Genomic DNA, 57,671 nt, shown 5'->3' on the forward strand with positions numbered 1-57,671 from the left:
ACCACGGACGGCCTAACATTTGTGAGCCACGCACGTGTGCAATTGCAAATACAAAACCACGGTCAAGCAATGTTAATCGTGCAGAAGAAAAGCTCGGATCTATTGTTGCGCCATAAGAACCATAGCCGTATTGCAATAATGGGTTAGTGCCATCTTTTTTAAATAACTCTTTTCGATACACCAAACTCACCGGTACTTTTACGCCATCACGCGCTGTAACAAAAATACGCTCAGACGCATAATTGTCTGCGTTAAAGTCACCTAATACCGTTTGTTGCTTCAATAATGTTTTTTCGCCAGTGGCCAAATTAACATCATAAGATGAACCCGGCGTCGTCATACTGGTGTAGTAAACACGCAGCGTATCGCTGTCTAATTCGTTATTACCGTACGCATTAATTGTATATGCACTGTCGTTAAAGCTTAGTGGTAACTCTTTGCCCGATATTAAATTACGCGCAATCAGTGTTGATTGGCCCATTTCGCGTTGTTGGTATACTAAATAGTCATCAAACAACTCAACATCTTCGAGTTTAATCTCCTCGCGCGCAGGGATCACGCTTTGCCAATTTGCTTTATCACCGGCTTTATCAATATCTACTTTCATAAGCTGAAAGTTAACGGCGTTTAAATTAGTAACAATGTAATAAGTATTGCCTAATTTGGAAATGCTGTATTCAAGGTTGGCTTCACGTTCAATTAAGCGCTTAGGCTTAGCGTTTACATCATTTGCACTCAGCACTGACACACCCGATGCATCAGTACTGCTATGCCAAATATAAATTTCTGAGCCGTCTTTGCTCTTGCTCATACCGGTGAAATAGCTTGTGTCTGTTTCTTCGTAAACAAGCTCGTCATCGCTTTGTGGTGTACCAAGCGTATGACGATAAACCTGATACCCGAGTAAGGTTTGCGCGTCTTTTTTGATGTAATAGACTGTTTTATTGTCGTTCGCCCACACAACATAACCACTGGTGCCTTCAAGCGTGTCTTCTAATAATTTACCAGTGCTTAAATCCTTAATTTTTATGTTGTAAACACGGCGACTCACCGTATCTTCACCATACGCCATTAAGTTGTCATTTGGGCTTACATTTAGGCCACTAACCGCAAAATAGTCATGACCTTTAGCTAGTTCATTTACGTCTAAAATAACTTCCTGACCGGTGCCTGCAAAATCACTACTGCGTAAGTAAGTAGTGTACTCATTATCGCCGCGAGTTTGCGACGAGTAATAGTACTGGCCGTCTTTTACCGGAACAGAGTCATCATCTTTTTGGATTCGCCCTTTAAGCTCTTCAAATAAACTACTTTGTAATTTTTTAGTATGCGCAAGCATAGCGTCAGAATACGCATTTTCGGCTTCTAAATAGCTAATGATTTCAGGTGCTTTTCGCTCGTCATCTCTGAGCCAGTAGTAATTATCGATACGTGTATCGCCATGAATGGTCATTTCATGGGGTACTTTTTTAGCAATTGGTGCTACTGCTGTTACAGCTTGAGCTGACTCAACTTGAACCGTATTTTTTTGAGTTTCTTCGGGGGCTTTATTACACCCGCTTAAAATAGCAAGCGAGAGTGCTGCAAGTGCAAAAGGAGTACGTGTCATGGGCAAAGTCCTTATTATTTTTGTTATCTCAATATACCTAAAATTAATACCTTTTGTGATTTAGTTTGTGAAGCTATGTAAAAAGGGAGCCGAAGCTCCCTTTATTTAGTACTTAAGCGTTTTTAAGCTTACTTTTGCTTGCGACGACGCATAAATGCGAACGGTGCAACTAAAAGAGTTAACCAAGCTAATGAACCTGAAGAACTTTTCTTCTCTGGCTCTGGAGTAACAACAGCCGGAGGTACTACTGCAGTTACATTAACAGTTACAGTTACAGGCTCAGAAACATTGCCTCGAATATCAATCGCAACAACTTCCATTTCAGCAGTGGTATCACCTGCTAACATATTGGTGTCAGCAACAACAATTTGGCCTTGCTCATCAACACCTAAACCAATATTGGTGTTTGATTGAACGTAGTACTCAGAAACCGCTAAATCAAACTCAGCTTCTTCAATTGTAAGCGCGCCAACTACTGTACCATCGGCTGCATCTTCAGAAACTGAGAATTCACCACCCACTAAGATAGGCGCCTCAATAGCTGGTAATGTAAGCTCTTCACTTGTCATTGCTTTAATGATGTTTGTGCCAGCACCCTGAGATAAAACAAATGGACCACTTGCAGATACCATTGCTTTTTCACCAGGTAGAAGTGATGCAACAGCTTCGCCAGTTTCAAGCGAAGTCATTTGAACTTGTGGTTGAACACCAAATACAACTGAACCAGTTACACTGTCTGTCTCAGAGAATACACCTGATTGGTAGCTTGGGTAACCCACTGATACTCTGAAGTTCATTGGCTGACCAAGTAACGACCCATCGATGTTCATTAGCTCAGAACAACCAGTAAATGTGATTGTATCTTCACCTGCTGAATGAAGAAGTGGTGTACCCCACGCCCAACCATCGTTACCAGCGCCGTCAGTAGTACCGATCAATGTACGGCTACGACCTGGTGACGCAGTTGTACGACCACGGTCATTTAAGTTTTGTAAGAACTGATCAGCAACACCATCATTATCTGTATCGATTTCAACTCTGTAACCTGCTTGGAATGTATGCGTTAGCGGGTCACGTAATTGAATTGATGAAGTGATGTAAATACCTGAATCACAGAAGTCTGCACCAAATGCAGAGAATGTGCTCGACAGAATATTATACTCTGCCTCTTCCATTGTTTTCTCTGTACCTACTGCAATAATGCTTTCAGCCTGAGGAGTGATTTCAGTCTGGCCAGTATTTTCAAGTACTAGTGCAACTTTATTGTCAATCAGCTCGGCAGTATAACTTAGCTCTGTTGCTGCTTTTGGCATTGCATGATAAACAACGTGTAAATCGTGGGTTGTATCTGTTGACGCATCATCAAATACTAATGCACCATCAAACTCAATCGATGTTAGTGCAGCACTACGAGCAGCGATATCATCAGCACTAAATGGATTCTCTAATTCCCATGCAGGTAGTTTACTTGGGTCAACCATCATTGTGATGTCAAAGTTTACAGCTTGCCCAGCAGGGATTGTTACTGACTCTGGGAAATCCCAGCTAACAGCTTCAGTTTTTTCGTCGCTTTCGTAACGTGCTTCAGTACGAAGGTTGTATGTTTTCGCTTCAGTAGAGAAGTTTTTCACTGTGACCGTTTTAGTGATAGAACCGGCTTCTGCAAGGCTCACTAAACCATAAGAAAGGGCAGCTTGTTTTGTATCAAACTCAGCATTGTGTACCCATGCTGCAACAGGTAAATTCACAGCTTTAGTTACATCGACTAAACCAGCACCAATCATACTAATAGGCGCCAGCTCTGAATCAGGATTGATAGCCAATGGCTCGTTAGTAACTTCAAGGTTTGCCGCGTTCATAATTGTGGCTTTAATTTCAAACGCATTACGATTTGGGTGAGCCTCACGGATCATAGCAACCGCACCGGCTGTAATTGGACCTGAGAACGAGGTACCTGACACAGGATTAGTACCTGTTTGAGTTCCTGCTGCTGCTACGTCAATGCTCGTACCTGGCGCTGTAATTTCTGGTTTAAGTAAACCATCCATAGAAGGACCACGTGACGAGAATGTTGCAACCGCGCCAGCAGTAGATTTAAATTCAACACTAATATCAAATGTTGCAGGGCCGCCCGCCTCTAGCTGTGCTTTTAAAGCTGCACCCGCTGCAAAAGTAATACCAACGTTTTTAATTGTCACGTCAGCATCAAAGCCACCCATTGGTGCCGGTGTGCCATCGTCATTGTTATTTGCAATAAATACAAACTCTGCACCTTTGGCTTGTGCGTTTAGTACTTTTTGTGTAAATGCACAAGCACCACGGTCTATAAGTACCGCTTTACCTGTAAAATCAACATCGTCTGCAAAAGCATCACAGCCGTTTTGATTTGCTGTAGGGTATACTAAATCAATATCAGCGCCGGTTATAGTAAAGCCTTCTTGTGGGCCGAAGCTTGATATTTGAATATCATCTTCAACACCTGCAATCATTCCACTGGCAACACCCGACTCAGTTGTTGGATGTGTCATTGCACCAACAGATAAGGCATTAGGGGTTGTACTTGGACCACCAACACGGAATGGATTATCACCATCGTTACCGGCAGAAATTACCATATTAACACCTAACTCAACAGCACGTTGAATTAGGTATTGTGTACCACCACCAGTGTAAGTATCACCAAATTCACCACCAAGAGACATGTTCATTACGTCAACACGATCTGAAATATCCCCATCACCGTTAGGATCCATTGCAGCCTCTAATGCAGCTGCTTGTGCTGCACTTGGACAACCACCACCACATACAGAATATGCGTATAGCTCAACCTCTGGTGCAATACCGTTTACAGAGTTTGCAGACGATGTACCATGATTTGTTGGATCACCTGTTGACGGTGAATTTGCAGCATCATTTTCAATTGGATCTGCATCATCACGAATAAAGTCATAGCCACCTTGTACAATGCCTTGCGGCCATGTAACCGTTGTAGGATCTTCTTGTGCTGCTAGGTATGCTTCAACAGTACCTGCACCGCCAAATGCTGCGTGAGTATAGTCAATACCTGTATCTAGTACTGCAACGCGCTGACCTTTACCACTTACAATACCATCAGTAACTAATGGTTTAGCGTTAATATAATCAGAGCTTGCTGCAACGTGAAGTTCACGGTCAAACATTGGTAATACTTTTGCAACGCGGTCATCTTTTGCAATCTGCTTTAAAGCTTCAGGTGTTGCTTGAACGATTAACGTTGGAGCAAGAATCTTTGTTTTGCCAATTACTTTTGCATCAAAGTCTAAATTACTCAACTCTGCAGTCATTATGTCTTGAAGCTGCTCAACCTGAGCTGTTATTTCACGGCTACTTGAAGCCTGATAAGTTCCAGCAGTTACTGCATCCACAGATGTTGCTGCTTTAAGAACGATCATATGAGCTGAAGGCTCTTTTTTGTCTGCTGCAACTTCAACTACTTGCTCTACTTGTTTGTAGTTAACATTTGCTTTTGGTAATTCAGCGGCACTTGCAAGTGTTGCCACAAATGCGCTAGAAACAGCTGTCGCTATCGCTGTCTTTTTTACTATACTGTTACTCATGAGTTCCCCTAAGATATTTTATGTATTATTGTAGTCACATTAATAAAGCAAATTACAATGTATGAACGAATATAAAACGTTCATTACCCACCAAGCAACACTTTGGTTACAAATAAGCGTAAAACATATAAGAAATAAAAAAAATAAATGACAAGCAACTGATATATATAACAAAAAAAACACCTCGCTTTTGTGAATGTTTGTAAACAAAAACTGCATTATCACTAGGTACTTTATGAATAATGATGTAATCAACATTTTAACTATGGCTAAAGTAATACAAACAGCCGTTGCACCAGTGTTTTTAATAACGGGTATTGCTGCAACCCTTGGCGTTTTATCAAACCGCTTGGCTCGTATTACAGACCGTGCGAGGCAATTAGAGCGCAAGTTAAAAGTAAGCACCGATGAAGATTTTAATAAATCACTCGCAACAGAACTTCGCGCTCTATTAAAACGATCCCGTTGTATACATATAGCCTTTAGTTTAAGCGTTTTGAGCGCTTTGCTTGTATGCGCAGTAGTTATGCTATTATTTTTATCTCACATTCAATCAATAAACTTAGGCGTTACTATCGCTAGTTGTTTTGTGGCTGCTATGGCGTTGTTAATATGTGCGTTTATGTCGTTATTAGGTGAAGTTTTCTTAGCAACTCGCAGTATGCGACGAGGGATGATATTTGCTGATATTGATATGAACGATTAACTTTTAGTTAATTTTTCTGTATTAGCTTGAATAAAACCAATTGCTAAGATACAAAGCAATAGTCAAAAAATAGTTAACAGGGGCAATAATATGAAATTTAAAAAGATTCTAGCGGGTGCATTACTAACAACATGCGCGCTAAGTGTATCTGCAAACTCTGCGTTTAAAGAGCCAAGCGACGCGATTGAGTACCGCCAAAGTGCATTCTCTATGCTATCAGTTCAAATTGGCGATATGGGCGCAATGCTTAAGGGCAAGGTTCCATTTGATGCAGAACAATTCAAAATGCGTGCAAATAACGCAGCAGCGCTTTCAAAAATGCCTTGGGAAGCTTTCTACGCAGGAACAGACAAAGGCGATACATCGGCACTGGCTGCTGTATGGTCTGAAAATACGGTATTTGTTGAAAAAGCCAATGCGTTTGCTGCAAACGCAGACAAACTTGCTCTAGCTGCCCAATCTGGCGACAAAGCGGTTATTGGTAAAGCCTTTGGTGCTTGGGCGAAAGGTTGTAAAGATTGCCACAAGCAATTTAAAGACTAATTAAAAACATAATAAAAACAAAAAAGGACTGAGTGTTAACATCCAGTCCTTTTTTATTGTTTAGCAAAAATCAGCTATCAACAGACACTTCTACACTTCTTCGTTTAAAAATACGTCGGTAAGTGTTTTTAAATAAGGCCCCAATATCACCTAATATAATGTACAAACAAGGTACAAGAATAAGCGTAATTAAGGTTGCAAACATAACTGCAAATCCCAGCGCAACTGCCATAGGTATTACAAACTTAGCCTGTAGGCTGGTTTCAAACATAATAGGCAACACACCAGCAAACGTAGTGATTGAGGTTAGCAATATTGCTCTAAAACGCGCACAGCCGGCTTCAATTACGGCATTTTTAATACTAACACCTTGCTTACGTACCTGGTTTACATAGTCGGTCATAACCAAGGAGTCATTAATTACAACACCCGCCGCAGCAATAAGACCAAAGCCAGACATTAAGCTCATATCCAAATCAAACCAGTAGTGCCCCCAAATAGCCCCCGTTAAGCTAAACGGAATAACCGACATAACAATAAGCGGTTGTGAATAGCTTTTTAGTGGTACAGCAAGCAGTATGTAAACTAGTATCATGCCTCCAATAAAAAACAACATTTGCTCATTGGCTTGCGCCTGTTGCTCCTCAATAGCACCACCAAGTTCTGATTTAACGCTTGGGTATTCTTCTTTAAGCTGTGGTAATAGGTTTTCTTTTACCTGTTTAACCACTTCGCCCGGCTCAATTTGCTCTTCATCAATACTGCCGTATACATAAACAGTTCTGTACCCACCTTCCCGGCGAATGTAGCTAATACCGGGTGTTTCGGCTAGCTCAACCACATCACCCAATAACACTTCGCGCCCGGTTGGCGTGGTCACCACTGTATGTTTAAGTGATGAAAATGCTTCGCGTGTGAGTTTAGGGTAACGAACCATCACACGGACTTCTTCACCATTTCTAATTACGCGCTGTGCTTCGCCACCATAAAAGCTGGCTCCCACTTGATTGGCAATGCTAGCTAAGTCTAACCCCAAATCAAAGGCAACGGGTTTTAAACTCATTTGCACTTCTTTACTTGCAGGATCTATGGTTGAGCTTATATCAAACAAGCCTTCTTGCTGTTGAAGCAATTGAATAAAACGGCGCCCAGCTTCGTTTAATGTATCAATGTCAGACCCAAATAGTAGATAACCAAACTCGCCACCACCATTGCCGCCACCGCCGCCTACGTCGTCTTGAATAGTTAACGATTTAACACCCGCAATAGTAGGCATGGCCTCACGCCAACGGCGCGACAATTCAAACGCATCGTAAGGGCGTAAGTCTTCATCAACTAATGGGGCTAATAATTGCGCTTCAGTACGGCCTTGGTTAAACACAAGTAAGTCGCGGATAATTTTTTGACCTGTTTGACGCTCTGTTTCTTTATCTACCTCAAGCACCATCGCTTCTATTTCACGAATAGCATTAATAGTTTGAATGTCGGATACGTTATCATTCATTTCAATATTAATTTGTGGGAAATCATGCGGTACTTTAGGTGAAGGAATAGTGCGCACCTGATTTGAAGCAATTAGTGCAAAAGTCACGACTAATAAAGCAATAAAACTAAATAAAACAGTCCAACGCCATTCAACACACTTAGAAACAAAACGTTTATATGGGCCGTTTACAAAACCAAAAAAGCGGGTATTAAATCTATCTCGCCAGCCACCTTTTTTAATAGGAGTAAAATGTGTATGTGCAATATGCGCAGGTAGTATGAGCTTCGATTCAATTAAGCTAAATGCCAAACACAGCATTACAACAACAGCAATACCGTAAAAAAAGGCACTTTCAGGGCCGCTCGAAAGCGTAAACGGCGCAAATACGGCAATGGTAGTAAGTACACCAAATGTCGCTGGGGTCGCTACACGCTTTGCACCACGTACTACGTTATCAACACCGCCGCCACTTTTTTCAACCTCACTGTATGCGGCTTCGCCTATGACAATGGCGTCATCCACCACAATCCCTAGCACCATGATAAACGCAAATAACGAAACGATATTTATGCTAATACCAAATAGTGGCATCACCATCATCGCGCCTAAAAAGCACACTGGTAAACCTATCATTACCCACAACGCCAACTTAAAGCGTAAGAATAACGACAACATAATTGCGACTAAAATCGCACCTTGAAGAAGGTTTAATTTCATCATATCTAAGCGAGCATTTAGGTAGTACGTCATATCCATCAAAGGTTCTATACGCACACCCGGTGGGAGCTCTTTATTTTTTTGATCAATATACGCTTTAACCGACTCAGCTACCGGAATAATATTTTGTGATTGCGTTGCTTTTACTGATAAATAAACAGCATTTTCACCATTAAACTTAAAATAACGTTCACCTTCAGTAAATTGATCTTTAATTGTGGCAATATCTTGCAGTAAAACTTTGGCACCATACTCGCCAATTTTTACCGGAATTTGTCTAAATTCTTCACCTGAATAAAATTGGTTTTCAACACGAACTGATATAACGCCCGCATCAGTTTTTAACTGACCTGCCGAAAAGTTAGCTGAGTAACGACGCACGGCATTCATAACATCTGAAATTGTTAAGTTGTACTGGCGTAATGTATCTGGGTCGATTTCAATCGCTATTTCATCAAGCGGTACATCATTGACCACAAGCGATACATTAGATAATTGCAGCAATTCATCTTCAATATTGTTTGCTATCGGCTTAAGTTCAAATAAAGGCAAGTCAGCAACCAGTGTCATGCCTATTACATCTTGTCTGAATTCAATCTGACTTATGGTGACCGGCTCCATGCCGGCTGGAAAAGTAGCAATACCGTCAACACGAAGTTTTACTTTATCAAGCACATCGGTGAGTTCTGCGTCTGTATGAATTTCAAGACTTGCAGAGCCGCCGTTTCTAAATGCGCGATACACGCCTTTTTTTATTTCGGTAATATCTTTAAGTGATTCTTCAATTTTTATAAGAATACTTTCTTCAATTTCCTGAGGAGAGGCGCCTGGGTAATTAGCGTTTACGTTAATATAGTTAATTTCTATATTAGGAAACATCTGTCGCTGAATCGTTTTGTAGCTTAAAAAACCCATTACGATAATAAACAACATCATTAAGTTTGCAGCAACCGAGTTATTGGCAAAATAAGCTATTAACCCTGTTTGTTTTGTTTGTGTTGATTCACTCATTGTATTACACCTTAAAGCTGTTGCGTATTTGAGGTGCTCACATCAGAGCTTTCAGGTACCGGTTGGGCACCTGCTATTTTAACTTCCATTCCCTTTTGAGGGTATTCTGGTAACGTAACCACTAGCTTATCATCAGCTTTTAGGCCACTACTAATATAGAAGTACTCGCCTTCTTCTCGTATTACCGTTACCTTTCTTGGTTCAAGGGTTTGGTTTTCACCAACTACCCAAACGGTTTGGTTGTTAACAAGTGCCTGAGGTAAACGATAGATATTATTTAATGTTGTACCAGCAAAATTAACCTGTACGTAACTGCCAAACTTAATTGCTGGCTGCTTATTTTTAAGGCCATACGGGTCTTCAATTCGCACCACTAAACTGCTCATACGTGTTGCGTTATCTACAATACCTAAATCGCGGTCAATAACACCTTCACGGGTAAAGCTATTAAGGCCTTTTTGAATAACGGTTGCAGTAATACCTTTAATACGCTCAGGCAAAAACACACTATCAAAGCCTGCAATAGGAATAATTACTTCAGCAGTTTCTATATTGTTTAGCTCAGCGACTTGAGAGCCCATTGTCACGTATTGGCCCACACCTAAATTACGGCTCACAATAAGTGCATCGTAAGGTGCTTTAACATCACAGTTTTCTAAATCTCGCTGCGCACGTTTTAATGCTGCTTGAGCTGATTTAACATTTGCTTGCGCACTAAGTACTTGAGGCTTACGTAAAAATAAATCAGTACGCGCTTTACTTGGAAAGCGTTTTGCTTCGTCTTCAGCTACTTTTGCTTGCGCTTGTTCTTCAATTAAACCCGCTTGGGCACGAGCAAGTTCAGCTTCAGCCACGAGCACTGCAGCTTCGTAGTTATCTTTTTCAATCGAAAATAAGGTTTCACCACGTGCTACAACCCCACCGGCAACAAAGCTCGGATGCCAACTCAGTACCTCTCCCGATACCTGTGCAGACAGTTGTGTATTTTCCAGCGGCTTTACTTCGCCATAGCTGTTAATTACAACCTGATGGTCGTTAGCCGAAACCGGCTCAACTTGAACCGTTGGTCGCGTATCAACTAACGCTTTTTTTTCTTGTTCATTTGCAAGCGCGTTTATTGCTTTAAAACCAACAACTCCTATAGCAAGCGCAACAAATGGAAAAACCCATCTAAGTGAATTTGTTTGCATATCCTAATTACCCCAAATTTCTATTAACGCCATAATAACAGAGCTTAATTAAACAATTACGTGACATTTGTAAGCAACTGTTACAAATGTGCATTAATTATACTTCTCGCAATTACTCGTTCAATTATAAATTAGATTATATAGCCATAAAATTATATTTTGTTACAAACTTTTACTATTTAAAATCAGTACATTAAATAAAAAAGGTATTATTTCATCGATTTGTTGTACGAAACAAATTGAAATTACGTACAGTAAAAATAAATTAAAAAACGAAAAGATGACATTATGAAACTAACCACCCTAACTCTTGCGCTCAGTATTGCTCTAAGCGGCCATGCTTTTGCAGATGACAAAAAAGACGAAAAAAAACCAAAAACATTAAGTGAAATGATCAAAGGTCAAACCGAATTTGCCGGTATATTTAACCTTTATCAGGACGAAAAAACGGGTAAGCACTTAATGGTCATTAACGACTCGCAGCTTGATACTCCTTTCGTTTATTTTGCTCATACTGTTGATGGGGTCACTGATGCTGGACACTTTCGTGGATCGTACCGTGAAACCAAACTCATTGAGTTTAGAAAGTACTTCGACCGTATCGATATTATAAGTAAAACACCTCGTTATAAATTTGACGAAAACAGTGCCATTTCAAAAGCCAGCAATGCAAACATTAGTGAAGCTGTGCTTGCGAGTATTAAAATAGAAAAAGAAGAAGACGGTAAAATTGCATTTAACGTCAATAAGTTATTTTTAAGTGAAGCACTTCATAAAGTATCTCCTACTATAAATCCCGCAGATAAAAATGCGAAAAAACGTTTTAAAGTAGGCAAGCTAGACAGCAAAAAATCGCGCATTATTAAACAGCGTCCTTACCCTAATAATTTAGACGTTGTCGTCGATTACGTATTTACCAATGCAAGTCCAACCATTCGTGGCTCTGGCGCAGTAAGTGACCCGCGTAGTGTTTCGGTGAAGGTTCAGCATTCATTTGTAGCACTCCCACAAAACAACTACCAGCCTCGTTTAGACGATGCGCGCATTGGTTATTTCACAAACCAGTTTGATCAAATGACGTCAACTGATTGGACGCCTTACGAAGATGTAATTAAGCGCTGGGATTTACAAAAGAAAAACCCAAGCGCTGCACTTTCAGAGCCTGTAAAACCAATTACATGGTGGATAGAAAACACCACACCAATAGAGTGGCGCGACACAATTAAAGACGCTGTACTTGCATGGAACAGCTCTTTTGAAAAAGCAGGCTTTAAAAATGCCTTAGAAGTAAAAATACAACCTGATGATGCCGACTGGGATGCAGGCGACATTAATTACAATGTACTGCGTTGGACCTCATCGCCAAAACCACCATTTGGTGGCTACGGGCCTGCACTTGCCAACCCGCTAACAGGTGAAATACTGGGCTCAGACATTATGCTTGAGTTTGTATTTATGAAAAATCGCTGGATTTACGACACCCTTTATACACAAGGCGCTATGAGCCACAGCAATAGTACACATACTGGTGAATTAAACTGCTCATTAGGTCATGAAATTCAACAAAACCTTATGCTTGCAAAAGGCTTAGCTGCTGGCGATAGCATTAAAGAAAACGAAATGATACGCCAAGGGTTAACACAGCTTATTCTGCATGAAGTAGGGCATACGTTAGGCCTTAACCACAACATGAAATCATCTATTTTGTGGGATGAAAAGGAAGTCCACGATAAGAGTAAAACTCAAGGTATCGTAACGGGCTCAGTAATGGATTATGCACCGGCTAACATTGCGCCGATTGGCATGCAGCAAGGTGATATTTTTCAAACTAAACCAGGCCCATACGACGACTGGGCTATTAACTACGGATACAGCGTAGCGCTGGCTGATGAATCTGCCGAGCAAGCTCGCCTTAGTAAAATTCTTGCGCGTTCTAGTGAGCATGCTTTAGCATTTGGTAACGATGCAGATGATATGCGGGCGCCGGGCCGTCATATCGATCCCCGCGTAATGATTGGCGATTTGTCATCAAACCCAGCAGCGTATGGTGCAGACCGCATGGCACTTATTAATAAACTGTTTACTGAGCTTAAAGATAAAGCCACTGTTGAAGGTGATTCTTACCAGCAACTTGTTACCTCAGCTAATAGCTTATTTGGCCAGTACAGATCGCAGGCAGGTATTGTATCTCGTCAAATTGGTGGGGTTTATGTAGAGCGTGCAGTTGTAGGTGATGCAAACGCCGACAAACCTTTCACGCCAGTACCACTTGAAAGACAAACCCAAGCCATGGAAATTCTAGCCGAATACGTGTTTGCGCCTGATGTATTACAAAGCATGCAACCGCTTTATAATTTCATGCAGCAACAGCGCCGCGGGTTCAATCACTATGGTAAAAATGAAGACCCTAAACCTCATAAAATGATTTTAGGAATGCAAAAGTCTGTGCTTGCACAACTATTGCATCCGGCGGTTTTACTACGTATTTCGGATTCCGCTTTATACGGAAACGAATATAGCTTAAATCAATTTATGGGGGATTTAACAGCGAGTATTTTTGTTAAAGACGCAGAGGCCAGCTCAATCAGTCATAACCTACAAATTGAATATGTAAACCAACTGATCGCCATTGCAGGTTTAGGCAAACCAAGTAAGTTTGATAACCTCGCTAAAACGGCTGCGTTATATCAGCTAACCGAAATAGCGGATACAAGCCTGTCATGGGGCGCAGATACCGCAGCTAAAGCACATAAAAAATACATTGATCGCTTAATTGCAAAAGCACTAGAAGCGTAAATAGTTGTAACAAAAAAAGGCCACGCTGATTGTGGCCTTTTTTATAAACTTAACTCAAATCACCCTTAAAGGTAAATTGTGCCTTTTAAATACCTAACAGCATGACCTGTTAATGTTACCGTTGACTCCCCTACCTCGCACTGTAAATGCCCGCCTCGGCTAGATGCCTGATAGGCAGTTAATTGTGTTTTACCTAACAATTGTGCCCAGTATGGAGCAAGCCCTGTATGAATAGAGCCCGTAACATAATCTTCATCACCACCGCTGGCTGGCCAAAAATAACGAGAAATAAAGTCGTATTCATCACTAGGTGCTGTTGCAACTACATCGTGTGGCGCTAATGTTTTTAAGAGTAGCGACTCGGTAATTAAGTTCTCCACCTGCTTAGCCGATTCATAAACAGCAAAGTAAGCTTGGCGATTTTTAAGTACTTTAACCGGTTGTATAGACAGCCCATTTAATAATGCCTGTGGCGGAGCATTAACTTCTTGTGGTGCTTGTTTAGGGAATGTCATGGCGAAGCTGCCATCGCTGTTTTTATTTACAATCAGCTCGCCTACTGCATCAGCGATAAACCGGATTTGCGATACATTATGTTCTTCACATAATACATACGCAGCAGCTAGCGTGGCATGGCCACAAAAGTCTATTTCCATTAACGGTGAAAACCAACGAATAGCAAAACGGCCATCGGTTTGCTGGCAAGTAAACGCAGTTTCAGATACGTTGTTTTCAGCGCCTATGTTTAGCATTAGGTCATCATCCAACCACGACTCAAGTGGGATAACAGCTGCATAATTGCCTTTAAATAAAGCGTGTGTAAACGCATCAATTTGGTGAATAGTTAATTGCATTAGCTTCCCTAGTATTTTAAATACACGCCGAGGGTAATAAATCTTTTGGCACTGAGGTTTTATTTTCACCAATCGCTTTCATACCTGTGACTGGCTGATCAAAGCCGCACAACCAAGAAATTGGGCTAGAGGGGCTGCCCTCAACAACTGCTGGTCTAAACGTTAATGTGGTATTTTGTAAAGGCCGAGATGCTTTGTTGCCTAAAGCAATATGTATGGCACCGTTTTTTATAGTAATTCCCGTTACCCTATTCCCTATTAAGTATTGACTAGCAGGCACACCCGCTTCTTCATTATTATTAGGAAAACGTTTATTCTCGAGGTAATACACTGTTACGTCTTCTCTTATTGCAGCAGCCATAGCAAGGGGATCAACAAGCTCTGCCTTTTGCATGTATTTACTGTATTGAGGCAATGCTACAGCGGCCAAAATACCAATAATTGATACAACCACCATTAACTCTATGAGTGTAAATCCTTTTGCTTTCATAATACTTCTCCAAACATAAATAGTGGTTTATAGGCCGCTGATACAAACAAATAAATAGAGACAACAATCACTGCACCATAAACGATTATAAGTTTATTAATAAAGTACTTTGCTCGCTGATTAAACTGTTTTAACTGCTGCTGTAACAGTACTTCAAACTCATTTTGAGCATTTAACCCCAGCGCTTCACACTCATATAAATGCTTTGTTTCTGTGGTTGTAACACCTGAATTTACTGAGCTTAATGGAAAGAATAAAATAGCAGTTAGTGTTTCGTAGTTTTTGATTAGTTTTCGTGGGAAAAACACTTTAAACAAGCCTGAAAACGGCTTTAACTCACTTAATATACATGCGTTTTTGAGCTTTAAAATTGCGCTAAGTATAAAACTAAGCAGCAAAAATAATAATATGATCGGAACATGCCAATAGCGAAAATAGTTATCAAAGATATTGTGATCATGTTGTTGATTCATGCTGTACATGTCTATAAATGCAGGGACAACAAAAAGTTGGTAAAGAAGAGAAGATAAACAAAAAAACGCAAAAACAAACGTCAAATAAACAAGCCAGCCTTTATGCTCAAATTTAAAATCGTTGATTAATTTGGGTAAGCACTGGTAATAAGTTGCACTTTTTTGTGCGGCTACTTCGTCTTGCGACACAACACCTGCAACTAGCGCTTTTGCAAGTTCACTATCGTCGTTATTGCCTTGATATATGCTTAGGCTCGCCTTCTCACTTAATCTTAGCTTGTCGCTTTTGCTTAACTGTGCTGAACTATTTATCCGGCACAAATAGCCAAATTGCTCCCAATTCATACTCTATCCTTTGAATAACGATAAAGTAACATGCCATATATTTACCTAAATATAAATGAAAACATTAAGCCATTACTGGTCGCATTTTATAATATTGCATGCAACCAAATTGCACGGCATTAGTCAGCAACAACATGATAAACATAAGTAAGTGTGAAGTACTAGGTGTGGTATTTGTTAACTCAACAACTAAGCCACAAATGCCCGCTATAAATTGCAAACTAAAGTAACGAGCACTTAAGTTACTTACATCACCTGTGCGCAGCGTTTTGTAGGTTTGTGGCATTACGCGCACTGAGCTCATCACCAATCCTACATAGGTAAGTGCGTTGAGCACCCATGCGGTATCAAAGTTTGGACTTAATAACAGCGAAAACGGCATAAGCGAAAAGCCAAGCATAAGCACTAACTGAAGCCGTTCTTGCTTTGCGGCGTTGTAACGGGCAAAAAAGTACAATATCAAGCCGCTTAATACGCCTGTTACAAAAAAAGGTAAAGCAATAAAGTATCGCTCAAAATAAATGTTATACGTTATGAAATAGAAACTCTGTGCGACTCCAAATGTCATCATCAGCAAAGATAAACCAGAAACACTTCTGTTTTTTCTAATTTTATTTAGCAATGGTAAAAAGCTAAAAAGTAAAATAAATGAAGACAAAATAGGCAAATAGTGCGCCAAAACAACCTCGCTGTTACATAACGGTTACTTTAATTACTTAATAAAAACATTTATTAAACATATGTTTTAAAAGGCTTTTACTGTGAGCGCGGCATTGTAGAGTGAAGTTAATTTAACTCAACTAAATAGCAAAAACCCTTTTTAGTAACTGGAAACTTATATTTACAAAATATGTTATGTAATGTGCACAGTTTATCAGTTTTCCGAATCCTTGCACTGGCACTATTAAATACAAATAACAATTGATATCATTTGCATATAAATAATTTAGATAATAATAACCCATGAGAAAAACACTTTTCAAAATTCATAGCTGGATTGCTCTCATTGCAATTATTCCATTAATTGTAATTAGTATTACCGGCAGTGTGCTCGTATTTAAAAGCGAGATAGATGGCCTACTTATGCCCGAAAGTCATTTTGTGATTAGCACTCAACCTGGACGCTTGAATATGGATGAGTTAATTTCCATCACTCAGAACGCTTACCCTGAGTATGTCATCGGTAGCTGGGAAATTTTTAACGACGATACTGCTGATCGGGTTTACTTAATCGAGCGCGAGTCGCAAGTTTGGTATAAATTTCATTTAAATCAATATACTGGTGATATTTTGTCAACTCCCGTGGGAACGAGCCATTATTTTACAGATTGGTTTTTAGAACTGCATTACACCTTTTTACTCAATGATTTAAAAAGCTTACCAGGCCAAACAGGCACCGTTTTAGGGTTCTTTTTTGCTTTATTTTTATTGGTGCTCGGAATAACCGGCCTTATTATTTACCGAAAGTTTTGGCAACGCCTATTTACCGTGCGTTGGCGCGCAACATTACAAATCGTATTAAGTGATATTCATAAAATGACTGGTGTTATTGGTTCACCTATTTTAATTGTTTTAGCTATAACCGGTGGTTATTTTAATGGTGCCGTTTGGTATCACGAAGTACTTGAACATGCTGAAGAAGAACATCATGCCCTAACCAAAAACCTGTATAGCAAAAATGTTTCCTTTCAAGATATTTTAGATGACAGCAAGCGACAAATAGCCACGTTCAACAGCACTTACTTGGTTATGCCATTAGAGCCTGACGACAACATTACTGTATTTGGTGAAGTAAATTCTAATAACCCACTGGCAAGTGAATACGCTAATACCGTTTCGTATAACAAAATCACTGGTGAGCATATTGCCAATTGGGATATACGCCAAGTAGGTCTTGGCTGGAAAGTGCTAGACAGCTTTCGTAAGCTTCATTTTGGTTATTTTGCTGGCCTAATAAGTAAAATACTGTGGAGTTTTATAGGGCTAAGCCCACTATGGCTAAGTGCTACTGGCTTTTATTTATGGTTAACACGCCGCAAACGTAAAAAACAATCGCAAAAAAATCGTCATAATAAACAACGTATAATAACTTCTTGATTAAAAAGTCACCTCAAGGTAATGATTAAAAATCACATTGAGGTGGCTTATGAAATCTATAGTATTAGTTACATTATTTTTGGTATTTTTAAGTGCATGTAAAAGCACTCCAACAACGCCTACAGTTGAGCAACCCCAGCTTACCGCGCTTATTAATCACACCCGCTTTAAACAAATAGACACTCCCAGCGAGTTGAATATTTTTGAATTGCCAAACGCCGAAAGAAACGCTTTTTAGCTTATGCCGACCAGCAATAACTTAATGGTGTTAGAACCGATCGTATCATTTACAACTATTTAGAAAATCAACTTAGCGATTTTAGTTATCATGGTGACACATTAACTTCTTCGCAAACTCTTACTCGCGCACACGGCAACTGTATTAGTTTAGCGGTTCTTACTCAAAGTTATGCAAATGCGCTGGGTCTAGAAACCAGCTTTCAAGAAGTTACTAGCGAACCTGTGTATGCAAAAGAAAGTGAAATGGTCTATGTAGCTAATCATTTTAGAACCATGGTATATGCACCAAAAGTTGAGAAAAAAGATAACGTTATTCAAGTTTTTCGCCCAGGTACCCTTATTGATTATTTTCCTACACGCGGTAGTTTTTATTCTGGCAGCGCCAGCTACAACGACTTAGTGGCTAAATTTTATGGCAACTTAGCAGCTAAAGCATTTGCTGAAGAAAATCTTAACGCTGCTTATTCTTTTATTTTACAAGCCAATAAATTTACCCCGAATGATCCTGAGCTTTTTAACATGGCGGGTATGTTACATCGCCGTGCAGGAGATTTAAAAAACGCAGAAGTAATTTACGAAACAGCAATAAACAATAATTTATCGAGCGTCAATTTAGTTAATAACTATCAACTATTAGCTAAACAACTTGGTAAAACTGTACTTGCAGAGCAACTAAGCAGCCAATTAAATTACAAAGAAAGAGACCCTTATGAACTACTTGCTCTAGCAAAAAACGAATTACAAACCGGTTATATTAATCGAGCAAAAGACCACTTAGAGCTCGCTTTATTTAAAGCCCCCTATATCTCTGAGTTGTACTTAGAACTTGCTAAAGTTCGCTACCAGCAAGGTAAAACTGAGCGTTCAAAGCGACTTCTCAAAAAAGCAATTGAATACGAACGAGACGATAAAAAGTTAGACGTATATCAAGCCAAATTGTTGTCGCTACAATATAAATAGCAGGCTGAATTGAACTGTGGTTAATCGATTTGCTACCCACAGTTCAACTAAGCTCATTCATCCTAGTTAAAGCGAATAATAAAAGCTCAGCCATGCACGCATTTCATCGTCAAAGCTGCTGCCCTCAACACGCGACACCCCCACATTAAATGTTAAATCGTTAACACCCGCAGGCCCCATGCCAAAGCTAAAGTCACCTTGATATTTTAAACCGTAACTTTGTGCATAAACGCTGTCATCTAATTGATGCTGAGTGTAATAAAGCCATGGCATACCTTCTTTATAAGTAACTCCGCCGCCATATCCTTGGTAACGCTCGGCAGTTGCACTATAAAAAGGCAGATCAGCTGCCAGCACAAATTCACTACTGTAGTGTTGGTTTATAAGATTGGAGTTGAACCCGCCTAGCGCAAGGCGTGCATCGTCTCGCTGCTTTTGTGTGAAATTAATGTACAAAGGAGCGTTATACACCTTACCAAATATGCTCGCATCGAGATCATAACCTTGCCAATTGTTTTCACCTTTACCTTCGTACCAACGAGCATTAATACGTTGTCCTATAGCAAACGTTTGGCGGTCATATTGCCAACGTTGAGCAAAACCAACACGCGTCCAACGAGTATGGCTTTGTTTGTAATCGGTATAGTTATAAGCAAGCTCAGGGGTTAAGCTTAATTGGCCAAACTTAAGTGGATAGCTCATTGCTACAAACCCACCACGAGCATTTATTTCGTTATTTAAATTGCTTGGGCTTACAGCTTGATATTGGCGTGAGGTATCTAAGTTGTAGTCATACAAAGCGAGTTTAAACTTAACATCAAGCGCATTATATTTAGCATTTACAAAGCCGCCATGTAATGCATCATCGTTTAAGTCAATGCTATAACCGGCTTGCAGGTCTAGCTGCTTTAATAAGTCACTGCTTTTAATACCCAGACTTAATAAGCTGGTCGATGCAGAATAATACTGAGAACCCAACGCAAAGGTTGCGTGCTGATCGAGTATTGCATAATCGCGCTGTTCGCCAGCCTCTTGCGCGTATACTTTAGCCTCTGGCAAGGTGTGCTCATTAACCATTAATAGCGGGGCTTTGCTATTAACAGCTAAATCGGTCACCGTAGTTTTAATACTGGTATTTGCTAGGCTTTTTACATCAGGGCCGTCGGCATTAATCGATAAATAAAGCAGCGTTTCATCTTGCATTTCAATGGGGTGAGCAACCGCTTCTTGCCCATGTGTTAAACGCTTTAAGGTATTACTGGCTATGTGGTAATTATAAATATCAGTCGCTTTATTTAATCCCGCAACAAAATAGATTGATTCGCCATTGTCACTAAAACTAGGTTGGGTTAAATATTGATACCCGTTTGGCATAGGCACAGACTGGCTAATACCACCATCAACATCTTGTATATACATTTGCCAGTTTTCGTTTAAAGAAGCTGATAAATAAACTAATTTTTTATTATTAGGACTAAGCGTGGGGTAATCGTATGCAGTATTTAAGCTTTTTTTGAACAACGGCGTTATGGTACCGGTGCTGATATCAACTTTTACTAATTCAGAATAGCCATCACGTATTTGCTCTGCATACAAAGTGTCACCGTCGCTTGTTGCACTAAAGCGTCTTAGCCCTGCAAACTCGGTTAGCTTTTCTACGTTGCCGGTTTCAATGTTATAGCTAAATATATCAGACACCCGATTATAAATGCCCGACTCTTCAGTACTATAAGCATTAAAATACAGTGTCGTGCTATTTACCCATTGCGGGTTGGCTATACCTGCCCGATTTATTTGATTAAGCACTTGCTTTTGTTCACGCTTAAACACGCTCGGTGGCGAATCTGGTATATCGAGTGGGTCTTGCTTAATTAACTCATTTTGTGCCTTTTCAAAGCTCTCCATCGCTTTAGTGTTATCTTCGGTGCTATAAATAACGAGCTTAGTATTACGCTTGGCATCACGCTCTACTATTGCAAGCTTGCTGCCATCATGTGAAAGCGCTGGATTGCTTGCGTATAAATCAAGCTCTAGCCATAGCTCACTATCAAGTGGTTGCTCTCCTTGCTCTTGCTGCATGGCCTTATACGTATATTCAGCAATAAAACGGCGATATAGCTTCGCTGCACTTTGGCCAAACACACCTTCAAATGCTTCATCAAAATCACGCGACTTAACCGCCTGCATTCGGGTCCATACACTATCAAGTATTTGCTCAGAAAATGTTTGCTCTAGCCAATATAAAAACCGACTGCCCATCAAATAGGCTATAGAGCCACCCATAAAGCCGCTATCACTATTCAATTGCCCATAGGTTGGTAGCGCACCTTGTTGAGCAAATTCACGCAATATCGACTCAGAGTAATTATCAAATAACCGCCCTCGTCCTGTCATTTTAGATTCAATTAACGTTGCATACCCTTCAGCAACCCAGCGCGGCGTATCACTGTAGGTTAAATCGTAAATATCCCACAAACCGCGCACTTTTTGCTGCCAGTGGTTGCGTGTAGGCTGGGCTAAATGCACTAAATGAATGTATTCGTGCAACACCAGTAACTGCTGCCAACCAGAACTGTTTGAAATCACCGTATCAGACTGCGGTGGGGTAGTAAAAAGTGCCATTACTGGGTTGCTTGATGTAGGCAAGGCAAACCCGTTCGCCGCATTTAAAGGGTCAAACACGACAACATCGACTATTTCATCGAGTGCACGATTTTGTTGTTCAAGCACTTTAGTGCGAACAATTTCAAGTTCAACCGCGGTCGATTTAGCAAAAGCAATATGCTCAATACTGTAGTGCACATTAAAATGCTCGGTATGAATGGTTTGCCAATCGGTAGCGAACGCGGGGGCAGCGAGCAACAAAGCTGAGGCAATGAGTGACTTTTTCACAATAATCCCTTAAGTAGCATCTTCAATAATGATTAGAGTATTATTAAACTCACTGAGTTTGCAGTAAAAAAGTGTAATAAAGCATGTGCAAATGTGTTTTCGCACATACTTTATTGTTTGAAGAAATTACATCCAACTACGAGTATCTGATTCAGCCTGTTTAAGTGTAAAATCAATCACAAAATCAGCATCTTGCTCTTTTATATATGGCATAAACGCAAAGCCGTGAGCAAGTTGTATATACAGGCTTTTTAGTCCTGATCTTCGCATTAAATAGGTACTTTCGCTGCTAGCACTTTGCACTTTATATAGTTCAAACACGCGGTAATGTACGCCAATCATGCCCTTGCGTACAACCATGTAAAACCGGCCATTATCTTCATGTAAATAGTAGCCATAACGCTGATACGACAAAGTAACCAAGCCCGCAAATACACCAAGTACACCCAAGCTGACAAAGTAATTAAACTCATTAAAATAACAAAACACAGCCACAAGTAAGCTAGGTAACAATGCATACAAGACTAAGTTTTTATACCAAAGTGCTCGCTCTGCCTGCTTAAATGCCAGTGCGCTGTTGTTAAACCACGGGTAAATCCACTGGCATACGCTGTTTACTTGCTCGTTATTTAATACAGGTAAAACTAAGGTTTGTTTATTTTTTTTAGCGGCCACACCCGCCATTGCACCACCGCTACTCGCTTGCAAAAATTCAACGGTAAAGCGCTTAAGTAACCGAGCAATAATATTTTGCTTAATGACAATCGACTGCACTTTGTCTAAGCTCATAGATAACTGGTGGCGTTCTAATAAGCCGGCAATGCGTTTAAACTTTTTACCTTTAAAATAAAGCTGATAATTATAAAAACGAATAAGTGACATTCCCACCGACAGCAAAACAGCAATAAGCACCACAAGTACAAACATTGTGAATATAGCAAATAACGCTGCACTGGCTACAAGACCAAGTTCTTGCTCATAAAACCCTTCTACTTTTGTGATTAATTGCTTTTCAAGCACATCGGCTACCACATTTATCAGCGGTGCGATGGCAGCTAGCGCTAAAATAGCCATGTTTGACATTAAACCAAACTTGGCTATTTCTTTGTTAGAAATAAACAAACTACTTTGCTCAGTAGCCTCGTCTGTTTCTACTTCACTGTCTGGCTCAAGCTGCTGTTGGGCCTTGTAAGCAAATATTTGCTTTCGCATTTGCTCTGCGTAACCTTGGGTTACGCCCGGCAATACAGCTTCTTGAGCCGCGCTACCTGCCGCATCAAAAATACAATTAACCAGCGTTACTGGTTTAAAGTAAAAAGGCTCAGCAATATTTACATTTTGTACTCGCTCAAATTTAAGCGTTAAACGTTCTTTTTTAAAAACGCCTTTATTAAGGAGTATTTCGTTATCGCTTGAAATACAAAACCTAAAGTTTCTGTAATATAAAACCGAGTATAAAAGCAAAGCACTTACAGCCACTGCTGCTGCAATTTGCCCCCAGAATAGTTTGTTTTCTACTTGTGTAACAAATACAAAACCAAGCGGTAATAGGTTAAATATACCGTCACGCACAAAACGCACACCAAAATGGACAACAAAATACACAAGTGCCCAAGGCGATACCTTTTGCCACAATGTCACCTGGTCAGCATCCGTTTGTGTGGTATGAGGTGTAAAATCACTCATCGGCTGGTACAGCCTGAGTAGACGTTTGTTCTTGGCGGTAATCTTGAACAAACTGGCGCATATTTTTACAATCCGTGTGTGTAAGCCCGCTTACTTGCAAATCGGCACTCATGCCACCGGCGCTATACAATTTTAAACTGGCTAAACCCAGCTTTCGCTCAATAGGGCCGCGGTGTATTTCAATGTGCTGCACGCGTGCTAACGGTAAAATAGTAACCCGCTGCCAAATAATTCCTTTTTTAAACGCAATGTCGTGCTGACGCATAGCCACACCTTGCAATTTAATACTCGCAACGCTATAGAGCATAGAGATGAGTATTAAAATAGGCATACCAATTAATAAATACGTTTGCATATTATTGGCAAAGTTTTCGTTGAAGTAACAAATTGCGGCTAATATTGCGCTAAAGGGAATATAAAACACTAACCAGTTAAGTTGTGCATGGAGCAGCGCTTTATCGGCAAGCGCTTTAAATTCAATGTTTTTATGCTGTGGTAAATCCGTCATTTGCTGATTGTTAAACACACTATTTCCTATACTGTTTTTATTATTTTATTCGTACACAAAGCCTAATTAGGCATTCCTTATTTTACCCATTCTATAGATGTTACTAATGTATGACTTTGCTGTGGCTCAAGGGTAACCGCATCATCTAATACATTGGCGGCTTCTAGGCATAACATGGTTTTGTATTCATCGTCAGCAAAATTAGACAAGCGCTTTGATTTTTCAATCCACGGATTCCAAAGTACACACGAACTAGAGTTTGCTCGGCCAACTTTAATAACGCCTTCAGGCGTATTAATGTATTGCACAGGTGCAGCTTGGGTGTAAACCATATCGGTTTCACGTTCAAAGCCAACAACCGCTTGTTGCGTAAAAGGCCCTTCAGCAAATTCAATATATTGCGCGCCTTGCAAGCCTTCAACGTGTGTATTAGTAATATCTGATGTTGGAAAATATGTGTGCAGCGCTTGTGTATAGCTAAACGCCTTGCTGCCTAAATTTGTTGTGGTTAATTTCACCTCAAGCGAATCACTTAAAACAAATTCCACTTTTAATGCCGACTCGTGCGGCCAATATTCAGAGCTAATAAGCTTCATAGGGAGCTTTAAACTAACCGTAATACACTCGTCAGATTCATGCACCTCGTCGGCTTGCCATACACTAGTGCGAGCAAAACCATGTGCGGGCCAGCCAGTATTTGCATGCGCGCCAAACCATGGCCAACAAATAGGAATACCACCGCGAATACTCATGCCTTCTGAGAACGTTTCATTACCCGACACCCAAATAAGAGGTTGCTTACCCTTAGGTGTAAATTGCGTAATTTGGCCACCTTGTAAAAATATTTTTGCATCGCACAAATCACTTTCAATATTAATAAATTCAAGACCGGTTTCGGTGTGTTCAATGCTCACTGATGGCGATAATTTCATGCCTTACCCTTTAATATTAATAATCACAACGTTCAATACTCTTACATATAACGTAAAGTATAAACCAAGCAAATAAGTTTTTGCTTATTCAGACAATCATTGTGAGCATATTGATAGTTGTATATCATAAGCTTACTTAAGCTACATTTTGATTAATTGCACACCAAACACATAAAATGCACTTTAAAAAAGACAATTTTAGTGGTGTGCCTATTACTTAAAACAGCGTTAAACGCTTAATTAAACGCCCCACCTACTAAAAGCACTTAATTAAAGTGCACTTGCTTTAAGGTAAATTAGTTTCTACTCTAATCAATAAAAACGAGTAACAGCAGTAAAAAATTAAATTTTTAATTTGAATTCAATTTATTTGATGTGTAACATTTCGCGATTATGGCAAAGCATTGCTTTTCGACGAGATAAACACATGCAAAAATATGACGAGTTATTGGTATCTTTACGTAAAGTGATCCGAGCGATTGATTTACATTCTAAGCAACTTAATAAAACAGCCGGCTTAACTGGCCCGCAGTTGCTTATAATGCACGAAGTGTCTCAAACTGATGGCATCACTGCTAGCCGCATTGCGCAAAATGTAAATTTAAGTCCAGCGACCGTAACTAATATTCTCGACAGAATTGAAAGCAGAGATCTGGTTACGCGCGTTCGAAGCCAAATGGATAAACGTCGAGTGAGTTTACACCTCACCGAAAAAGGGAAAGAATTACTACTTAAAGCCCCTCAACCATTACAAGAACACTTTATAGAAAAGTTTTCTGGCCTGGCTGAATGGGAGCAATCTTTGTTACTTTCCTCTATGCAGCGCATAGCAGCAATGATGGATGCAGACAAATTAGATGCATCTCCCTTACTTGAAGTGGGCGCACTTACACAAGCGCCTAAAGAATAAAAAACGAACAATAAAAAATATAATGGTTTTGTACTAAGCTCTCAACCCAAGGTGTTATTAATATCTTGGGTTTTTATTTTTAACCAAACGAAAAGAAGCAGCTAATATGACCAAACTCTCAAAATTATCGCTCGCATTTATTTTAGGTAGTGCTTCGAGTACTTCTTACGCCACCGATATCGACACGCTTCAAAGTCAATTAAAACAACTACAGCAGCAAATGAAGTTGCTTGAACAAAAACTAGTCGAAGAAAAATCTAAACAGCAAAAAATTAACGAAAAACACCAAGAGCAAGTTGCACTTATCGAAAAAAAAGCTGACCAAAACGTTGTGGTGGCAGAAGCGCCGAAAGAAAAAAGCAGCGGCATAAAGGTAGGCGGCGCTATTCGTACTAACTTTAGTTATGCATCGTATGATGACGATAACGAAGACCGCGGCGGCGACTTTGATTTTGACGTTTTGAGGCTTAATTTTTCTGGTGATGTAGGCGACGTTATTCTTAACGCAGAAATTCGCTTTTTTGATTACATGACCGCAGTAAAATATGCTTATGCAGCGTACGACTTTGCAGACGATTGGCAAGTACAAGCAGGTATTACCAAAGTTCCATTTGGTAACTGGCCTTACAATTCACACAACTGGTTTTTTAACACCACTTATTACATCGGTTTAGAAGATGATCACGATTTAGGCATTATGTTTAAACGTAAAATTGCAGATAACTGGCAATTAGATCTCGGCTTTTTCAAAAACGATGAGCTTGGTGGCGTAGATGGCTACGTTGACAACCGCAGCGATCGCTATTCATACGATGTAGTTGGCGTTAGAGCCGCCGAAGACGGCATTTATGCAGAACCTGCAACCCAAATAGGCGAATACAATACGCTTTCGGGCCGTTACGGTTACCACTTTGAACACGACGGCGGCACAACCGAGTTAGGTTTTTCTGCGTTATTAGGCGGGTTACATGACGGTAATGACCGCGCAGGCGACTATTATGCGTGGGCTATGCACCTAAATAGCAATATTGATGCATGGAACTTTCAACTTCAACATGGTGAATACAACTACGACATAGATAATATTGATCGTATGGCCGTAGGTGCTTACTCGTTTTACGACAGTATTGCCGCAGAAGCAACCATGACCAATGCAAACATCGCTTACAGCATGCCAGTCGAGTGGGGCCCAGTAACAGACCTACAATTTTATAACGATTACGGGATTATCTACGATAAATCTGACAACAGCGCAGATACGTGGATGAACGTGACGGGTGTTTCTGTAGCCGCTGGAGGCTTGTTTACCTACTTTGATTTTGTACATGCTAAAAACCAACCTTTCGTTGGTGGATCGATTGCCGGTGACAGCAGCGAAACAGAAAAACGCTTTAATATAAACATTGGTTATTATTTTTAATAACCAAGTCTACAAAAAAGGACATACTGGTTATGTCCTTTTTTATTGGAATAGCGTTTTAGTTTTATAATACATGTAAAATTGGCCTACACTTTAAATTAGTCGCCACTCACTATAGCGTCGTCAATGAATATAAAATCGTCACTTATCTGTTATAAAAACGTAGGGTTAAAAATGCTAGGCTTAACCTTAGTGGCGTTAGGCATTGTAGGCATTATGCTTCCGGTCATGCCCACGACTATATTTTTTATTTTGGCGCTCACTTGTTTTACGCGCTCATCTCCTGCACTTGCAAATTGGTTACTTAGTCACCCTCGCTATGGTGTTATCTTGCAGCAATGGCAGTCTCACAAAGTGGTACCAACCAAAGCGAAGTGCTATGCCGCTATCGGTATGCTTATTGGATTTATATTTTTACTACACTCTACAGCGCCTATTTGGGTTGTATACCTTGTAGCAGCAATAGAAATTGCGGTTATGATTTACCTTATTTTAAGACCCTCACACCCCCCTCAGCATTAAACCTCGTTTAAACGCACTAACTAGCTTAAAAATTTTTTAGCCTGAATTCAGATTATTCAAAATAGTAATGTAAAGTTACGTAAGTAAATTTGTAATAAGTAATGCAAATCATTATCATGTAATAAATTTTATTACATTAAATTATTTATGTCGTTTATTAATAAACGAACTTTGTACAGCACAAGCCGTGCCTTACATATTTATATTTCTACAGCTCTATTTTTTTTACTCATTTTATTTTGCGTTAGTGGCATTGTACTTAACCATGTTGACTGGCTTAAAAATGATAAAAGTAACGGGCAATTAACCGCAACTATTCCAGCTGAGCTTGCAACAAAGGCAAACTCGCAGCTCAATACATTGCCGACGCTTTACCCTGAAATAGAAGCCTATTTAGCATCGCAGTTCTCACTCACCAAGGTAAAAAGTATTGAGTGGGAAAAAGAAGATGCACTGGTCATGCTCGACTACCCCCTTCCGGCGGGTTTTGCTTACGCTGAGCTTGACTTTACAACTGGCGAGCTGAACCTCGAGTACCAAACAGGTGGATTTTTATCTTTGCGCGTAATTGAGCGCTTCTATATGATTCGCTCCTTTTTCAAACTCCCCAAAACAACGACGTTCTTAAGGAACATTCATGACTTTTAAGCATTTATCAGCTAATAAATTAGCACTTAGCTTGGCCGTAACCTCTGCACTTAGCAGCTCTTTTGTTACAGCTAATGCAGCAGATTAAGATGCCCAGGCACAAGAGAACATCGAAGTAATCTCAGTAACAGGAACTCGCCGTAGCCTGCGAAGTATCGCTGAAAGCTCAGTGCCGGTAGATATTATTACTAGCAGCGACATGGCCAGCACAGGTCAGCTTGAAATCAGTCAGGTTCTTGCTAATCAAGTACCCAGCTTTAACTTTCCAAGCGCTACTTTAGGTGATGGGACCGATCATGCAAAACCAGCTGTGTTACGAGGTTTAGCGCCCGATCACACTTTAGTGCTTGTCAATGGTAAACGTCGTCACTCTGGTGCGCTTTTAAACTTAGCGGGTGTTGTAGGCAGGGGCTCTACCGCGGTAGATTTAAACATGATCCCTACATTAGCCATCAAGCGCGTAGAAGTACTACGCGATGGTGCCGCAGCGCAATACGGTTCAGATGCCATTGCTGGGGTGATTAATATTGTTTTAAAGGATGCCTCTGAAGGCGGCAGTGTAAGCGTAACCTATGGTGAATACGATACACAAATGGCGGGCGCACCGAACTTAGAAAGCACCTACGCAGATGAAAACGGCGACCTTGCATTTAACCTAGGTGATGACCGCGAAATTAGCGATGGCGCCACACGCACAATTAGCGCTAACTCTGGATTTGCATTATCAGACAGCGGCTTTGTAAACGTATCGATTGAATACCGCGATAACAGCCCAACACAACGCTCTGGTTTTGATCCTCGCGAGCAATACAATCGCCTTGACGATGGCAGCCTAGACCCGCGCGAATTTACTATTGACCGTTACAACCATCGTTTTTGTAAAGCTGACCTTGAAGATTACGCTTTATTTTACAATATGGGTTACAAGCTAGATAACAGCCTAAACCTGTATTCATTTGGTAGCTACTCAAAACGAGAAGGTAACTCAGGTGGCTTTTACCGCCGTGCACAAGACAGCCGGAACGTATTAGCACTTTACCCAGATGGCTTTTTACCGCAAATTGAAACCGATGTTGAAGACTACTCATTTGCCCTAGGTCTAGAAGGTGAAACGGGCGACTGGACATGGGATGTAAGTACCAACTATGGCCGCAACGACTTTGCATTGGGCGTTGTAAATAGCTTAAATACGTCTTTGGGTGCCACCAGCCCCACCGAATTTGATAACGGCGCACTAGTTTATGACTAATTTATAGTCAATGGTGATGCAAGCACAACCCTTGATTTAGGGTTACCTGACGACGTAGTTTTTACTCTAGGTGCTGAATACCGCCACGAAAGCTATAAAATAGAACAAGGTGAAGAAATCTCTTACATTACTGCACTTGATAGCAATGGCAACCCAATTGCTGCCGGTGGCGCGCAGGTACTTTCGGGTTTTGGTCCAGAGAGCGTAACCGATGAAAGCCGCCATAACGTTGCACTATTTGTTGAGTTTGACACTTACCTAACCGACAACTGGAACATGGTTTTAGCAAGCCGCTACGAAGATTAAAGCGACTTTGGCAACACATTTACCTCAAAGCTTGCAACACGTTACAGCGTAAACGAAAACTTATCTTTACGTGGTGCGTTAAGCACAGGTTTCCGTGCGCCATCGCTTGCACAAAGCTCGTATCGCCAAATTTCAACCGTACTTGAAAACAACCAAGCGTTTGAAGTAGGCCTATTCTCAACAGATGCACCCGCAGCGCAAGCCCTTGGCGCAAAACAGTTAGACGCTGAAGACTCAGTTAACTTAACTGCTGGCTTTGTATACACCCAAGGTAACTTTAGCTTAACGGTTGATGCCTACCGTATTGATATTGATGACCGTATTGTACTCTCGGAAAATTTAAGCGGTGCCGCAGTACAGCAAATTTTAGCGGATGCTGGTAAGTTAAATACCGAAAGCGTACGCTACTTTACTAACGCAATTGACTCGCGTACGCAAGGCGTAGACATTGTTGCAACTTACCTACTTCAGTTAGATAACTTTGGCGATGTGCGCTTAAACGCAGCGACTAACTTTAACGACACCGAAGTGACACACGTTGACGATAATCCTGAACAACTAAACTCTATAGGTGACGACTACGTTGTATTTGCACGCCGTGAAGTAGGTCGTTTTGAAGAAGGCACACCAGACAACAAACTGAATCTGTCGGCCGTGTGGAACTTTAACGAATGGCAAACAACGTTACGGTGAAGTTGCTGATATTTCCACAACAAGCGATCGCGATGAATACCTAGATGCTAAATGGATAACCGATTTAGAAGTGGCATATCGTCCTAATCACGAATGGAAATTTGCACTGGGTGCCAATAACTTATTTGACCAATACCCGCAAGCCACGGTCGATAACATTGGTTACTCTACCTTTAGCCAAATATTCCCGTACACACCCTATACACCGTACAGTTTAGATGGCCGCTTTTTATACGGTAACATTACTTACAGCTTTTAATTTGTATAATTAAAACCAGTCGTTAAAACAAAAAGGATGCGCTATGCATCCTTTTTATTAATAGTTAGTAATTTTAACCACTAATTAGTCTTTTAATTTTTAGCAAAAAAACTAAATTTATTATAAAACAAACACTTAAATTTAGGCCTCATTATTGCTCTAGTCTTGCTATATTAACAAATAACGTCACATTAAAAGGACTAACCATGAGCTCATCAACTGTATCTACCATTGCTAAACCACTTTCGCTAATTAGCGGTATTTTATTATTAAGTGGCTGCGTGTTTCATATTTCGCCAAGCGTTGCGTCGGTAAAACAAACACAACAACTCACATTACCTAGCAATAACCTTGAATACCTAGACGTATTAAGCGGCGCAGGTTCACTCAAAATAATAGGCTCATCAACAGCAACCAGTATAGATGTTGACGCTACTATTTACACGGTTGACATTGACGATGAATACGAACTCACACTCGATCAAAGTGGAACTAAAGCAAAGCTTGTTGCCCAAAATACAAGTAATAATGGAATTAGCTTTTACAGCGGTCAATCGCCTAGCATTGATTTAGTGGTTACCGTCCCTAACAACCTTATGTTAGATATTGATGATGGCTCGGGCGATATAACTATTAACGCCATGACAAATAATATTGATGTAAAAGATGGCTCTGGCAGCTTATCAATCAATGGCGCTAAAAACCTAAACATTGACGACGACTCGGGCGATATTTCTCTTCAAAGCATCACTGGTAATCTAGATCTTAACGATGGCTCAGGCAGCATTACTATTAATAACGTGAATGGCAATGCAAATATTGATGATGGCTCAGGCGATATGAATGTAAGCAATGTACGTGGCACGTTAACTGTTGAAGATGGCTCGGGCAGCATAGCAATACAACATATTAATGGCGCTGTGGACGTTGAAGATAACTCGGGCGACTTATCCATTGAACATGTTGATGCAAGCGTTACCATTGAAGATGGTTCGGGTAGTATTCGCGTTAACCATGCCAAAGGGTTAACAATTACAGAAGCGGGCTCGGGCGATGTTAGCATCGATAATATCTCTGGTTCAGTAAAGCTAGACTAATATACTGAGCCCTTAATAAAAATGCACTTAACCTTGGTTTAAGTGCATTTTTTGAAAACCACTTTATAACTCACTAATAGCCAACTAACTCTGCATAACCTTTACCTTTAAAACCACCTTGGGTTTTAATTCGCCCCTCCCAGTAGGGAATACTCAATTGATTACGTGAATCGGGATTACGCGCTTCAATTATAATTGGCTCAAACCCTTTAACCTTGAGGTGCCACTTAACTGGGTAGGTTTTACTACTGGGCGTTGCTTGCGTCGCTTGGGCTTTAAGCTCAGATGTTTTTAATACTTGTAACGTCACGTCGTTATTTGCAATGGCGCGAACTTGTCCACTTTGCGTAATGTGCGATGCACTGCAATAATCATAACTTTGTTGCTCATTACGAATACAAAATGCCATCAAGCCACCCTGTTTTTTATCATCAGCCTGAATGCTAAACCAGTCCCATCCATTTTGGGTAGGATCGATTAGTGCCGAGGACCACTCTCTGTCTAACCAAGCATCTCCAGTAACTTTAAAAGTTTTACCCGCAAATGTGATGTCGCCTTGGGCGTGTAAAAACGGATAGCTGTAATAGTAAGATGCATGCCCCTGGTGGGTTTTTTGGCTATAACCTTGCTCGCCATGTTTTACAAGTGGGCTATTAGCCAGCACCAGGTTAGCACTGTAATTTTCCTGCTGCGCCTTTAAACTGAGCGGTAAAAATGTTGCATCCTTACTTGCTAACTGCCAATCATCTAGGCGAGCTTCAAATGGCTGCGCTGTTATATTTACTTGTCCCGATCTGCCATATTTTTCGAACGCTTGATGCTGTGAATCGGTTTGTATTGCAAAGTGAGCAAAGTAAAGCTGTCCATTCCACCATGGCGACGCATCAGTTGCCGTGGCTTGCTCATCGACCGAGAGCCTAAATAAAGTCCATTGCACACCAAAGGTGTCGCCATTATCTGCCTTTAAATTAGCAGTTACATACCACCATTCAATTCCTTGTTGATGATGCGCCCCATGATCACGTGGAAAGCTCAGCCCTTGGTTTTTGTTTACAGGTTCACCAAATTGTTGTGCAAACCCGCTATGCATTGGTTTATCTTGATTTACTTGCTCTGCTTCGGGCTGGCACGCGCTTAATGCGCCAATAAAAATAAAGGTAACAGCTGCTTTTAGTCTATTCATGTAAGTCCTATAGCTTGGCAACATTATCGGCAACGGCGCTTCGCGTTAATTTTATCAGCGGTAACGCGCTCACAAATAAAGCTAACATAAACATAAGCACCGTAAAGCCACCTAACTGTAGCCAATTAACGGTCATGGCCATGGTCCAACCAAAGGCAATTGGCATGACGTAAGTTAATAGTACCCATCCAAGGCTAAGCCCCAATGGTATAGCTAATAACAAGGTGGTTAAAATAATAAGTGCAGCTTGCAGTACTTTTGCTCCCAATAATTGCTGTTGTGTGACACCCAGCGTTTGTAATACCGCCATGGGCTGTAATTGCCCGCGCCCTAAAGTTAAAAAGCTTACCCACATGCCAAATAATGCAATCAGCATAATAAATATATTAAGCGCCTGAGTAACATAAAAAGTTTTACCAAATAGCTGTTTTGCAAAGCGTTTAAACTGCTGATTAGCAATGACTTGTTGGCTATCTAATTGGTGCTGTTTTTGAATATATTCGGCTATGGCGTCAACGTCACTATTGGGCTTTAACCAAAGCGATAAACCATACTCAGTGTAATTTAAGCAGCTATTCAATAATGCATTAGTTGTTACAACAACATTTAACCCTTGCTCGCCGTAATCAAAATAGGCAGCGCGTACCTGACACGTTAGTGTATTAATATGCTGTTTTAGGGTTATTACATCACCTACTTTAAGCGAGTACTGCAGCAAGGCGGGTTCGTTCACTAAGCAACCCACAACCCCATTTTTGTTCTTTTCAAATACTGCAGATGTAGGTGCTTTATTGTTTAACAAAGTAAGGTGTTGGTTGTAGCTGGCCGTTGCACCAAATGCCATAACATCAACAGCAATCGTATTTTTAGGTGTTTTAAGCTCACTGTTAGCTGACCAATATACGCCTACTTTTTCGACCTCTGGGAGTTCACGCAACTTAGCCCCTAACGCTTGAATGTTTTGATCGGGCCTTACGTATAAATCAGCGCTTAGCCGTTTTTCAAGGTGTGTATCTAAGGTGTCGCTAAAACTGCCAACCATAATTTGCATACCTACGGCGGCCCCCATCGCCATTAAAATAGCGAGTACTGAGCTTAGTAATGCAGGTAACTGCACTAGACTGTCTGCTTTTAACCACTGAATAATGGGGTTTTGTGTTGGCCATGGCAGTTTAAAAACGGCTTTAACTATTGGTGGCGTAATAACAAAAAAGAGGAGTAGCACACAAACACACAGCAATAAGGCGCTTATTTTGGTATTTGCTGTTAACGCTAAGTAGCTGGCTGCAAAAATAGCTAAGGCAAACATTAACCATTTAATACGCGCAAAAAAAGTACTTAATCGAGCCGATTGACTGGCTAAAAAACCCAACAAAACAACAATATTAAGTGTAAAACCACTGGCAACCATGCTGCTATTAAGGCTTACTACAAAGCTTCTATCTAGTTGGTAAAGCCCTCGAAGAGTCGCCGATACATCCATAACTAAGGCGTTTGCCAGTGCCGCGCCTAATAACGCACCTAATAACGCAGCAAAAAAACTAAGCACCGTTAATTCAATAACCAGCGCCTTAATTAACACTGACCTTTGACAACCCAGCACCCACATTTGCTGCTGCAAGTGAGCGCGCGCATTGTACGCCAGCTTAATTGCATTAAAACTTAAAAACGCACCCACCACATAACCTAACAAAGCCAGCGCTTGTAAATTAAAGAAAAAAGCCTCAGAGAGCGCGTCAAAAGCCTGCTCTTGCGCAGCTTCAAGGCGTGCTTGATCGCCTAACAATACGTTTAATTGGGCTGTTTGTTTATTATTTAAGCCACTTACTTCAAAGTAACTAATTACCCCATTTGCGCGCAGTAATTTGTCGGCAAGGCTAATATCCACCAGCATGGTCATGCCTAAACCTTGTAACTCGCTTACCGCTAACGTGCGTGTGGCATCGCCCATGTTTATATTAATACGGCTGTTTTTTAAATTTAGCCGCTGCATTAATTTAGGGTCTATATAAACAGTATTTAGTAGCTGTTCAAATCCAGAATAACGATTGTTGGTTGTTGATGCTGAGCCGCTGGTATTTTGTGTAAGCCACTGCAATAAATTGACGCCCCTAAGCGCGAGTTTTTGCTGCTTATCGGTTTCAATTACACCTTCTAAAACCGGTTGAATCTGCACAAAGCCAGCTGCCCTAATACGCGACCACATACTGTTGGGCAACCTGTTTTCACCTAGCACAGGGCGTACAAAATGCGTCACTGGGTTTGCAATTAGTGCTGTGGTTTGTTGATAGCGCTTACCGGCCTCTAAGTTTAAGCCCTGTATTGCAGTAAGTAGCGCCGCGCCTAAACTAAAACCAATAAAAAACAGTAATAACAGCCCTACATGGCGGCGATAAAACTGCATATACGTTATTAAAATAAGTTTAAGTTCAGCCATTAATTTGGCCATCTTTTAAAAACAATTGCGTAGCAAATTGGTCGGCCAATCGCTGACTATGAGTGACCATAATTAGTATTATTTGCTGTTCTTCGCACAAGCTTTTTAATAGCGTAACTATATCGAGTGAGCGAGCGGCATCAAGGTTGCCCGTAGGTTCATCGGCCAATAATAGCTTAGGCTTATTTAATAGCGCACGACCTATGCCTACTCGTTGCTGCTCCCCACCTGAAAGCTGCTCAGGCATTGCTGTAAGCTTGCCTTCTAAACCCAGTTTTTTAGCCATTGTATTTACTTCATCGTCGCTCGGCGATAACCCGTTAAGCCTTGCTTGAAAGCACATGTTGTCTCTCACATTTAACGGGCTGAGTAATTGGTAATGCTGAAAAATAATCCCTATTTTACGCCGATAAAGAGCAAGTTCATTAGCACTCAATTCACTAATTTTTTGCTCATTAACCGTAATAGTTCCAGCATCTGGAGACAGTAAACCGGCTAATAAATTTAATAATGTTGTTTTACCCGAGCCACTATCACCGAGTAAGGCAATGTGCGCAGCAGGTGAAATAGTTAACGATAAATCATTAATTATTTGTCGTTTCAAGCCACCATCTTGGCGTGTAAAAAACACATTATTTAGCGAAATCATAAAATGTAGCTCGTCCTAGTAGCAAAATTTTTAGCTTTGTTTTAAACGTTACAATAACAGCAATTCGGTCATTTAAGTGCTTTATTTAAGCCCATTGCAATAAATTTTATCATTCAGTTAAAGTAATTTTACTGAGTAACTCATTGTATTTTAAACGTACCTAAGCCATGCTAATTATCTAAACTTTAATAAGGTAAGCATGTGTTAGAAATAGCGTTAATATACTTAGCTGCGGCTATTGTGGCAGTTCCTATTGCCAAGCGAGTTGGTCTTGGCTCAGTACTGGGTTACTTAATTGCCGGCATACTTATTGGCCCCTTCGCATTAGGGGTGGTGGGAGATCAAACCGATGTAATGCATTTCGCCGAATTTGGTGTAGTAATGATGCTATTTTTAGTTGGCCTTGAACTACAACCCTCTCGCTTATGGAAACTTCGCCACTCTATTTTAGGGCTCGGTGGCCTACAAGTAGTGCTAACTGCCGCCGTTATTTTTGCATTTTGTTATTGGGTGTTTACCATGCAGTGGCAAACAGCCCTCGCTATTGGCTTAATGCTTGCGTTGTCGTCAACCGCCATTGTGCTGCAAAGCCTTGAGGAAAAAGGCTGGCTAAAGCGCGAAGCCGGCCAAAATGCATTCTCGGTGTTATTATTTCAAGACATTGCCATTATTCCAATTTTGGCGCTGTTGCCATTACTTGCCTTTGCTCCACCAAGTAGCTCTAAAGAAATCAGCCATTCTATTATTGCCAACTGGCCAGTATGGCAACAAGTTGCTGTATCGATAGGTGTGATTGCTGCCATTATTGCCGGTGGTAAATACGTATCGGCCCCGTTATTTAGGTACATAGCTAAAACTCACATGCGTGAAATATTCACTATTTTTGCGCTATTTTTAGTGGTGGCTATTGCCCTTGTTATGCAAAGTATTGGGCTTTCACCTGCATTAGGTACATTTTTAGCGGGTGTAGTCCTTGCCGAAAGTGAATTTAGACACGAGCTCGAAGCCGATATAGAACCTTTTAAAGGGCTACTTTTGGGGTTGTTTTTTATAACCGTGGGCGCCTCTATCAACTTTGAGTTATTGGCTAATGAGTTTTCAACTGTTATCGCACTTGTTGCGTTACTTATTGTGGTAAAAGCCTGTATTTTATATGCCCTTGCCATCACCTTTAATATTAGTAAAAAACAGCGATTACTGTTTGCATTAGCCCTTGCACAAGGCGGCGAATTTGCTTTTGTATTGTTAAGCGTAACCACAACACTGGCTATTTTAACGCCAGCACAAACAGGCTTAGTGACCCTTGTTGTTGCTGTATCAATGTTAGTGGCTCCGCTATTGTTAATGGTGTACGAACAACTCGAAAAGCGCAGCCATACCAGTGCGCCAGAGTTCGACAAGCCAGAGCAAATTAGCACAGCTAAGCACGTTATTATTGCGGGCTACGGACGTTTTGGACAAATTATGGGGCGTTTATTACATGCACAAGGCTACGAAATAACAGTACTCGATCACAGCCCCAGCCAAATAGAATTACTACGCCGCTTTGGTAATACCGTATTTTATGGTGACGCCGCCCGCCAAGAACTCCTTGAAGCCGCAGGCGCTCATACCGCACAAATGCTGGTTGTTGCCATTGATGACCCTGACAAAACCATTGAAATAATTGAGCTTGCCCACAAAAACTACCCACAATTAAAAATTGTTGCCCGCGCAATAGACCGTCGCCACGCATACAAATTACTTAATTTAAAAGTAGATGCGTTTAACCGCGAAACCGTCGACTCAGCTATTAATTTAGCCGTAGAAGCACTCGAACTACTTGGAAACAACAAACAAGACGCCGAGCGTGCTGGTAAGCTGTTTAGAGAACACGATCGCGCTGCGGTTGTGCAACTTGCTGAACTGTGGGGCGACGATGCCAGCTACGGCGTAGCCGTGCGCCAACGAATGGAAGATTTAAAGCAAGTATTACAACAAGACAGGCAAGCACAAAATGATTTAAATACCTGCGATAGCGGCGACTGTGAAGACGGCCTAACAGAGCTAGCTGATAGACCCAAAAAGCCTGATGATGCTCATATTGAGTAGTGTCAGGTGGTTAAGTTTGGGTTTTTAGAGATAATGGTATTGCCTCGCTAAGAGGCTATACTTCTGAATAATTAACTTTTTATGTTACTCAACTTGAAAGATTCACCTTCATAACTCCACATAATTAAATAACACGCTAAACTTGGCCATTTCTTTTACTTTTCCGCTTCAGCCGTTTCAATTTGGTTCAGTATCTGCACTACTGAACGAGCTACCGCACTTGCAAGATTAACAGGTACAGCATTTCCAATTTGCTTATATTGCGCTGTTATTGGCCCAGAGAAAATCCAACTATCTGGAAAGGTTTGAATACGGGCATATTCACGTACAGTAAGGGGTCTAGTTTCAACAGGATGACAACGCTCTGTTTGCTTTTGTGCCGGTGAACACGTCAGTGTCAGACTAGGTTCATCCCAACTCAAACGTCTAGCCATTCCGGTTTTCCCCCCCCCTAGGTAAAAGCTTTTCTTCATATATTCTTTTTGTACTTCAATCGGCAAATCTCTCCAATACCCTCCAGGCGGGACTTGCGCTAGAACTTCTGCTTTCGAAGCCGGGTACTTTTGTCCTATTGACTCAGGCACGTCAGTGTGGAACAACTCTCCCGCTTTAAGGGCATCTTTCATAGTCATAATGCGCTTATAAGGTGAAGGCCATTTAAATGTTACGCTACTAGCTAAGTCTTTCCGAATAGCTATAAGTAGAACCCGCTCGCGCTTTTGGGGAACACGATAAAAAACAGCTTTTAGAACCTTGGGTTCAACTAACTCGTAACCGATTTCGTCTATAATCCCTTTAATAGCTTTTAGTGTTTTACCATCATCATGATTTAAGAGACCTCTTACATTCTCAGCAACAATTACCTTAGGGTTTGTTTCTTTTACAGCTCTTGCAAATTCAAAGAATAAGGTGCCACGAGCGTCTTCAAAGCCTAGCTTCTTACCCGCATAAGAGAATGCCTGACATGGAAAACCTCCAGACACAATATCAACCTTATCTTCGTAAGGTGTAAAGTCGACTTCACTGATATCTCCACGGACTACGTTCCAGTCAGGACGGTTTTTTTCTAATGTATCGCAAGCATGTTTATCAATTTCGCTAAGTAGTAACGACTTAAGTCCTGCTTTCTCCATCCCCAGAGCGAGCCCGCCCGCCCCAGCAAATAGCTCTATTGCGCTAAAAGAACGTATCGGTCGAGTTTTACTCTCTTCATTCCAATTTGTAGAGAAAAGCATCCTGGCTTCATCAAACTGTTTTAACTGTTCTTTGCTATAAAGCCTGTAATTGTTGTCCTTATTGCGCGTAGGGACTAACTTTCCCGACCCTTCCCAACGCCTGAGAGTTTCTTTAGAGACACTCAATATGTCTGCAACCTGCGCAATGGTAAATACTTCGTTTTCCATGATTATATCCAAACCCTGATCATGGTTACTAGTGTACATATACACAGTAGTCATGTCAAACATTACACATGGTTATTTATAAGCTAGTGTGAAATACTCTTTAAATTCTTCCACATCTTTCATCGCTAAATTTCCTTTATCCAGAACATGTTCAAATACATACTCGATAACCTCGGGCAATACATCATATAACTCTTGCAATGCATTTTCTCTTCCCGTCACTAGGGCATAGAAGCTGGCGCCATCGATGATACGAACGTCCTTTCTGGATTGCACTTTAATCCCAGTGCTGGGATCCGAGGGTGCAAATGGTACGTCTGCTCTTTGCGGTTTTTTTGGAACAATATTTACAAAGTAAGCCGTATAACCATAATAGCCGCTTGCTTTCTTTGATATTTTTTCAACTAGGTTCTGATATTGACCAGCAAGCTTACCGCCCGTAAGTGTGTTATGTTTATTTTTGATTTCAGCGATAATTTTATCATCATCATTTTTCAAATCAATTTCGCCACCGACGCCGAGATCGACCCAACCGTTTACATGCCCCAGGATCTTTTGGTGTAAATTACCAATGCTGTTTGATAACGTTTTTTGATACTGTCGTACAGTTTCCGCTTCTTTCCAGGTTACTATATCGAAGCCCGATATCGCTGCATCAAATAAAGTTGTGAAAGGGTCTATTACGTTTCTGTGAAACTTTTTTTCTGCATTCAGCTTACTTGCGAACCCGCTAGTGAGAACTTCACTCACGAATGTAATAAGATGTTGATCTTCAATGTATTCTAAGTACGCCATTAAAACTCCATTTTCATTTAGATTTTACTTTTTAGCACACTCATATTATCACGATTTAAGAAACGTCCCTATAGTGTGAACTTATATTAATACCAACTATAAATAATTTTACCTTGATGATCTGCTGTATAAAAATGGGAAACTGTTTGCAGTATTACTTGGGCGGAAATGGCTTAAATTAATCTATTTTTAAATACCTACTTGTAGCTCATAGCCGCCTATCATCCTTTCAGCTATGAGCTACTACGTTTAAAAACGCTAAAATCTAGTGATGGTGCCCACCTTGAATCGCTTTACCTTGTTGGTTGTAAAACCCCGTTGCGCTGTGCTCTATAAAACCTAGGTTGATCATTTTCGCTAAAAACGGGTCGTTTTCGTTATCGCCAATGTCGGCGTAGTCGGTGGTTTGAAAGCGATCCCACTTGGCAAACTGTGCGGTTATTTCTGCTTTATTGCTGCTTACATCATTTAGGTTAAGCTCAGTGTGAGTGTGGCTTTTTTTATTGGTTACGCTAAAGCTTTTAACCAAGTTTGATTTGGTAAATAAAGCGAGTTTAAATTGGTTGTCGCCCTCAGAAAGTGTGTAGTTTTTTACTTCATCGCAGCCGCTGCCTTGGGTGTTTACTAGGGTCATTTTTTCGATTAAATGCGTATCCACGAGCTGATTTTTAGCGCTCCAACTTTGTACACCGCGTACCTCAGATGGCTGATACTCAATACCGCGATGCTGAGCATTAAAATAACGAATTGGGCGAATTTGCTTGTTAGCTAAGTGCTGCCAAAGCTCAGTAATTACCTCACGCTGATGCGCAACTTGTGAGTTGTTTCGCCAAAGCGTAAGTGATTGCGTGCTTTGCTCGTTTTTATGAGTATTGGTAATTTTATAGTCGGCTTTTAAATGCTCGCTATCAATATTACATTGCTGCGCTAGGGTGCTGGTACTGGCAAGTGTTGCCATTAAAAATAATGCTAGTTTCATTAAATTATCTCTTATTTAAACGTCACTGTAATAGGCATTACCATACCCATTTACAGTGGCATTTTTATGACATAAAAAAACAACTCGCACAGCGTACGAGTTGTTTTTAAATACCTCATTTTTAATACGTACTTTATGTGCTGAGCGTACGTATTAAATTACTTATGGCGTTACTTTTTCATCAGCGGTAGTTACTAAGTCTGCTGCAAAGTCCATTACATGGAATAAAAAGCTTTGCTCGTTAGTGCCTGTCACTAAGTGAGCGCCTGGGCCCATTGCGTATACGCCAACATCTTCACCTGCGTGAGTTTCTGAGCCAAGTGGTACAAGTGCCTCTTGGTGAAAGCCCGCTGAAGTTGTATCAACATCGGTTAAATCAACACGCCCAGTTACCGGTGCAGCTAAGTAAGAGGCGTCGGCATTTGTTTCATCGCCTAAGTCTCTGTAGCCTAAACCATTGGTGTAACCTACTGTAGTATATGGCATGTCGTCGGCTGCAAGGCTTGGCTCGGTTTGACCTACTGCAACCACTTTACCTAATATTGGGTTACCACGTTTTGGGTAGCCTGCAATAGTAAATACATGGCTGTGATCGGCAGTTACCACAATTAAGGTTTCTTCTGGGTTAGTGTTGTCCATCGCGGCTTTAACGGCTTTAGCAAATTCAATAGTATCGTTAAGCGCGTTGTAGGCATTACCCGCATGGTGCGCGTGGTCAATACGACCCGCTTCTACCGATAAGAAAAAGCCCTTATCGTTGTTATTAAGCACGTTGATTGCTTTTTCGGTCATTTGTGAAAGCGACGGCTCGCCCGCTACATCATTTGCGCGGTCGGCTTCGTATTGCATGTGCGATTCGTTAAATAAACCAAACACCTTTGTAGCATCGTCGCTAATTGCATCAAACCCTGCTTGGTCCATTACGTAGTTGCCATTAGGGTAAGTAGCTTGCCACTCGGTGACTAGGTTACGGCCATCGGTACGATCCCCTTCAACTGCGCTGATTGCATCACTTGAATTAGCCGCGGCATCTTTTGGTAAAAAGTGACGACGACCGCCACCCATTACTACGTCAATACCATCTACATCAATACCTGCAAAGCGTGCTTCTAGGTTAGCTTCAAAGTTAACAAGCTGCGATGCAATGTCTTCACATGCGTCTGAACCTGCTGGCATATCTGAGTTATCTTCCCAGTTACGATCAGCCGATTTAGCATACGTTGCCGCTGGCGTTGCATGGGTAATGCGCGCCGTTGAAATAAGGCCGGTTGCTTTGCCTGCAATTTCGGCAAGCTCAAGCGAGGTGACCAGCTCATTACCTGCAACGGTTGAACAAACACCGCGCTCAATGTCTTCGTCTACACCGATTACGCCAACATCAGTTTTAACACCTGACACCATCGCCGTCATTGTGCCTGCTGAATCAGGTGTTTGTGCATCTACGTTGTACGTTTTAACAAAGCCTGAGTAAGGCATGGTTTCAAAGCTAAGTTGATAGTCTTCACCCATACCGCCTTCAAGCTGGCCCGCTAAAATACGTGCAGCCGTAACGGTAGAAATACCCATACCGTCGCCGACAAATAAAATAACATTTTTAGCCTTGCCCGACTCTGTAACCGCCTCGTTATTAGCTTGCTGTGTTGCTGATAACTTTGTTTGTGCGTCGCTATACCAGGCATTACCTGTAAGGTTAGCTAATTGCTCAGTAGTTAGCGACGTTGCTGGCGCATTACACACTAGGTTAGATGAGTTAACTTCGTCGCTATCGAGTTCGCCATTTTCGTTTGTATCTACACCCACTTGGGTTTCTACACCGCCATTAATACATTGCGCTGAGCCCACGGCTATGGCGTTGTCTACTGCGATAATATTGTTATCACTTTTATCGTCATCACTTGAACAACCCGCTAGCGCGACCATTACTGCTAAAGAAAGTACTGTTAATTTTTTCATGTTCGCCGCCATTATTGCTGAGTTAATTCAAGAGCTTGGTTAATTAGATGAAATACAACGTTTTGCTCAATAACACCTTGAGCAAGTTGTGCACCAGGGCCTTTAGCATGCAATGAAATATCTTCACCAGCATGCGTTTCAGAACCTAGTGGTACGGTTGTTTCTTGGTGAAAACCTGGGGTTGTTGTGTCAACACCGTTTAACTCAACGCGCCCAGCTACTGGGCCGCTTAAGTAGGTTGCATCAGCGTTTGTTTCATCACCTAGATCTCTAAAACCGAGTCCGTTTGCATAACCTACTGTGGTGTATGGCATGTCATCGGCAGCAAGGCTTGGCGCTGTTTGGCCTACAGCCACTACTTGGCCTAAAATTGGGTTACCGCGCTTAGGGTAGCCTGCAATAGTAAATACATGGCTGTGATCGGCAGTGACTAAAATAAGGGTTTCTTCTGGGTTGGTACTATCGATTGCGGCTTGCACTGCATTGGCGAATTCAATGGTGTCGTTAAGTGCGTTGTAAGCATTACCTGCGTGGTGCGCATGGTCAATACGGCCCGACTCAACCGTTAAGAAAAAGCCGTTTTCGTTTTTACCCAATACCTCAATCGCTTTTGTGGTCATTTCACTAAGTGACGGCTCGCCTGCCACGTCGTTTGCGCGGTCAGCCTCGTATTGCATGTGCGATTCGTTAAATAAACCAAATACTTTAGTAGCGTCATCGGCAATAGCATCAAACCCAGCTTGGTCCATAACGTACGTTGCATTTGGATATTGTGCTTGCCACTCGGTAACTAGGTTACGCTCATCGGTGCGGTCGCCTTCAACGGCGCTTGTCGCATCGCTTGAATTAGCTGCAGCATCTTTTGGTAAAAAGTGACGACGACCGCCGCCCATTACAAAATCAAGGCCGTCTACGTCGGTACCTAAAAAGCGCGCTTCTAGGTTTTTTTCAAAGTTAACTAGTTGAGATGCAATATCTTCACAGGCTTCTGAGCCTTCTGGCATATCTGAAATATCTTCCCAGTTACGGTCTGCCGATTTTGCGTACGTAGCCGCTGGCGTTGCATGGGTAATACGCGCTGTAGAAATAACCCCTGTTGCAAGGCCTTTAATTTCAGCCAGTTCTGTTGCCGTTAAAAGCTCGTTACCTGCAACCGTTGAACACACACCGCGCTCAATGTCTTCGTCTACACCAATTACGCCTACATCGGTTTTAACACCTGAGATCATTGCGGTCATTGTGCCTGCAGAATCCGGCGTTTGCGCATCTACGTTATACGTTTTAACTTGCGCAGAATAAGGGAACTCTTCAAAGCTTAAATAGCCTTCTTCACCTGGGTTGCCTGCTCGTTGGCCTTTTAAAATACGTGCTGCCGTTAGGGTAGAAATACCCATGCCGTCACCCACAAATAAAATTACGTTTTTTGCTTTTGTAACTTGTGCACTTTGTGCCTGAGTATTTTTAGTAGCTAACGTAGTTTGTGCGTTTGTATACCAGTTATTGTCTGTTTGGCTTTGTGGTAATACATTGGCATGACTTGCAGCGCTTAACATAAATGTTAGCCCAACCGCCGCAGCGACTTTTTTAATTTTCATCCTTTATTATTCCCATTATGTAGTGGTTATTTTTGCTTGAAGCTAAAACCTCAAATAAGTAACCGCTGCACTATAGGAAATACATATGACTAATAAAGGACGTTTTAATGAAGAAAAAGTGACCAAAGATTGACAAAAATAAGACACAAAAAAGCGCAGCGGTTTAACGCTGCGCTTGTTGTTATACAAGGGGAAATTTTTTAACTATTAAAAGCGCGCCTTAAACGACACCCCAAAGTAGCGCTCTGCATCACGCGGTATTTGGTAACGGAAATTATCGCCACTGTAGGTTGTTGCATAACTTTCGTCTGTTAGGTTTTTAGCAATAAGCGATACTCTAAAAGCATCGTCTTTAAACGATAAACCTACGCTTGCATTTAAAATACCGTAATCTGGTAATAAGGCTGCTGGGTTAAACTCGCCTACATTATTAGGTAGGTCAGAGTATTGCTCGTCAGTGTATATGTACGAGCCATTTACGTGCACGTTAAAGCCGTGTTCGGTTTCAATAAAGTAGTCAGCGCTTAATGAGTACTTTAAGTCTGGCGAAAATGGAACATCTAGCCCTGAGCGGTCAGTACACGATCCTGCGGCCACTTCTGGCGGACAATTAAATTCATCAATTTCGGCTTTAATATAGGCAATACCACCGGTTAGCGTAAGCGCATCGGTTGCGGCCCACATAAAGTCAACTTCTGCACCCTGTGTGCTTACGTCGCCTGCGTTTGTTAAGCGAGTAATACAGGTGCCGTCTGAACAATCAAAGTTGTTTGCTTGGAAGCCTTCAATTTCGGTTTTAAATACTGCAAAGTTAAACACAAAGTCGCTGCTTGCATACTTATAGCCAAGTTCAAACGCGTCAGACTCTTCCGGCGCTATTTCACGGCCGTCGTTGTCAGGGTTAAAGTTGTAGTAAATATTAAAGCCAGGCCCTTTGTAACCTTGCGAGTAAGTACCGTATACCATTTGGCCATCGCCTAAATCGTATTGCATACCTAAACGGCCCGATACGTTAGTTTCTTCAGCTTTACCCTGCTCGTCAGTATTTAACGTTGCAGGGCGTACACCTACACCACGACGGCCATATACATCGTTGCTGACACGGCGGTGCGTGTACGATACTTCGTCATCGGTATAACGCAGGCCAAATAACATGGTTAAATCGTCAGATAACTCATAAGTACCGTCTGCAAAGGCTGCCCAGTTATTAAACTCTGTACTCATGTATGCAGTAGCCGACACAATGTCGTTCGCATTACAGCTAACGCCTAAGCCCTGTGCGTAGCCATCTAAGTCGGCAAGCGCTGCGTCTAGCTCTGCACCCGACAAGTTATTTTGCGCGTAAAACGCCATGGCGCTATCTAACTGGCCTGCGTTATTTTGGCAACTGGCATCGCGAGTAAAGTTACGTTGTGAGTCCATGTTCCAGTAAAATAAACCAGCCACGTAGTTAAATGGCCCACTTAGGTTAGACGTTACACGAAACTCTTGTGAAAACTGATCCCATTGTTGCTCGCCAATGTCATGTAATTGAAATGGCACACCAAATACGGGTTGATTGCTGTCGCCAGCAATAGAAGTAAAGTCGCCTTCACGAAACTCGGTGTTATCCCACGAGCGCTGTGCAGTAATTGACGTATACGTGTGGTCGCCAATGGTTTTATCAACTTGTACTGAAAACGCGCTGTGTTTATCTATTGTGCGCGACTCATAGTCGTGGTCAACTTTACGCTGATCTAGGTCTATGTCGGCAACACCATCAACAATACCGTTACTGTTTGGCGCCGATTTTGAATCAGGATTACGGCCACTTGGTAGGCCTTCTAAATCGGCACAACAATCGTCATCGGCGTTGTAGTATTCTGCAATAAATTTAACGTTTAGGTCGTCGGTTGGTTCGTATTTAAATACAGCACGCGCACCTTCACGGTCGTAGCCGTTTACTTTTTCGTTGTTGTATACGTTATCTATGTAGCCATCAAACTTACCTTTAAATACGGTTAAGCTTGCTGCTAAGTCGTCGCTTAGGCCGCCACTTACAACGCCTTTAAAACGGTATTCGTTGTCTTGATAAAACGAGGTTTCTATACTGCCGGTAGTGTCGTAAGACGGATCTTTTGTTGTAATGTTTACCACACCCGCAGAGGCATTTTTACCAAATAATGTGCCTTGAGGGCCGCGTAATACTTCAATACGGTCTACATCGTATAAGTCTGCAAAAGCTTGACCAGAGCGACCAAGTACCACGCCATCAACAACCGTTGCTACACTAGGCTCAGCTGCAATACTAAATGAAATAGTTCCAATACCACGCACGGTGAGCGCCGAGTTACGGGTTGTGGTGCCTTTTCTAAAGCTCACAGACGGTACAAGCGATTGTAAACCTTCCATATTATTAGCAAACGCTGAATTAATTTGATCGCTATTTAGCACCGATACGGCAACCGGCACTTCGTTTAAGCTTTGCGTACGCTTTTGCGATGTCACCACTATTTTTTCAAATGAATCGTTTTTATTATTTTGCTGTTCTTGTTCCGCTTGCGTTTGATTTGCTTGTTCTTGCGCTGCATTAACTTGTGCGCTAACGGCTAAACCAGTTGTCATTGCTAACGAGACAGCCAAGCTTAAGATAGACTTTTTAGCTCTCATGTCATTCTCCATATTGTGCGTGTGTGCTGTGTGGTACCGCGCTAGCAATTGTGTGGTTTGCTAAATTACGGTGACAGTGTGTGTTAAGTATTTTCCTTACTAGCTCTTATATCTTATATAAGAGCTACAAATTTAAACAATCAAACTTCGTAATGCAAACATTATGTGAATAAAATGTGATTTAAAATCACATATAGTGGTTATAACCTGTGTTTATGCGGCCTTTGTGACACCTATATGGGCGAGGCTGTTTTCGTATCGCACATGCCAACGACGCACGCTCCACCAGCTAAACAATGCAGCTAATGTCCAAACAGTAATGAGGCTAGGCACAAAATAAACACTGGTACCGCCAACTAGGCCTACAGGAGAAAATACAATATATAAGCTCACTATTAAGCTAACCAATACAATGGCGCACGGTAGTGCGTATTTCCAAGGGCTTAAGCTTACTTCGGCTTTGCGGGTAAATTGCCACGGTTTTGCAAGTGGCTTGTAGTAACCAATTCCTAGCATTATTGCCAATTCAATAAAGAATAAAATGGCGTAAATATGGATAAAGTTAATATCAACATCCCACACAAATTTAAGTAGCGTGTAGGCAATAACATGAAAAATAATCGCCACTTTAGCGCCCAATGCAGGCACTTTACGAGTAAATAAACCCACTAACACAATTGTGATGACCGGAATGTTATAAAAACCGGTAAATACACGAATAATGTGCCATAAGCCTTCGGGTGCAAACATGAGTAATGGCGCGGTTATAAACGACAAAACAGCAATAACAATACTGGTTATTTTGGCCACTTTAATGAGCTTTTCGTCGCTTACTTTGTCTTTTTTCATGGGTTTATAAACATCTAAACAAAACAGCGTTGCGGCGCTATTTAGTAATGAATTAAACGAGCTAAATACCGCCCCTAATAATACGGCTAAAAAGAACCCTGATAAGTACTGAGGAAGTACATCTTTCACTAAGTGTGGGTAGGCTAAATCAATAGTTTGTAGGCTTTCATGCTTATAAAGATGGTACGCAATAACCCCAGGGATCATCATCATAAAGGGTACTAGTACTTTAAAGTACCCTGAAAACAACACCCCTTTTTGCCCTTCAACTAAGTTTTTAGCACCTAATGTGCGCTGGATCACGTACTGATTTGTACCCCAATAAAATAAATTAGCGAGGATCATGCCGGTAAAAATAGTGCCAAATGGCACGGGATCATCCTCGCTACCAATAGCATTAAGCTTTTCGGTATCGGTATTTACTAAAGTACTTAAACCATCAGCAAAGCTGCCATCGCCAAGCGCAATAAGCCCAAGCGTTGGCACTAAAATACCAATAATAAGTAACCCAACACCGTTAATAGTATCGGATACGGCAACCGCCTTTAAACCGCCAAATACCGCGTATATAGCGCCAACGGAGCCAACAATAATAATGGTAACAATAAGGCTTGCTTGATAACTCATGTCTAATAAGGCGGGTACATCAAATAGCCTAAGCACGGCGATTGATCCTGAGTACAAAACCGAAGGAATAGTAATAAAGCAGTATCCGACCATGAATAAGATCACCGTCATGCGGCGTACGGTATCGTCAAAACGATCTCGTAAAAACTCGGGTAAGGTAGAAAATGCCCCAGCTAGATAGCGCGGTAAAAAGATCAGCGCCATAATAATGGTAGAAATACCTGCGGTCACTTCCCATGCCATTGAACTAAGGTTGTAACCATACGCAGAGCCATTAAGGCCAATAAGTTGCTCGGCCGATAAATTAGTGAGGATCATCGACCCTGCTATAAATGTACCTGTTAAACCACGGCCCGCTAAAAAGTAACCGTCTTGGGTGTTAACTTCCCCTTTGGTTTTTTGGTACGAGATATATCCCACCAGCGCCATAAACGCCAAGCACGATAGCAGTGTCATGGTAATGTTCATACCTTCCATCTTGCGCCCCTTTTAGCTTACTTTACTCGGTAAAAAGTAAGCTAATATCTTTATTATTGTGTGTGTTACGTGTGTTACGTGTGTTGTGTGTGTTTGCTATTTACCGAGTTTTATTTTGGCCAAGCTGTTAGCTGGCTCATGTCTTGCTCTGTGTGTTGAACCTCTGGGCCGAGCATGAGCGTATCGCCTTTACGAACAAATACGGCCATTTGTGTAAGCTCAAGTGTTTCTTCGTAATACTTACCGCCCTCGTAAGTTTGTCCATCAGGAAAGCTCAACCATTCCCCTTGCGGTAAGTAAAATTTAACTTTACCGCTAGGTACCACACATGGCACAACAAGGAGCTTTTCGCCGCACATAAATTGCTGATCAAAACGATGTGCCAATACCTCATCAGGAAATGCCAGTGCCATGGCACGCTGAATAGGCAGCCCTGTTTGCTGCGCTTGCTCTGCACACGCTTGTAAGTACGGAATTAACTGATAGCGTAATTTAAGCGCTGCAAATACGGCGTCACTTGCTTGCTCGGTGTATGACCAGGGTTCGCGTGGGCCAATACCATGTAAGCGCATATGCGCACTAAATACCGACGCTTGCGCCCAGCGTACATAAAGCTCTGCATCACGGGTGTCTTTGTAAAAACCGCCAATGTCGGTTGCAAAAAATGGCCCGCCCGACATGCCCCACGCTAAGCTACCGCGAATGCTCGCTGCTAAACCTTGCCAATCGGCTTGCGGGTCGCCGCCCCATTGTGCAGGGAATCGTTGGCTACCCGTCCATGCAGATCGGCTAAACAAAAATGGCCCTGTTTTACAGTACTTTTCTGCTGCTTCATAAACGCAGCGGTTATACAACATGCTGTAAACGTTGTGTAATCTTATGCCGCTGTCGCCACTATGCGATACCATGTTTTCGTCTTCTAGCTGTTCGCCAAAGTCTGCTTTTATCATATCTACGCCAAGCTCAAACAGCGGCTTGTGCGATTCTAGCCAGTATTGGTAAGCGTCGGGGTGAGTAAAATCTAAAATACCCGACTCAGGTAATGGCGTAAGTACTTCGCCAAAGGGGCTTAAGTCCCAATCGTATTGATACGCTTTACCTGTGCGTTTATCTTTTATTAGCCAGCCGTTCTCGGCCGCTTTAGCAAATAATGGGTTGTTTACCGAGATCATCGGGTATTCCCACACACAAATTTTAAAATCCATGGCTTTTAGTTCATCAAGCACAGGTTTTGGGTCGGCGTAACGTGTTGGGTCCCATTCAAAAGCAAAGCGGGTGTCGGTGTCTTGCCATGCTCGGCCATCAAGGGTAATTACATCACACGGCATATTTTTAGCACGTACTTCGCGGGCAACACTTAATAGCTCATCAGCATTTTTGTAGTACGCTTTTGATAAAATAACGCCAAAGCTCCACTGCGGTGGTACCGGTGCAAAACCAGTTAGCTCGCAGTAGCGATTAATACTTTGTGCAGGCGTTTGCTCTTGGTATAAAAAGGCATCGAGCGCGTCGTCTTCTACTAAACACACGTAAGCACGTTGCGACCAAAGCGCGTAACCTACCCCATGTGTAACTGGCGCCGGCGTGTGTACAAATAAGTTCCAGCCCTCTGGACTCCAAGCGTATGGCGTATTTTTATATGATTTTTCGGCATTTACGCCCAGTGCATCGTGATTGTATGAGCGAATAAGTTGGCCGCGTTTATCAAGCTTGCCCCACTTTTCGCCAAGGCCGTATACGGCTTCGTCGTAATTAAGCTCTAGGCTTAAAATCCAGCCGTTATCGGTTTTAGCCAATGGTGGTAATCGATGCTGGCGCACAAAGTGGCCATCGGTTGCTGATTGCTGTACTAATTTATCGTTTTTATAAAGCTTAAAGTAAAAAGGGTCGCTATAAAATTCTAAGCGGTACTCACCAGCTGTGGCTTCAAAGCCTTGGTCTAATTTATTAAGTGATAGCGGTAAGTTTGAAGGGGTGGTGGTTAATATATTAAACGCGTGGTCTTGCGTTATGCCTGCATTTAAACGTAAACCAAACTGGCTTATGGTAACGCTGACCTCGCCAAATTGAGTTGGTAAAACTAGCACATGGCCTTGTAGTTTAGGCTCTGCAGTTAAGCGTGCTGGTTCTATTGCGTTCCAGTCTGGCTCACGTAATTCAAATGCATTCATGGGAGTTCCTTACCAACTATAGTCTTGTATAAGACACAAGTTAAATAATTGTGATCCCTATGTCAATGTAAATAAACTTAACTTTAATTAATTAACAGCACTCGCTTTAAACTAGGGTGGGCGCCGAGGTAACCACCAGCGATATACCACTTACACCCAGTAGCGTGATGGCAATAATGCGTATCCATTTTGCATCTACGTATGGGGTTAAGCGTCTTGAAAAATGAGTCACAAGTAATACTAAAGGAATTGCAGCTGCAATTAAAAACATAATATCGAGATCAGGCAAGGTGCCAAATAAAGCAATGCCCACTCGTACTATGCCACCAATGGTAAACACTGCAAGTAACGTACTACGAATTGCCTCAATAGACCAAGCTTGTTTGTAGCACTGAAATACCAGCGGTGGTCCCGACGTTGAAAACAACCCGCCCAGTAAACCACTTACCCCGCCTGCAATTAAAAAGGAGCGAGGACGACTTTGCCTGTCGGTTTGCTTTCGTTTTACTAGCATTAAAGCGCAGCACAATAAAATGCTAATGCCCAATATAAAATTTAAAAATTGAGTTAAGTGCGCCGACATATATTCAAGTAAAACAAACCCTAGCAACATTAGCGGAATACCTGTATACAGCATGAGTTTTAGCGCGGGGATTTTTACTGCATTGCGGTTTTTAACCACCACAGTGGTTGAGTTAACAAGCCCTAACAAACTGACTAAAAACGTGGTTGCCGTTAATGGCAATACATCTAATAGCGTAAAACTGGCTACCACTAAAAGCCCAAAACCAAACCCACTGAGTGTTTGCAATAGTGTGGCTGCACTTAAGCAAAGCGCCATAACTAATATAAGTTCGAATGAAATACTGAACACTTTAAATTTCCTTGGGGTGCGCTATTGTAGTGTAACGATTTGTTTTTAGGCATAATGTAAAAACAAGCTGTAATACAATAGCTCACAATTAACTGATAGCACGCAAAAGTGCGCAAAAAGTACCACCTATGTTATAACTACAGGTGGATTAAATTTAACGGTAAATAACAATGAGTAACTCTATGTTTGATCACAAATTAAGTGGCCCAAGCTTGGCTTTTCAACCACTTTACTTACAAGTGGCTGATTATATTAAACAGCTCATTGTTGAAAGACGCTGGGTACCTGGCGAAGCGCTACCTAGCGAGTTTCGCCTTGCTGAAGAATTTAATGTAAGCCAAGGCACTGTTCGTAAAGCGCTCAACTTACTAACCGACGATAAAATAGTAACCCGCCGACAAGGTGTAGGTACGTTTGTATCTGAGCATACCGCGCAAGACGCACTTTTTAGGTTTTTCCCACTACAAGCCGACGGTAAAGGTGCAGATTTACCAAAGGCAGAGCTGTTATCGGTTGAGCTTTGCCCTGCACCACTCGATGTGATTGAAGCCCTGCAACTTAATAAAAAAGACAAAGTCACTAAGCTTGTGCGTAGGCGTATTCTTGATAATGAATTTTGTATGAGCGAAACTATATACCTCCCACAAAGCTACTTTCCTGATATACATCAAAGTAAAGATATTCCGCATACATTGTACCATTACTACCAAACCAAATTTAATCAAACCGTACATAAAACCCAAGACAGCATAAAAGCGGTATTAGCCGACGAAACTGATGCAAAAATGCTTGCAATTAAAACTGGCGATCCACTGTTATTAGTGTCGCGTATTACAGAATCGATTGAAGGTAAACGTATTGAATATCGCCAAAGCAAGTGCCGAAGCGATGATTACCACTACCAAATTGAGCTTGATTAATTCACCGCATTTAACCGCTAATTATTCATATTAGCGCACACCTATTAAATATTTTTTAAAGGCAGCAATCGCTGCCTTTTTGCTACCTGCAGCTTTTTTAATCCGCTGTTTTAGCGCATAGCACTAAGCACAGTGTTGACACTGTTAGATTCGTATAATAACTTATGTCTTATACAAGACCAAAGTCATTATGCAATTTTAACAGGAATTTCCAATGAGTTCATTAAATAACATCCCACCAGTCGGGTTCGGTTTATGGAAAGTAGCACAAGAAGATTGCGCGCAAACGGTGTATCAAGCCATTAAAGCGGGTTACCGCCATCTTGATTGTGCCGCAGACTACGGTAATGAAGAACAGGTTGGCGATGGCATAGCCCAAGCAATTAACGACGGCCTGTGCACCCGAGAAGAGCTATGGATAACGTCAAAACTTTGGAATACCTTTCATGCGCCCGAGCATGTAGAGCTTGCGATTGATAAAACACTCAGCGATTTAAAGCTCGACTACCTCGACCTATACTTAATTCACTTTCCGATTGCGCAAACCTTTGTACCAATCGAGACACGCTATCCGCCAGAGTGGTTTGTAGACCCAAATGCCCAAAACCCACACATGGAGTTGGCAAAAGTACCCCTACATTTAACGTGGCAAGCAATGGAAGAGCAAGTACATAACAACAAAGCAAAACGCATTGGTGTGTGTAATTACTCAAGCGCATTACTCCACGATTTAATGACCTACGCCACCGTTAAACCAGCTATGCTGCAAATTGAATCGCACCCTTATTTAACGCAAGAGCGCCTCATAAGGTTAGCAAAACAATACGACATTCCGGTTACTGCATTTTCTCCACTGGGCGCGCTTTCGTACCTAGAGCTTGAAATGGCCGATCAAACAGAGTCTGTGCTTGAGCAAAGCGTAGTGAAAGCTGCGGCGCAAAGCCATGGTAAAACACCAGCACAAGTTGTGCTGCGCTGGGGCGTGCAACGCGGAACAGCCATCATCCCTAAAACATCAAAACTTGAACGCATGACAGAAAATCTATCGCTGTTTGATTTTGAACTCAATGAGCAAGAAATGGCCGATATTTCTGCACTTAATATTAACCGCCGCTTTAACGACCCAGGTCATTTTTGTGAAGCTGCGTTTAACCGTTTTCACCCTATTTACGATTAGGAAATTACAATGTCAGCTACCGAACTTAACTACGCCGCAGTGCCTACTCAATTAACCTTTGATGACTCGGTTTTTCCGTGCATTGTGGTTAATAATAATAACGCCAGCACCGTTGAAGAGGCGGTGGCTTTCATTCGAGCAAATAAACCTGAACTAGAAACTAAACTGCGTAGCTCTGGTGCTGTATTGTTTCGTGGTTTTCCGATTAATAGTGCTGAAACCTTTGATACGTTTTCAGCAGGGTTTGATTACGATAATTTTACTTACCAAGAGTCACTATCTAACGCGGTACGTATTAATTTTACCGAGCGTGTATTTACCGCTAACGAAGCGCCCAAAGATGTCGAGATTTACCTTCATCACGAAATGGCGCAAACACCTATTTCACCAAGTAAGCTGTTCTTTTTTTGTAAATCGGCAGCTGAAGAAGGCGGCGCAACACCGCTTTGCCGCTCAGATAAGTTATTTAGCGCATTAAAGCAATTTGATAGCCAATTAGCCGATGATTTTGAGCAAAAAGGCTTAAAGTACACCACTTATATGCCTGCAGCCGACGATGCAACATCGGGCCAAGGCCGCAGCTGGAAAAGCACCCTAAGTGTTGAAACCAAAGAAGAAGCGCACAGTAAACTAACCGAGTTAGGCTACGAGTGGGAGTGGCTAGAAGATGGCTCTTTAAAAGCAATTACCCCAATATTACCTGCGGTAGTTACCCTTGAAAACGGCGTACAGGTTTTTTATAACCAACTTATTGCCGCTTACATGGGTTGGAAGGGCGTGCGCGAAAACCCATCGGTTGCAATCACTTTTGGCGATGGCAGTGCTATTCCTAAAGCGGGGCTTGATAAAATTGTCGAGCTTTCAAAAGAGTTTACCTTTGATTTAGCGTGGCAAGATGGCGATGTAGCACTGGTTGATAACGAAATGGCTATGCATGGCCGCCGCCCATTTACTGGCGAGCGAAAGCGCCAAGTACTTGTTGCATTAACCGCAGCTAACGCCTAATGCAGCGAGTAAGTAATGCATTAAAAGCGTATGTATCGCCACTTTGGCAAGGTGCAAGTATTGCAGCTATGACGGGGCTTGCAGCCTTATTTTTAAGTGAACATTACGGCGCACCCGCTATGTTGTTTGCTTTATTGTTAGGTATGGCTGTATCGTTTTTGTATCAAAGTGACAGCCCTTGCGCAAAAGGGATCGACTTTACCGGCTCCACTATTTTGCGAGTCGGCATTGTATTTTTGGGTACACGTATTGCTTTAGGCGACTTAATTACACTGGGCTGGCAAACTGCACTCATGCTTGCTGGTGCTATATTCACCACCATTATTTTAGGGGTAATACTTGCGCGCGTATTTGGCTTACAAAAACGCTTTGGAGCTCTAACTGGCGGGTCTGTGGCTATTTGCGGGGCATCGGCTGCATTGGCTATTTCGTCGATTATGCCCAACAGCGAACACAAAGAGCGCGATACGTTACTTACTGTTATTGGCGTAACAGCTATGTCGACCATAGCTATGATTCTCTATCCAATCATTGTTAATTACCTAGAATTTGATGCCCATAACGCAGGGGTCTTTTTAGGTGGTACCATACATGATGTAGCCCAAGTGGTGGGCGCGGGCTATTCGGTATCGCCAGAAACCGGCGACATTGCCACACTCACTAAACTTGTGCGTGTTGCTATGTTACTGCCTGTTGTACTTATAATGATGGTTATAATTAATCGATCCAATCAAAGCAATAGAAGCGACTTACCTAAGGTACCTGGCTTTTTAATTGGTTTTGTTATTTTAATGGTAATTAACAGCTGTTTTTCGCTGCCAAGCGTATTACTCGAAAGCGCTAATGAACTGTCAAAGTTCTTTTTAATTACAGCTATTGCCGCCATTGGCATGAAAACTAACTTGGGAAAGCTTACCGAAGTGGGCATAAAACCCATTATTTTAATTGTGGCTGAAACTGTGTGGATAGCGTTATTAATACTGGGCTTTATATTCTTTAACTAACTGAATAAAAAGGTTTAAGCCGTAAATTTTAAGTTCAATATACACCATGTTAAACACGGCTTTTTAATTTAATTCTTTCTAAGGCTAAAAAATAAAATAACAATAAAGCTTGGTGTATTATCAAACATGCTGTTATCCTGATCGGCATCGGGTTGATGAAAACCCAGTTTATTTGTAAGTACCTCGTTGATATTAGTAATAATCCTTCGCGTTATCCTCAGTTAAATGCACGTTTTCTTCCTGTTAAATTGCCTATTTAGGGCACACTTTTATTTATTTTTAGGATCTATTATGTCTAATACAACAACTGGTACAGTTAAATTTTTTAATGAAGCAAAAGGTTTTGGTTTTATCGAGCAAGAGTCTGGCCCTGATGTGTTTGCACATTTCAGCGCAATCTCTGGCGACGGTTTTAAAACCCTTGCTGAAGGCCAACGTGTACAGTTTACTGTTACTCAAGGTCAAAAAGGCCCACAGGCTGAGAACATTGTTAGCATCTAATTGCTAAACAATTAAATGGGTTAGCAATAACCCATTTTGAATACTAGTTTGAAAGAAGTTTTGTTTTATTTGTTAGTACCCCGTTGTTTTAGTAATA

General features: G+C 41.5%; 38 protein-coding genes and 3 pseudogenes (1 of these 41 only partly in view). 17 read left to right on the forward strand and 24 right to left on the reverse strand.

Features of this window, described 5'->3' with window-relative positions; translation table 11 throughout:
- Positions 1-1,609, reverse strand: partial view of a S9 family peptidase gene (locus ACFI34_RS14265; RefSeq protein WP_462673954.1) — the 5' portion only. The gene continues 566 nt to the left of window position 1, outside the view; the window shows 1,609 of its 2,175 coding nt (coding positions 1-1,609); it begins with the start codon at positions 1,607-1,609; its stop codon lies beyond the left edge, outside the window.
- Between the two features lie 128 nt (positions 1,610-1,737).
- On the reverse strand, positions 1,738-5,205 hold the full coding sequence (locus tag ACFI34_RS14270; RefSeq protein ID WP_462673955.1) for a S8 family serine peptidase: 3,468 nt from the start codon (positions 5,203-5,205) through the stop codon (positions 1,738-1,740).
- Positions 5,206-5,440: 235 nt separating this feature from the next.
- On the opposite strand from ACFI34_RS14270, the gene ACFI34_RS14275 reads away from it, so the two are divergent.
- Both ACFI34_RS14275 and ACFI34_RS14280 read left to right on the forward strand, forming a co-directional pair.
- Entirely contained in the window at positions 5,441-5,911 is a 471-nt protein-coding gene (locus ACFI34_RS14275) for a DUF2721 domain-containing protein (RefSeq protein ID WP_006792500.1), read from the forward strand.
- 90 nt (positions 5,912-6,001) lie between these two features.
- A complete protein-coding gene (locus ACFI34_RS14280) occupies positions 6,002-6,454 on the forward strand; it encodes a c-type cytochrome (protein WP_008129412.1) in 453 nt (150 codons plus the stop codon).
- A 70-nt stretch (positions 6,455-6,524) separates the two neighbouring features.
- Here the strand turns inward: ACFI34_RS14280 and ACFI34_RS14285 are convergent, their stop codons facing one another.
- Both ACFI34_RS14285 and ACFI34_RS14290 read right to left on the reverse strand, forming a co-directional pair.
- Positions 6,525-9,668 carry an efflux RND transporter permease subunit gene (locus ACFI34_RS14285; RefSeq protein ID WP_462673956.1) on the reverse strand — a complete coding sequence of 1,048 codons (3,144 nt, stop codon included), beginning with the start codon at positions 9,666-9,668 and terminating at the stop codon, positions 6,525-6,527.
- Positions 9,669-9,679: 11 nt separating this feature from the next.
- Positions 9,680-10,858 (reverse strand): efflux RND transporter periplasmic adaptor subunit, encoded by a 1,179-nt coding sequence (locus ACFI34_RS14290; RefSeq protein ID WP_462673957.1) that lies wholly within the window; start codon positions 10,856-10,858, stop codon positions 9,680-9,682.
- 288 nt (positions 10,859-11,146) lie between these two features.
- On the opposite strand from ACFI34_RS14290, the gene ACFI34_RS14295 reads away from it, so the two are divergent.
- Positions 11,147-13,654 carry a zinc-dependent metalloprotease gene (locus ACFI34_RS14295; protein WP_462673958.1) on the forward strand — a complete coding sequence of 836 codons (2,508 nt, stop codon included), beginning with the start codon at positions 11,147-11,149 and terminating at the stop codon, positions 13,652-13,654.
- 65 nt (positions 13,655-13,719) lie between these two features.
- On the opposite strand, the gene ACFI34_RS14300 is transcribed toward ACFI34_RS14295, so the two are convergent.
- The 4 genes from ACFI34_RS14300 to ACFI34_RS14315 form a co-directional block, all read right to left on the reverse strand.
- Positions 13,720-14,508, reverse strand: coding sequence for a PhzF family phenazine biosynthesis protein (locus ACFI34_RS14300; protein ID WP_462673959.1), 789 nt, complete (start codon positions 14,506-14,508; stop codon positions 13,720-13,722).
- Between the two features lie 16 nt (positions 14,509-14,524).
- Entirely contained in the window at positions 14,525-14,998 is a 474-nt protein-coding gene (locus tag ACFI34_RS14305) for a pilin (protein ID WP_039038184.1), read from the reverse strand.
- Positions 14,995-15,816: a hypothetical protein gene (locus ACFI34_RS14310; protein WP_462673960.1), complete on the reverse strand. Its 822-nt coding sequence runs from the start codon at positions 15,814-15,816 to the stop codon at positions 14,995-14,997. The genes ACFI34_RS14305 and ACFI34_RS14310 overlap by 4 nt, the downstream gene beginning before the upstream one ends.
- Positions 15,817-15,880: 64 nt before the next feature.
- Entirely contained in the window at positions 15,881-16,495 is a 615-nt protein-coding gene (locus tag ACFI34_RS14315; protein ID WP_462673961.1) for a SemiSWEET family transporter, read from the reverse strand.
- 284 nt (positions 16,496-16,779) lie between these two features.
- Here ACFI34_RS14315 and ACFI34_RS14320 point away from each other — a divergent pair, with 284 nt between their 5' ends.
- Both ACFI34_RS14320 and ACFI34_RS14325 read left to right on the forward strand, forming a co-directional pair.
- Entirely contained in the window at positions 16,780-17,913 is a 1,134-nt protein-coding gene (locus ACFI34_RS14320) for a PepSY-associated TM helix domain-containing protein (RefSeq protein WP_462673962.1), read from the forward strand.
- Between the two features lie 49 nt (positions 17,914-17,962).
- Positions 17,963-19,113: pseudogene (locus ACFI34_RS14325) on the forward strand (tetratricopeptide repeat protein).
- Positions 19,114-19,179: 66 nt separating this feature from the next.
- Here the strand turns inward: ACFI34_RS14325 and ACFI34_RS14330 are convergent.
- From ACFI34_RS14330 to ACFI34_RS14345, 4 genes are all read right to left on the reverse strand, one after another.
- Positions 19,180-22,005 carry a TolB family protein gene (locus tag ACFI34_RS14330; RefSeq protein WP_462673963.1) on the reverse strand — a complete coding sequence of 942 codons (2,826 nt, stop codon included), beginning with the start codon at positions 22,003-22,005 and terminating at the stop codon, positions 19,180-19,182.
- Between the two features lie 126 nt (positions 22,006-22,131).
- Positions 22,132-23,691 (reverse strand): PH domain-containing protein, encoded by a 1,560-nt coding sequence (locus tag ACFI34_RS14335; protein ID WP_462673964.1) that lies wholly within the window; start codon positions 23,689-23,691, stop codon positions 22,132-22,134.
- On the reverse strand, positions 23,684-24,217 hold the full coding sequence (locus ACFI34_RS14340; protein ID WP_462673965.1) for a PH domain-containing protein: 534 nt from the start codon (positions 24,215-24,217) through the stop codon (positions 23,684-23,686). Before ACFI34_RS14340 ends, ACFI34_RS14335 begins: the two co-directional genes overlap by 8 nt.
- 59 nt (positions 24,218-24,276) lie before the next feature.
- Positions 24,277-25,131 carry a D-hexose-6-phosphate mutarotase gene (locus ACFI34_RS14345; protein ID WP_462673966.1) on the reverse strand — a complete coding sequence of 285 codons (855 nt, stop codon included), beginning with the start codon at positions 25,129-25,131 and terminating at the stop codon, positions 24,277-24,279.
- Positions 25,132-25,558: 427 nt separating this feature from the next.
- Here ACFI34_RS14345 and ACFI34_RS14350 point away from each other — a divergent pair, with 427 nt between their 5' ends.
- From ACFI34_RS14350 to ACFI34_RS14375, 6 genes and pseudogenes are all read left to right on the forward strand, one after another.
- Entirely contained in the window at positions 25,559-26,041 is a 483-nt protein-coding gene (locus ACFI34_RS14350) for a MarR family winged helix-turn-helix transcriptional regulator (RefSeq protein ID WP_008131907.1), read from the forward strand.
- A 106-nt stretch (positions 26,042-26,147) separates the two neighbouring features.
- The gene (locus ACFI34_RS14355; RefSeq protein WP_462673967.1) at positions 26,148-27,461 is read left to right on the forward strand and encodes a porin; all 1,314 of its coding nucleotides are present in this window, start codon (positions 26,148-26,150) and stop codon (positions 27,459-27,461) included.
- 126 nt (positions 27,462-27,587) lie between these two features.
- Positions 27,588-27,983 carry a YbaN family protein gene (locus tag ACFI34_RS14360; protein WP_462673968.1) on the forward strand — a complete coding sequence of 132 codons (396 nt, stop codon included), beginning with the start codon at positions 27,588-27,590 and terminating at the stop codon, positions 27,981-27,983.
- A gap of 147 nt (positions 27,984-28,130) precedes the next feature.
- Positions 28,131-28,544 (forward strand): annotated as a pseudogene (locus ACFI34_RS14365) (PepSY-associated TM helix domain-containing protein); the annotation flags it as partial.
- 76 nt (positions 28,545-28,620) lie between these two features.
- Positions 28,621-31,138, forward strand: a pseudogene (locus ACFI34_RS14370) (TonB-dependent receptor plug domain-containing protein).
- Positions 31,139-31,344: 206 nt separating this feature from the next.
- Complete coding sequence (locus ACFI34_RS14375; RefSeq protein WP_462673969.1) at positions 31,345-32,235, forward strand: DUF4097 family beta strand repeat-containing protein; 891 nt, start codon at positions 31,345-31,347, stop codon at positions 32,233-32,235.
- Between the two features lie 73 nt (positions 32,236-32,308).
- On the opposite strand, the gene ACFI34_RS14380 is transcribed toward ACFI34_RS14375, so the two are convergent.
- The 3 genes from ACFI34_RS14380 to ACFI34_RS14390 are packed head-to-tail and all read right to left on the reverse strand — an operon-like array spanning position 32,309 to position 36,504.
- Positions 32,309-33,418, reverse strand: coding sequence for a lipocalin-like domain-containing protein (locus tag ACFI34_RS14380; RefSeq protein WP_462673970.1), 1,110 nt, complete (start codon positions 33,416-33,418; stop codon positions 32,309-32,311).
- 7 nt (positions 33,419-33,425) lie between these two features.
- Entirely contained in the window at positions 33,426-35,855 is a 2,430-nt protein-coding gene (locus ACFI34_RS14385) for an FtsX-like permease family protein (protein WP_462673971.1), read from the reverse strand.
- A complete protein-coding gene (locus ACFI34_RS14390; RefSeq protein WP_462673972.1) occupies positions 35,848-36,504 on the reverse strand; it encodes an ABC transporter ATP-binding protein in 657 nt (218 codons plus the stop codon). Before ACFI34_RS14390 ends, ACFI34_RS14385 begins: the two co-directional genes overlap by 8 nt.
- Positions 36,505-36,705: 201 nt before the next feature.
- Between ACFI34_RS14390 and ACFI34_RS14395 the strand changes: the two genes are divergently transcribed.
- Positions 36,706-38,595: a monovalent cation:proton antiporter-2 (CPA2) family protein gene (locus ACFI34_RS14395; protein ID WP_462673973.1), complete on the forward strand. Its 1,890-nt coding sequence runs from the start codon at positions 36,706-36,708 to the stop codon at positions 38,593-38,595.
- Positions 38,596-38,750: 155 nt separating this feature from the next.
- Here the strand turns inward: ACFI34_RS14395 and dcm are convergent, their stop codons facing one another.
- The 9 genes from dcm to ACFI34_RS14440 all read right to left on the reverse strand — a co-directional run bounded on the left by dcm (position 38,751) and on the right by ACFI34_RS14440 (position 52,967).
- Complete coding sequence (gene dcm / locus ACFI34_RS14400) at positions 38,751-39,998, reverse strand: DNA (cytosine-5-)-methyltransferase (protein WP_462673974.1); 1,248 nt, start codon at positions 39,996-39,998, stop codon at positions 38,751-38,753.
- A 72-nt stretch (positions 39,999-40,070) separates the two neighbouring features.
- Positions 40,071-40,793 carry an Eco47II family restriction endonuclease gene (locus ACFI34_RS14405; RefSeq protein WP_462673975.1) on the reverse strand — a complete coding sequence of 241 codons (723 nt, stop codon included), beginning with the start codon at positions 40,791-40,793 and terminating at the stop codon, positions 40,071-40,073.
- A gap of 265 nt (positions 40,794-41,058) precedes the next feature.
- Entirely contained in the window at positions 41,059-41,772 is a 714-nt protein-coding gene (locus ACFI34_RS14410; RefSeq protein WP_462673976.1) for a hypothetical protein, read from the reverse strand.
- Between the two features lie 162 nt (positions 41,773-41,934).
- Positions 41,935-43,725 carry an alkaline phosphatase gene (locus ACFI34_RS14415; RefSeq protein ID WP_462673977.1) on the reverse strand — a complete coding sequence of 597 codons (1,791 nt, stop codon included), beginning with the start codon at positions 43,723-43,725 and terminating at the stop codon, positions 41,935-41,937.
- An 11-nt stretch (positions 43,726-43,736) separates the two neighbouring features.
- Entirely contained in the window at positions 43,737-45,320 is a 1,584-nt protein-coding gene (locus ACFI34_RS14420; protein ID WP_462673978.1) for an alkaline phosphatase, read from the reverse strand.
- A gap of 207 nt (positions 45,321-45,527) precedes the next feature.
- A complete protein-coding gene (locus ACFI34_RS14425) occupies positions 45,528-47,969 on the reverse strand; it encodes a TonB-dependent receptor (RefSeq protein ID WP_462673979.1) in 2,442 nt (813 codons plus the stop codon).
- 213 nt (positions 47,970-48,182) lie between these two features.
- A complete protein-coding gene (locus ACFI34_RS14430) occupies positions 48,183-49,922 on the reverse strand; it encodes a solute:sodium symporter family transporter (protein WP_462673980.1) in 1,740 nt (579 codons plus the stop codon).
- A 110-nt stretch (positions 49,923-50,032) separates the two neighbouring features.
- Positions 50,033-52,093: a glycoside hydrolase family 31 protein gene (locus ACFI34_RS14435; protein WP_462673981.1), complete on the reverse strand. Its 2,061-nt coding sequence runs from the start codon at positions 52,091-52,093 to the stop codon at positions 50,033-50,035.
- A gap of 106 nt (positions 52,094-52,199) precedes the next feature.
- A complete protein-coding gene (locus tag ACFI34_RS14440) occupies positions 52,200-52,967 on the reverse strand; it encodes a sulfite exporter TauE/SafE family protein (protein ID WP_462673982.1) in 768 nt (255 codons plus the stop codon).
- A gap of 170 nt (positions 52,968-53,137) precedes the next feature.
- Here ACFI34_RS14440 and ACFI34_RS14445 point away from each other — a divergent pair, with 170 nt between their 5' ends.
- From ACFI34_RS14445 to ACFI34_RS14465, 5 genes are all read left to right on the forward strand, one after another.
- On the forward strand, positions 53,138-53,887 hold the full coding sequence (locus tag ACFI34_RS14445) for a GntR family transcriptional regulator (protein ID WP_462673983.1): 750 nt from the start codon (positions 53,138-53,140) through the stop codon (positions 53,885-53,887).
- 214 nt (positions 53,888-54,101) lie between these two features.
- Positions 54,102-55,064, forward strand: coding sequence for an aldo/keto reductase (locus ACFI34_RS14450; protein ID WP_462673984.1), 963 nt, complete (start codon positions 54,102-54,104; stop codon positions 55,062-55,064).
- A gap of 9 nt (positions 55,065-55,073) precedes the next feature.
- Positions 55,074-56,069 (forward strand): TauD/TfdA family dioxygenase, encoded by a 996-nt coding sequence (locus tag ACFI34_RS14455; RefSeq protein WP_462673985.1) that lies wholly within the window; start codon positions 55,074-55,076, stop codon positions 56,067-56,069.
- Entirely contained in the window at positions 56,069-57,073 is a 1,005-nt protein-coding gene (locus ACFI34_RS14460) for a YeiH family protein (protein WP_462673986.1), read from the forward strand. Before ACFI34_RS14455 ends, ACFI34_RS14460 begins: the two co-directional genes overlap by 1 nt.
- A 291-nt stretch (positions 57,074-57,364) precedes the next feature.
- Positions 57,365-57,574, forward strand: coding sequence for a cold-shock protein (locus ACFI34_RS14465; protein ID WP_006792548.1), 210 nt, complete (start codon positions 57,365-57,367; stop codon positions 57,572-57,574).
- Positions 57,575-57,671 lie beyond the last annotated feature (97 nt).

This window comes from Pseudoalteromonas sp. PSi26 (genome assembly GCF_054960575.1).

Coding starts and splice junctions, on each gene's coding strand:
- ACFI34_RS14270 (WP_462673955.1), bottom strand. CDS start 5,205: ATGAGTAACAGTATAGTAAAAAAGACAGCGATAGCGACAGCTGTTTCT.
- ACFI34_RS14275 (WP_006792500.1), top strand. CDS start 5,441: ATGAATAATGATGTAATCAACATTTTAACTATGGCTAAAGTAATACAA.
- ACFI34_RS14280 (WP_008129412.1), top strand. CDS start 6,002: ATGAAATTTAAAAAGATTCTAGCGGGTGCATTACTAACAACATGCGCG.
- ACFI34_RS14285 (WP_462673956.1), bottom strand. CDS start 9,668: ATGAGTGAATCAACACAAACAAAACAAACAGGGTTAATAGCTTATTTT.
- ACFI34_RS14290 (WP_462673957.1), bottom strand. CDS start 10,858: ATGCAAACAAATTCACTTAGATGGGTTTTTCCATTTGTTGCGCTTGCT.
- ACFI34_RS14295 (WP_462673958.1), top strand. CDS start 11,147: ATGAAACTAACCACCCTAACTCTTGCGCTCAGTATTGCTCTAAGCGGC.
- ACFI34_RS14300 (WP_462673959.1), bottom strand. CDS start 14,508: ATGCAATTAACTATTCACCAAATTGATGCGTTTACACACGCTTTATTT.
- ACFI34_RS14305 (WP_039038184.1), bottom strand. CDS start 14,998: ATGAAAGCAAAAGGATTTACACTCATAGAGTTAATGGTGGTTGTATCA.
- ACFI34_RS14310 (WP_462673960.1), bottom strand. CDS start 15,816: ATGAATTGGGAGCAATTTGGCTATTTGTGCCGGATAAATAGTTCAGCA.
- ACFI34_RS14320 (WP_462673962.1), top strand. CDS start 16,780: ATGAGAAAAACACTTTTCAAAATTCATAGCTGGATTGCTCTCATTGCA.
- ACFI34_RS14335 (WP_462673964.1), bottom strand. CDS start 23,691: ATGAGTGATTTTACACCTCATACCACACAAACGGATGCTGACCAGGTG.
- ACFI34_RS14345 (WP_462673966.1), bottom strand. CDS start 25,131: ATGAAATTATCGCCATCAGTGAGCATTGAACACACCGAAACCGGTCTT.
- ACFI34_RS14350 (WP_008131907.1), top strand. CDS start 25,559: ATGCAAAAATATGACGAGTTATTGGTATCTTTACGTAAAGTGATCCGA.
- ACFI34_RS14355 (WP_462673967.1), top strand. CDS start 26,148: ATGACCAAACTCTCAAAATTATCGCTCGCATTTATTTTAGGTAGTGCT.
- ACFI34_RS14360 (WP_462673968.1), top strand. CDS start 27,588: ATGAATATAAAATCGTCACTTATCTGTTATAAAAACGTAGGGTTAAAA.
- ACFI34_RS14375 (WP_462673969.1), top strand. CDS start 31,345: ATGAGCTCATCAACTGTATCTACCATTGCTAAACCACTTTCGCTAATT.
- ACFI34_RS14380 (WP_462673970.1), bottom strand. CDS start 33,418: ATGAATAGACTAAAAGCAGCTGTTACCTTTATTTTTATTGGCGCATTA.
- ACFI34_RS14385 (WP_462673971.1), bottom strand. CDS start 35,855: ATGGCTGAACTTAAACTTATTTTAATAACGTATATGCAGTTTTATCGC.
- ACFI34_RS14390 (WP_462673972.1), bottom strand. CDS start 36,504: ATGATTTCGCTAAATAATGTGTTTTTTACACGCCAAGATGGTGGCTTG.
- dcm (WP_462673974.1), bottom strand. CDS start 39,998: ATGGAAAACGAAGTATTTACCATTGCGCAGGTTGCAGACATATTGAGT.
- ACFI34_RS14405 (WP_462673975.1), bottom strand. CDS start 40,793: ATGGCGTACTTAGAATACATTGAAGATCAACATCTTATTACATTCGTG.
- ACFI34_RS14410 (WP_462673976.1), bottom strand. CDS start 41,772: ATGAAACTAGCATTATTTTTAATGGCAACACTTGCCAGTACCAGCACC.
- ACFI34_RS14415 (WP_462673977.1), bottom strand. CDS start 43,725: ATGAAAAAATTAACAGTACTTTCTTTAGCAGTAATGGTCGCGCTAGCG.
- ACFI34_RS14420 (WP_462673978.1), bottom strand. CDS start 45,320: ATGAAAATTAAAAAAGTCGCTGCGGCGGTTGGGCTAACATTTATGTTA.
- ACFI34_RS14425 (WP_462673979.1), bottom strand. CDS start 47,969: ATGAGAGCTAAAAAGTCTATCTTAAGCTTGGCTGTCTCGTTAGCAATG.
- ACFI34_RS14430 (WP_462673980.1), bottom strand. CDS start 49,922: ATGGAAGGTATGAACATTACCATGACACTGCTATCGTGCTTGGCGTTT.
- ACFI34_RS14435 (WP_462673981.1), bottom strand. CDS start 52,093: ATGAATGCATTTGAATTACGTGAGCCAGACTGGAACGCAATAGAACCA.
- ACFI34_RS14445 (WP_462673983.1), top strand. CDS start 53,138: ATGAGTAACTCTATGTTTGATCACAAATTAAGTGGCCCAAGCTTGGCT.
- ACFI34_RS14450 (WP_462673984.1), top strand. CDS start 54,102: ATGAGTTCATTAAATAACATCCCACCAGTCGGGTTCGGTTTATGGAAA.
- ACFI34_RS14455 (WP_462673985.1), top strand. CDS start 55,074: ATGTCAGCTACCGAACTTAACTACGCCGCAGTGCCTACTCAATTAACC.
- ACFI34_RS14460 (WP_462673986.1), top strand. CDS start 56,069: ATGCAGCGAGTAAGTAATGCATTAAAAGCGTATGTATCGCCACTTTGG.
- ACFI34_RS14465 (WP_006792548.1), top strand. CDS start 57,365: ATGTCTAATACAACAACTGGTACAGTTAAATTTTTTAATGAAGCAAAA.